Source organism: Corynebacterium sp. 11A (assembly GCF_008930935.1).
In the GTDB taxonomy this organism is placed as follows: domain Bacteria; phylum Actinomycetota; class Actinomycetes; order Mycobacteriales; family Mycobacteriaceae; genus Corynebacterium; species Corynebacterium megadyptis.
Window position 1 is genome coordinate 1 of record NZ_PQMR01000009.1, and the last position, 57,671, is coordinate 57,671.

A 57,671-nucleotide genomic window follows, 5' to 3' on the forward strand; every position below is an offset into this window, starting at 1 on the left:
CGGTGGTTATAGCATCGGGGACACGCCCGGTCCCATTCCGAACCCGGAAGCTAAGCCCGACAGCGCTGATGGTACTGCACCCGGGAGGGTGTGGGAGAGTAAGTCACCGCCGACCTAAAACTTCACAAACACCGCACAAGGGGCGGGGGAGAAGATCAATCACAAGTGATCTCCTCCCCCGCCCCTTCCGCACGCCCGAATCAATTAGACTGAGGGGCTATGCGAAAACTCTCAACTCTAGCTGCAATCTACCTCGGCATTGGTCTGATCGCCGGGGTTTATTATCGCGAGTTCACCCGCTTTCACAACTACAACGGCGAAACTCAACTCTCCACCGTGCACACCCATGCGCTGGTACTCGGCGTGATTATGCCGCTGGTCCTCATCGCGTTAAGCGCGGCACTAGATATTGATACCCACAAGCGCTTCCCAGCGTTTTTCCTCAGCTACACGGTGGCGCTGACGTGGATGATCACCCACATGCTGGTGAAGGGAAGCTGGCAGGTGCTTCACCCCGGCGAGGAGTACTCGGCGGCGCTCGCCGGCATCTCCGGTATCGGGCACATCCTCATGTCGGTAGCGCTGGTGCTGCTGCTGATTATCGTGCAGCAGCGGGTCCGAGTATTCCAACGCGCGCGGCGCTAGAACACGACGGCGCCCGTCCACCAGGCGACTGCACCCACGCAGAGATTACTCACGAGCGTTATAGCCGCGAGTCTCCAGTTCTTGTCTTGGAGGCTGGCGGCTATTTCTTTAGCCAAAGTAGACCAGGTAGACAGTGCGCCGGCGATTCCGGTTCCTAGAACGAGCAGCAACCAATCCGCGAGGGGAGCGTCGACCACCACCCCGAGCAGGAAGGTCGCGGCCGCATTCGCCACGAGCGTTCCCCAGGGGCTACGCAGGTGGGTTGCGAGCCAGGCACGGCTCATGCCGCCGAGAAAGGCGCCGGTGGCTAGTGTGATGGCGTCGACAAGCATGAGCCCCTCAATCCCATATAGGCGCTAGCTACGCACACCACGACGGTGAGCAGTGCATAGTGGATGTCCAGCGTCGCGATCGCCATATAGGCGCTAAAGGAGGTAAAGCCGCCGCAGAAGCCCGTGGTCCAGAAGACGGGGGCGCCGCGACGGGTGAGGACGCCCAGGGCATAGGAGCCGAGGGCGTTGATGAGTAAAAGTGTCCACAGGGAGTCGAATCCGCCGAGGAGAACCCAGCGGCTCACTGCTCCCAGCGCGGCTCCCGCGCCGGCGAATACATAAAAGGTCATAACACTTCTAGAAGCGTAGTCGAAGTGTTATGACCTTAGGGGCGTGTGGTGGGTATTTAAGACCAATCGAGTTTGGAGTCGATGCGGAATTGGCGCACCTGCTCGTCGGTGGCCTTGAGCTTCGGGTCGAAGCGCAGGTAGGCGGTGGTCTCGCGGACGATGAGGCCGGAGAGAATGAGGATACCGATGAGGTTCGGCAGGGCCATGAGGCCGTTGGCGATATCGGAGATCGTCCATACCACCTGGAGCTGGCTGACGGCGCCAATAAAGACGACCACAGTGAAGATCATGCGGTAGGGCAGGGAGCCGCGCCAGCCCACCAAGGATTCCACGCAGCGCTCGCCATAGTAGGACCACGCGATGATGGTGGAGAAGGCGAAGAAGGCGACGGAGACGTTGACGATGGTACCCGCCCACTGGCCCGGCAGGGCGGTCTCGAAGGCGCGGGCCGTCATGTTGCCGGCCTCGTCCTTGCCGAGGGTCCACACCCCGGTGGTGATGATCGCGAGACCGGTGAAGGTGACCACGATGATGGTGTCGATGAAGGTCTGGGTCATCGATACCAGCGCCTGGCGCACGGGGTGGTTGGTCTTTGCCGCGCCCGCAGCGATAGCGGCGGAGCCCATACCGGACTCATTGGAGAAGATGCCGCGGGCCACACCCATTTGCAGTACCACCAGGATGCCGGAGCCCACGAAACCGCCGGTGGCGGCGGTGCCGGTGAAGGCGTCGCCAAAGACCTGAAGCAGGGCGTTGGGGATCTCGTTGACGTTGATCACCAGCACGGTGACCGCGCCCACGATGTAGATGATGATCATCAACGGCACGAAGGCGGAGGTGACGCGGCCAATGGCCTGAATGCCACCTAGGAGCACCGTGCCGACGAGCACGAACATGCCGATGCCGGTGACCATGGGATCAATATCGAAGCTGTCTTGCAGGCCGGTGGCCACGGCATTCGCCTGGGTGAGGTTGCCGATACCGAAGGAGGCGATGATGGCGAAGAAAGCGAAGAGGAAGGCGAGGATTTTACCCACCGGACCCTTGATGCCGCGCTTGAGATACTGCTGCGGGCCGCCGGATTGGCCGCCCTTCTCATCGGTGACGCGGAAACGCACGCCGAGGAAGGCCTCGGAGTACTTCGACACCATGCCCACTAGGCCGGTGATCCACATCCAGAACAGGGCGCCCGGGCCGCCGATCGAGAGCGCGGTGGCCACGCCGACGATATTGCCCACGCCCACCGTGGCGGCGAGCGCCGTGGTGAGGGCCTGGTAGTTACTGATGTCTCCCTTGCCCTCTTCGCCCTTGTCATAGAGCCCGTGGCGCAGTGCGACGCCCAGCTTGCGGAACTGCAACCCGGCGAGGCGGATCGTCATAAACAAGCCCGTGCCCAGCAACAGGGGAATCAGCAGGAAGGGGCCCCACACGAAGCCGCCGATTGTGCTGAGAATGTCCAGCAATGAGTCCATTGTTCTTCCTTCGGTCGAACGTGAGCAGGGTAGCGGCGCCATCGTGCGTGAGCACACAAGCTGAGGGCGCCTTAAGTGTGCTCAGCATACTCCTAATGTGTGTCCTAGGTAACTCAAATGCGTGTTTTTCTGCATACTGCACAGATTCGGGGGTGCTGGGTGGGCCGCGGGGCCAGCGGTAGTGGGGCAGGAGGGCGGCGTCGATAAGCGTGGGCACCAATGTGGGGCAGGCCGCTGCGCGATCGACGAAAAGGGAGGATGATGGAAGTGATAGTTCACTTCTAACGACAACCAAGGAGACTGATTTCCCTATGGTTCATGAGCGCGCGGGCACGGTCGCCCTCGACTCCGATCTCATTGATATCGCTGAGCTGGTCGCCGCCTACTACACGCGAATCCCTGACGCCTCCGACCCGGATCAGCAGGTGGTGTTCGGAACCTCCGGTCACCGCGGCTCGTCGCTGAACACGGCCTTCAACGAGTACCATATTCTGGCCACTACCCAGGCCATCGTGGACTACCGCGTCAAGGAGAAGATCAACGGCCCGGTATTCATCGGCCGCGATACCCACGCGCTGTCCGAGCCGGCGATGCTGTCCGCTCTCGAGGTGCTGCTGGCGAATGACGTGGATGTGCTTGTCGACGCCGCGGGGCGCTACACCCCCACCCCAGCAGTCAGCCACGCCATTTTGCGCCACAACCGGGGCTTGAGCGGCGGCGTGACGGGCACGGACCCGAAGCGCGCCGATGGCATCGTGATCACCCCCTCGCACAACCCGCCGCGAGATGGTGGCTTCAAGTACAACCCGCCCAATGGCGGCCCCGCCGATACCGGCGCCACCGACTGGATCGCCCAGCGCGCCAATGAGCTGCTCGCCCAGGACCTGCAGGGGGTCAAGCGCACCCCCGTCAGCGGTGTGCTGGATGAGCGCGCCGGCACCTATGACTACCTGAACACCTATATCGACGATCTGCCGAACGTGGTGGATCTCGCGGCCATCAAGAATTCCGGTCTGCGGATCGGCGCCGACCCGATGGGCGGGGCCTCCGTGGACTATTGGGGAGTGATTGCCGAGAAGCACGGGCTGGATCTCACCGTGGTGAATCCGCGTGTGGACGCCACCTGGCGCTTCATGACTCTCGACGCCGATGGGGCGATCCGCATGGACTGCTCCTCGCCCTATTCCATGGCCTCCTTGGTGCACAACCGCGACAAGTTCGACATCGCCACCGGCAATGACGCCGACGCCGACCGCCACGGCATCGTCACCCCCGATGCCGGGCTGATGAACCCCAACCACTATCTCGCGGTGGCCATCGACTATCTCTTCGCGCACCGCCCCCACTGGGCGAAGGACACCGCTGTGGGCAAGACCCTGGTGTCCTCCTCCATGATCGACCGCGTGGTCGCCGAGCTTGGCCGCACCCTCGTGGAGGTGCCGGTAGGCTTCAAGTGGTTTGTGCCCGGCCTCATCAATGGCTCCGTCGGCTTCGGCGGCGAGGAATCCGCCGGCGCCTCCTTCCTGCGCCACGACGGCACCGTGTGGTCCACCGACAAGGACGGCATCATCCTCGATCTGCTCGCCTCCGAGATCACCGCCGTCACCGGCAAGACCCCCTCGCAGCGCTATGCCGAACTGGCCGAAACCTATGGCGCGCCCTCCTATGCGCGCACCGATGCGCCGGCCAACCGCGAACAGAAGGCCGTGCTGAAGAAGCTCTCCCCGGAGGATGTCACCGCCACCGAGCTCGCAGGCGAGCCCATCACCAACAAGCTCACCGACGCCCCCGGCAATGGCGCTGCCATCGGCGGGCTGAAGGTGACCACCGAGTCCGCCTGGTTCGCTGCCCGCCCCTCGGGCACGGAGGACAAGTACAAGATCTACGCCGAGTCCTTCCAGGGCGAGGAGCACCTGAAGAAGGTCCAGGCCGAGGCGCAAGCCCTCGTCTCGGAGGTCCTAGGCTAAGCGGCCGCTTATCGACGCCGCCGCGCAGCACATCACCCACCAGCTCGCGCTCTGCGCGCCGGCTGGTGGGTGATGTGCGTCTGGCCCACCCCTGCCAGCTGTCAAAATGCTGTGAATCCCCTTGAAAGTGACCGACATGGTTTTATTCACGCGGGGTGCTTTAGTAACTTCAAGGCTGTGACCACCACTCAACACCAGCCCGCGCCGCGTCGAGGAATACAGGGACTGATCAGCACGCCTCTTGTGGGCGCGCTCGCCCGCCTTGCCTTGGCCGGTATCTGGATTGTCAGTGGGGCAACCAAAATCTCCGACCCCGTAGCCTCCTCCCAGGCAGTACATGCCTATGAGCTGGTGAGTTGGGAGATGGGTAACTTTATCGGCGTGGCTCTGCCCGCCGTCGAGTTGATCCTCGGGATCATGCTGCTTAGTGGCCTCTTCCTGCGCCCCGCCGCCGCGTTCTCTGCGCTGCTATTTGCGGTGTTCATCATAGGCATCGCCTCTGCGTGGGCCCGTGGTCTCAGCATTGACTGCGGCTGTTTTGGCGGCGGTGGGGTAGATGCCAGTGTCACGGGCACTACCTATGCGCTGGAGATCCTGCGCGATCTGGCCTTTATTGCCCTAGCGGCGATCGTCTGGATCAACCCCTTCCGCCGCTGGGCGCTTTACCCTTAAGTTTTCCCCTCTCGGGGCAATCACCCGAGAGCACCACCCAATGTGAAAGATGAGACCTCTTCGTGAGCAACAAAATTAAGAACCCTAACGACAAGGGATCCGGATTCCTCTGGGCGCTCGTGGCGCTACTGGTCGTTATCGCTGTGGTTGTTGGCTACATCGTGATCCAAGGCCGCAACGAAAAGAAGGCGGAGATCGCGGCGAACACTGTGAACACCTCCATCAACCTGGAGGTCACAGACAACGCCATCCGTCTCACGAGCGACAAGACCAGCACGGACGCCGCCGAGGTAGACCTCTACGAGGACTACTCCTGCCCGCACTGCGCTGACCTTGCCAAGGCCACCGATGAGGATATGCTCAAGGCCATTGAGGACGGCACCCTCGTGGTGAATATCCGCTCCCTGAACTTCCTCGACCGCGGTAACGATGGTCCCTCGTCGAAGGCCGCAACCTCGGCCTACACCCTCGCTAAGTCCGGCACGGCCAATGAGTACTGGAACTTCCGCTCGCATCTGATGAATAACCAGAAGGCGATGTATTCTTGGGAGCCGGATCAGTTCGCTGCCGCCGCTGGGGAAGTAGGGGCTGACAAGAGCCTGCGCGACGCCATCGCGGACCAGTCCGATCGCGAAGAATACAGCGAAGCAAGCGCCGCCAACAGCGCCAAGCTGGAGGAAGCAACCGGCCGGGCTGTGAGCAGCCCGCACGTGATCCACAACGGCGAGGATCTGCTGCCCAACGATAACTGGGTGAAGGACCTCGTGGGCTAGTAGCCCGAGGCTTCAGCAGCACCCTTAGTAGGCAAGGCGGCACAGTGATGTGCCGCCTTGGTGCGTTGTAGTGTCCGAGCAGGGGCGTGGGGCTCTGGGGCTTGGAGGCTTCTGACGGCTTCTGGAGGCTTCCGGAAAACAGGTCCTGAACAGCTGATTTGCTTAAGATGAACGGGGCTGTGTAAGTTATAGAGCGTCCAAGGGGCTATGGCGCAGCTGGTAGCGCACCACACTGGCAGTGTGGGGGTCACGGGTTCGAATCCCGTTAGCTCCACTTGATACGAAAACCCTGTTCCCTTTTGGGAGCAGGGTTTTTTCGTGTTCTCAGGTGCTTAGCTGCACTGACTAGTGGTGGTGGCTTCCTAGGTGGGTGATGCTGGGGTCGATTCCCAGCGGGAGTCATGGCTAGCGATTCAACCGATTACACCCCAGAGAAGGCGTGCCAGACGGTCGCCAGTCCGTGTTCAACCCCGCTCACGCCGAGGTCATGGGGGCTGCGAGCGGCTCCACCAACGCTGGCGACACGCTGCATTTGGCAGCTAACGGCAACCGGAGAAGCAGCGGCGAGAGGCCGATCAGGGGCGTCGCCGCTGCACAGAGACCGAGCAGCACGGGGTGCTGCTAGTCCTGTTAATCCTGCAGGTTATCCACGGCGTACTGGGCCTGCTCGGGGGTGAACTTCTCGCCGTACTCGCTGATGAGCTGCTCATACACCTGGTCGCGGGACATGGCCATGTCGGTGTAGTACACCTCAGCCTTCTTCAGCGCAGCCTGGTTGTAGTCTGCGTCGAGATTATCCACGGCCCACTGAGCTGCCTCGGGCGGGAAGTTCTCTCCATATTCGGAGGTGAGCTGGTCGTAGATGCCGGCCTTCGACATGTGCTGCATGGAGTAGTAGAGCTCAGCCTTCTTCAGGGCGTTCTTGTACTCCCGCGGCACCTCCTGCTCTGCGGAGTTGTCCTCAGCCGCGGGCTGCTCCGCTGGCGGCGCGGCGGGTGCCGCCTCCGCGGGGGCTTGATCGTCCGCTGCAGCCTCGGTGGCCGTCTCCTCCTGCGAGCTTTCTTCCGCCGCGGAGCTGGACGTCGAGGAATCTGCAGTGGTGTTGCTATCGCCATCGGAGAACATGGCGGAGCAGGCGCCAAGGAGGATGAACACCGCAGCGACGATCCCGCCCCAGAACAGGCATCCCTTCTTCTTTTTCTGCGGCTGCTGCGGCGGGAAGGGCGGCTGCCCCTGCTGCGGCTGGCCCTGGTAGGGCTGCCCCGCATAAGGCTGCCCCGGCTGGCCATTCTGCGGGAACTCGCCATACTGCGGCTGCCCGCCTTGGGGAGTATTTCCGTTCTGGGGCTCCTGCCCGTTGTGAGGGAACTGGTTGGTCACGGTCTGTGCACTACCTTTCGTAGATCAGTGGCCTAGAGGCCGGAGGGTGACACCGTGTGTCGATGAGGTAGACGGTGCATAGCGACACCGGTGGCGAGAATGGGGGTGCTGATCGCAGGAGGAATGAATAAGGGGAGGCGATCAGCGGGGAATTGTTTGGCACCGCGTAAAATTCAGGGATATTCGACTATAGGGTTCTCTTTCTTCTCTTCACTGCTGTTAAGAGTGATACAAACATGCGGCCTGGACACCGTTTGTCGAACGCGTCGAACATCCCAGTTCAGCGCTAGTATTTCATCGAACACCACGGGTATGTGGGCGCATGTTTTCTGGCCCCTCCATCGCTTTTATGTGCACCGCGCGTAGTTGTGCGCACCCCGCCGGCCCGAACCCCGCCCGCACCACTAGCCCACGCCCCACCAACACCGAGAACACAGCGAGCACAGAGCCGAGTCCCCAGCGTGCCGTGTGCGAGGCTCTCTTTTTGGGCTTCTATGGTGAATGATGGAGGATAAGTGCGTGCGTCCAGATTCTCAGGGTGGGGCTATCGGCTAGCCACGGATGGCCCAGCGTTAATTATCTGGTCCTAGAGTCGGACATACATGGCCGCAGTGGATGCTGAAGATCCACGACTAGCTGTGGAGTCCGAGGAGAAGAAAGCGAGCCCCTCATGCGAGCAGATGCCCAAGCGAACCGTGAAGCCATTGTGATGGCGGCCCAAACCCTCTTCCAAGAGGAGGGTATTGACGTGTCTTTTCGGCGAATCGCCACCGAAGCCGATGTGGGGGTGGCCACGGTGCACCGCAATTTCCCAGATCGGCGGGTCCTCGTTAATGCCGTCACCGAGCGCGTCACCGCACAGGCGCACGATATTGTGCGGGCCCACGAACATAGCTGGGACGAGGATCCGTGGCAGAACTGGAATGATGTCATCCTCGAGCTGGTGCGGTTGGGGATCACCCCGCTGGCGGAGCAGATTTCGCGCTTTGCGTATGACGAGAACCTCCTGGCCGAAATCGTGGAGCAGCGGCGCACGGCAATCAGCGAGGTCTTTGCTGGGCTATTAGATAAGGCGCGGCGGCACCGCTTCATTCCCGCGGATGTCACTCCCATCCGCTTCGCCGTGGGCATCGGCATGATCTCTCGTGAGCTGCCCGCCGTGGGGCGGCAGCTGGTGGATGATCAACAGGAATGGTTTGCGCGTGTGTATCTCGAGGGGTTGCGCTCGCTGGCCCAATAAACACACAACACAGCCCGCCACCCCATGTGGGGAGACGGGATGGGAAGGAGGCCGCTATGCACTGGATACCGCTCGCCACGGCCCTCGGGGTGCTCCTCACCGGAATAATCACGGTGTTTAGCACCGGCGGGGGAGCGCTTGTCGCGGCGGTGGCCGCGGGTAGCTCCGCGCTTTGCGGGGCGTGGGCGGTGGCTCACCTGCGTGTGGCGCGAGGCATGCTCAGCGGCTACACGATGGTGGCTCTCGTAGCACTAGCTGGCCTTGGATTAGGCCTTGTTGTTGAGGGGAACGCGGCCCGCGTGGCCCACGTGGTGTGGGCGCTGGCTGCGGGAACCTTGTGTGTGCTCGCAGCCAGCGTGGCGGTGTATCACCCGCGAGCGCTGCGTCGTTAAGCCTTAGAGTCCTGCTGCTCGGCGCTATCGTCCTCGTCCTCGATCTCGGTGCGCTCCTCATCGGCTACGGTAGCGAGTAACTTCTCGTTATCGGCCTTGGAGCGGTCGAGCTCGTGGTTGAGCTCGAGGGAGTGATCATCATAGGTTTTCGGGTTGATATACGCGCGGGTGAGCTGGCGAATGCGGTGGCGGCGCTGCTTCTCACCAGTGATGAGGTGCGACCAGCGGATGCGCCAGATCACGAAGATCACGCCGATCACCATGCCGATATAGCCCAAGATCGGGAAGATGATCTGGATGAGCGGGCCGAAGCCGATGAGGCTGATCGCCCAGCTGATACCCAGAATCACCAGCAGGTTCACCCACTGCGGGGTGGGGGTGGCCACCTGTATGCGGCGGGAGAAGGCATAGACATCGCCGAGGGCGGTGTTGAAGATCATCACCAGAATCAGCAGCGACAAGCCATAGCCGGCCACGGGGTGAATGTTGGTGACGATCGCCGCCATCGGAATGTCCTTGCCGGCAGCAGTGTCCACATTGAAGAACAACACGACGGTTTCCAGCACCAAGATGACGGTAAGGATGAGTCCGCCCAGCATGCCGCCGACGGCTACGGCTTTGAGCTTGGTGTAGGAGCCGCCGATCACTAGCGACATACCCACCGCGCAAATCAGGGACATACCGGCGTAGTTCATGGCCGACCACCACCACGGCTTCACGGGAGTGGGCTCATTGAGTGCGATCTCATTGGCGGCCTCGACGGAGAACCCCTCAGGGATGTTGACGATGGTGTAGATGAACAGCGCGACGATGGCCACGACCATCAACGGGGTGACAGCGCCAATCACGCTGGAGACGCGCACAGGATTAAGGAAGCAGACAAAGTAAACGATCACCGCCATGATCAACGAGCCCAACCAAGAGGGCACGCCGAAAGACTGCTCGAAGGTGGAGCCTGCGCCGGCGAGCATCATCATGCCCATAGTGGCCATGGTGATGGATACGGCGATATCCAAAATCCACGAGACTCGCGGGTGGGCCACATTTTTAAATACGGCGCTGTGTTCATCGGCGAGGAAGAAACTGCCGATCTGGAGGATGACGGCGCTCACTACTATGAGGATGACGCCGGTGAGCACGAGTGCCCAGATTCCGGTTCCGGTGCCAAAGGAGACAAAGTATTGCATCATCTCCTTGCCGGTGGCGAAGCCCGCCCCCACGAGTAGTCCGACAAAGGCCATGGCGATTGCCATGCTCTCTTTCATGGTGTGTTGCCCCTTAGGGATATATGTAAGGTCAGGTAACGTGCGCCCCATCTTTCCATGAATGTGGCCGTTCTTCTAACACGCTACAGCGCAGAGAGCGCTTATCGACGCCATCTCCGCCACGCTTTCGACTCGCCGGAACTACCCCAAAATGGTGGTTGAATCGTTTTGTTCGGTGAATTTCCTCACAGTCGCTGGAGTAGACGGGTGGGGCGTGTTCTTAGTGGAGGGGCAGCGTATTGTCGCAGCTGGTGCCGTATATGTGAGGTGTCCTGCGAGGCGATGATGTGAGGGGCGGGGAGGTGAGAGGCCCAAATGTGAGCTGGCTCGCCCACCAGTGCTGGCTGGGAGTGGGACAATGGGAGCTATGGCTGACAATGATGTTGTAAAGATTCTCACCGACGACGAGTGTGTAGAGAAGCTAGGCACCCAGCAGTTGGGTCGTGTGGTGGTGCGCCGCAAGGACGAGATGGACATCTTCCCCGTGAACTATGTGGTGGACGATGGCTGTATCTATATTCGCACTGCGCAAGGCAACAAACTGTTCTCGCTCTTCGTCAATCCCGACGTTCTCTTTGAGGTGGACTACTTCACCGAGGAGCGCGCTTGGTCCGTGGTGATTCAAGGTACCGCCGAGGTGCTCGACCGCCAGGAGGACATCGACTATGCCGAGGGGTTGAACCTGAAGCCGTGGCTGCCGACGCTGAAGTACAACTTTGTACGTATTACCCCGCAGCAGCTCAACGGCCGTGCGTTCCGGCTCGGTGAGGAGCCGGAACGCTACTAGCCTAGGGGTGAAGCGGGACTAGCTGCGCCACCAGCTATCTGCATAGGTGGCGGGCAGCGTCCGCTTGTGGCGGCCGCGCTGCCACAGCTCCTCGATGCGTTCGCGGGCGGCATCAGCAATAGTCTTGCCCTCGAGGTAGTCGTCGATATCGCTATAGCGCACCCCTAGTGCGTCCTCATCCGCGAGCAGCGGGCGATCATCTTCGAGGTCCGCGGTGGGCACCTTAGTCCAGGTGCTCTCGGGGGCGCCTAGTTCGGCGAGCAGGGCGGCGCCTTGGCGCTTATTCAGTCCCCAGAGTGGGAGCAGATCGGCGGCACCATCGCCGAACTTGGTGAAGAATCCGGTGACATTTTCTGCCGCGTGATCCGTGCCCACGACCAGCAGGTTGCGCTCGCCGGCGATGGCGTAGTGCATCACCATGCGTTCGCGGGCCTTGACATTGCCGCGATGAAGATCGCTCATGCTGGTCTGCTCGAGGGCTTGGGCCACGCCGTCCTCCACCATGTCGGTGGCGGGCTTAATATTGATGCGCAGCTCGTGGTCGGGGCGGATGAAGCGCATGGCCACATCCACATCTGCCTCGTCTGCTTGTCGGTCATAAGGCAGGCGCACGGCATAAAACTCTGCCTCATGGCCGGCGGCGCGGCGCTTCTCCACGGCAAGTTGGGCGAGCTTGCCCGCCAGCGTGGAATCCTGTCCGCCGGAGATACCAAGCACGAAGCCGGCTAGCCCAGTGGTCGCTAGGTAGTCGCAGAGAAAATCCACGCGGCGGGTGAGCTCTGCGGCAGGGTCTATGGTGGGGTGGACGTCGAGGTGGTCGATGATCTGAGCTTGGAGTGTCTGCATGCGGCCGATAGTAGTCTCGTACCGTAGTCGGCGGCATTTTGTACAATGGTGCGCCGGTGGTCTATGATAATCGTTCGTGTCATTGAACCCCGTGAATGCGCTGCACTCACGTCGCGGTTCGGCAGGGCGCCCACGGTGGGTGACCCTTAGAACTTATAAGCGCTAATAGAAAGGAGCGCCCGATGAAGGTCCGCAAGTCGCTTCGGTCGCTGAAGAACAAGCCGGGCGCCCAGGTTGTGCGTCGTCGTGGCAAGGTATACGTCCTGAACAAGAAGGACCCCCGCTTCAAGGCTCGCCAGGGCTAATCCTGTAGGTCCTTGGCTTGTCAGCCTACCTAGATACACCGCCTGTCCTTACCTTGTGAGGATGGGCGGTGTTTTTTGTTGGTGGGCGGGAATAGATCCCAGAATATAACGATTCGATAACGACGCTCCTGCGGTTTTAGCATTCTCCCAAGACGGGTAAAGACAGAATTGCTTTTGGTCGCGAACGTGTCTCGCCAGATGTAGTGCTTACATGGATGTCATCTTGGGAATTTCCAGCGTGTAACTACTACATATTGTGCTCTTGCGGTAAATGGATACTACGTATAGTGTCTAGTTCAGCAGCTCACCACAAGGTCCTCACTTGCTGGTGACACCACGTACCACCGCAGCACCCCTTTGACTGCGATTCATTCCCCAAGCAATAAGGATTACTCCGACGATGGCTATCACCCTCTACACCAAGCCCGCCTGCATGCAGTGCAACGCCACGAAGAAGGCTCTCGACCGTGCTGGTCTGGAGTACTCGCTCGTGGACATCAGCATGGACAGCGAGGCGCTCGATTATGTGATGGCTCTCGGCTACGTTCAGGCGCCCGTCGTGGTGGCTGATGGAGAGCACTGGTCGGGCTTCCGCCCTGAGCGCATTCGCACGCTCAGCGCCCAGGTTGCCTAGCCGCTTATCGCTTGCGGATAGTAAAGGGCCACTCGTAGTAGTTACACAGTACGAACGAGTGGTCCTGTTTCTATTGGCCCACCTAGATACCAGGATTCGGCAGGCGCATCATGCTTGTAGTGTATTTTTCCTCCGCGACGGGGAATACGAAAAAATTCGTCGATAAGCTCGGGTTTCCCGCGCGAAGGATTCCGCTTCGTAAAAATGACGAGCCGCTCATCGTGCATGAGCCTTATGTGTTGATCTGCCCCACCTATGGCGGTGGGGTCTCCATTATGGGCCGCGAGCCTAAACCAGTGCCCGTGCAGGTAATTCGCTTTCTCAACAATGACCACAACCGCTCGCTTATCCGGGCTGTGATCGCCGGCGGGAACTCAAACTTTGGAGCAGATTTTGGGACGGCAGGGAATGTTATTGCCGCCAAATGCCATGTGCCCTATGTGTATCGCTTCGAGCTCATGGGGACTGATGAAGATGTGCGCCTCGTACAAGAGGGGCTCAGGGAGAACGCCGAACAGCTTGGCCTGCGGCCGGTATCCCAGCACGCGGAGAATGCCAGCGGCTTCTAGAGTCGGTGCTCTAGGATGACTAGAGCTGAAGCCGTCACCGCGTAGAGACAAAAACAACAACAGCAACCACAGGTTGGCGCCGCTCAGCGCGCACAACCGAAATTTCAAGATGTAAAGGAAAAGATCGACTGTGGCCGAGATGGGAAAGAATGTCGCCGAACCGGTGCGCAAGGCGGATCAGCTGGATTATCACGCGCTCAACGCGATGCTGAATCTGTACGACGATGAAGGCAAGATCCAGTTCGATAAGGATCGTGAGGCGGCTAACCAGTTCTTCCTGCAGCACGTCAACCAGAACACCGTCTTTTTCCACAACCTCCGGGAAAAGCTGGATTATCTGCTGGACAATGACTACTACGAGAAGCATGTGCTGGATAAGTGGGACTTCCCCTTTGTGAAGTCCCTGTTCAAGCGGGCCTATGCGAAGCGCTTCCGCTTCGAGACCTTCCTCGGGGCCTATAAGTACTACACCAGCTACACCCTCACCACCTTCGATGGGCGGCGCTATCTCGAGCGCTTCGAGGATCGCGTGTGCATGGTGGCACTGACGCTCGCCGATGGCGATGAGCGTCTTGCAGAGATGCTGGTGGATGAGATCATGGGTGGCCGCTTCCAGCCCGCCACCCCGACCTTCCTCAACTCCGGTAAAGCCCAGCGCGGCGAGCCGGTGTCCTGCTTCCTGCTGCGCATCGAAGACAACATGGAATCGATCGGCCGCGCCATTAACTCCGCGCTGCAGCTCTCCAAGCGCGGTGGCGGCGTGGCATTGCTGCTCTCGAACCTGCGTGAGCAGGGCGCACCGATTAAGAAGATCGAAAACCAGTCCTCTGGCGTGGTGCCGGTCATGAAGCTGCTCGAGGATTCCTTCTCCTATGCCAACCAGCTGGGTGCCCGGCAGGGTGCCGGAGCCGTGTACCTGCACGCCCACCACCCAGACATCATGCGCTTTTTGGACACCAAGAGGGAGAACGCGGATGAGAAGATCCGCATTAAGACTCTCTCGCTCGGTGTGGTGATCCCCGATATCACCTTCGAGCTGGCGAAGAAGAACGATGACATGTACCTCTTCTCGCCCTATGACGTGGAGCGGGTCTACGGCAAGCCCTTTGCCGATGTGCCCATCAGCGAGCACTACGCAGAGATGGTGGAGGATCCCCGGATCCGCAAGACCAAGATCAACGCGCGCCAGTTCTTCCAGACGCTCGCCGAGATCCAGTTTGAGTCCGGCTACCCCTACATCATGTTCGAGGACACGGTGAATGAGGCCAACCCCATCGAGGGGCGCATCACCCATTCGAACCTGTGCTCTGAGATTCTGCAGATCTCCACCGCCTCGGAGTTCAACGATGATCTGTCCTATGCTCACGTCGGCGAGGATATTTCCTGCAACTTGGGCTCGTTGAATATCGCCAAGACCATGGACTCTCCGGACTTCTCCGCCACCATCGAGGCCGCCATCCGCGGGCTGACTGCGGTGTCCGAGCAGACTGCGATCGATTCGGTGCCGTCAATCCGCAAGGGCAATGACAACGCCCACGCTATCGGCCTCGGCCAGATGAACCTACACGGCTTTTTGGGCCGCGAGCACATCCACTATGGCTCCGAGGAGGCCCTGGACTTCACCAACGCCTACTTCGCCGCGGTGATGTACGAGTGCATCAAGGCCTCTAACCAGATCGCGAAGGAGCGTGGCGAGCACTTCACCAAGTTCGAAACCTCCGACTACGCCACCGGCGAGTTCTTTGACCGCTATGATCCGGCCGAGTTCGCGCCCCGTACCGAGCGGGTGAAGGAGATCTTCGACAACTCCACCATTCACACTCCTACTGCAGAGGAGTGGGCGGAGCTGAAGGAATCGGTGGCCACCTACGGCATGTTTAACCGCTATCTGCAGGCGGTGCCGCCGACGGGCTCGATCTCGTATATCAACAACTCCACCTCCTCGATCCACCCGATCGCTTCCAAGGTGGAGATCCGCAAGGAAGGCAAGATTGGTCGCGTCTACTACCCGGCGCCGTATATGACCAATGACAACCTGGACTACTACCAGGACGCCTACGAGGTCGGTTTCGAGAAGATCATCGATACCTACGCGGTGGCCACCAAGTACGTGGACCAGGGCCTCTCGCTCACGCTGTTCTTCAAGGACACCGCCACCACCCGCGATATCAACCGCGCCCAGATCTACGCTTGGCGCAAGGGTATTAAGACGGTCTACTACATCCGGCTGCGCCAAACCGCGCTCACCGGCACCGAAGTGCAGGGCTGCGTGAGCTGCATGCTCTAGCCCCTCCGCGCCTCGCGCCGTCTTTGCTGACAGCCTCATCCCGCACGGGGTGGGGCTGTTCGGCTTTATGGGGTGAGTAAAACCTAGGCGGTGTCCGCTCGGTCCACATAGGCGAGCATTCGCGTGCCATCCACATGCGGAAATACCAGCCACATCCAGCCCCAGACGGCGAGGGCGAGCAGGGCGGTGGCCCAGAGGGCGGCTGGGGCGAGCACGGGGGCGAGCATTAGCGCCAGCCACACCGGAAAGAGCGGCAGGAGCATGCTGGCGCGGGCGCGGTACTCAAAGCCGCGCGCTTCGAGATACTCGCGGATGTGCTGCCGATAGGGGTGGGTATAAATCAGCATGATGCCCAAGGCGAGGCACGCCACCATGATCGCCACCTGTATCCCGCGCGACAGGGAGGTGGTCAGCACAGCCACGCCCAGGCCAAAGAGTACAGAGGTGCCCAAGCGCACCGGTGCAGGCGTGGGTATCGGGTTGGGAAGGGAACGCGCTTCGCTTATCGACGGCATACTCCTAGGTTATCGAGTGCCTCGGACGGCAGGGGAGCAGGGGGTGATTGCGGCATAGTTGACGCGGACTCAAGCGCGGTGTTTACTAGCACTGGTAAGAACGAGTGTTCGATACGCGAGGGTGTGGACGAGGATTGTGGCGACGCGCACGAGGGGGTGATTCCGTGAGTTTCTGCAGCGAGCAGCGCGCTGATCTGAGCGCGCTCAGCCGTGAACAGAAAGTGGCTGCCCTGCGTGCCCAGCTGGTGGGCCTTGAGGGCGGAGGGGCTGCTCGCCCTGCTGAAGTGGCTAGCGTCGAAGAGCGAGAAATGGCAGGTAGTGTGCGCCTTCCGCAGGTGCTCGCGGGGGCTATAGCTGGCGGCGGTCTGCCGCGCCGTGGGATCACCCTCGCCAGTGATTGCCCGGCATTGGTGGTGTCCTTAGTGGCCTATGTCAGCGCCCAGGGGCAGCGAGTGGCGCTCGTTGGCTGGGATGATCTCCTGCTCGCCGAGGTGCCCGAAGAGGGAGGGCTATTAGAAAATATCATCGTTGTTCGTGGTGCGGCTGAGGACACGATACAGATCGCCGCCGTACTTGCCGAGGGCATGGATGTGGTGGTGGCCTATCTTCCCGCACTGCGCCACGTGGGGGCCGCCGCGGAGCGGGCGCTGCGGGCGAAGCTGCGCCGCGGAGACTGCGCCGTGATACTGGTCGGTGGCCCGCAGCTGGTGGCGAATGCGGAGCTGGGGCTGGGCGCTACCCCGCAGCGTTTTCATGGCATGGACATGACAGGCCGCGGGCGCATTACCGGAGTGGATATTGCGGTGCAGATACAGCAGCGGGGACTGCCTGCGCGCACAGTGCATTATGAGCTGCGCGGTGCGGCGCCTGCCGCAGAGTCCGCCGCGGCGGTGGGCGAGCCAGAGATAGTGCAGTTGCAGGTGATCTAGAGTGCGGGTGCTGGCACTGTGGTACCCCGACTGGCCGGCGCAGGTGGTCTCTCGCGTCACAGACAGCGGGCCGGATGTACCCGTGATTGTGCACCACGAGCAGCGGGTATGGGTGGTCAACCAAGCGGGGCGTCGCCGTGGGGTGGCGCGAGGCATGCGTCTGCGCGCCGCCCAGATGATCTGCCCCGAGGCAGTCACCGCGGCGCGAGATGACACCGCGGATGGGGAGGCCTTCGCGGTGATCGTGGAGTCGCTCTCCCAAGTGGCGGCCACCGTGGAGGTGCTGCGCCCCGGGCTGGTGCTGGTGGCGGCAGATAGTCTAGCCCGCTACTACGGCACAGAGGATCGCGCGATGGATCTGGCGATGACGGCCGCTGCAGAACAGGGTGTCGACCTGCGCATGGGGGTGGCCGATGAGCTGGCAACGGCGATTATCGCTGCCCGCAGTAGCCGCCTTGGCGCGGTGGTGCCCGCAGGTGGCAGTCGCGCATTCCTCAAGCAGGTGGGGCTGAGTGCTGTCGGCGCCGAACCCAGTCTGGGAGTGGGGGAGGAGCTGGTGGGCCAGCTGGCGGAGATGGGGGTGCGTCGCTGCGGCGAGATGTTGCAGCTGCCGCGCGCGGCGGTGGCCACGCGATTCTCCCGCGCCGGGATGCGGCTCTATGCAATCTGTGCGGCCGATAGCTCCCGACGCTTAGCGCCCGCAGCGGAGAACACGCGGGGAGAGGCCGTGGTGTATGTCCCCGAGGAGCCTCTGCTGTGGGTGGACCAGGCGGCTTTTATCGCCCGCTCCCTCGCGGCGCGCCTGCACGAGCATCTCGCCGCGGCGGGCCGGGTATGCGTGCAGCTGGCGATTCGCGCCACCGTGGATGATGGCGCCGGCCAGTGCACGCTGGAAAGGGTATGGCGCACCTTCGCCCCCTTGGATGAGGCGGCTACCGCCGACAGAGTGCGCTGGCAGCTGGGCGGGTGGATCACCCACCGGCAGCAGCATGCCCAGGGGGAGGAAGAAGAGTCTGTCGGTGGGATCGTGGAGCTCGAGCTCATCCCCCTAGAGACGGAACAGCCAGGGGCGGATACCGGGTTATGGGAGGCGCTCGGCGATACGGCGCAGCGGGCCGAGCGGGCCGAGAAAGTCATCACCCGCGTGCAGTCACGCTATGGCAGCGATACGGTGCTGCGCCCCTTCGATCAGGGCGGGCGCGGGGTGGTAGAGCGCATCGGCTATGTGAGCAATGGGGAGCGGGTTCCCGCAGCCGATACGGGCAGCTGGCCGGGGCGGCTGGCTGCGCCGCTGCCAGCCCGGCGCAGCCCCGGATGGAATCATCCGGCCAGCAAGATCGGGCTTTATGATGCCGCCGGGGAGCCAGTGGCCCTCGCAGAGGATCTGCTGCTTAGTGCCACACCGCAGACGGTGGTGTGGGGCACGCGGCGGCTGCGCGTGAGCGGCTGGGCCGGGCCCTGGCCTGTGGACGAGCAGTGGTGGTCGGCCGCGCCCGCACCCAGCGCCGGCATCCACCCCGCGCACGCCCGGCTACAGCTCACGGCCACTGATTCGCGCCGCGTCTATGGCTGGGTGCTGGTGTGGGTGCGCGGCTCGTGGCGGATTGAGGCCAGCTATGTCTAGGCCTAGTGGGCGATATCGATCACTACCCGCGTCGGGTTCTCCAGCACCGTGACAGAGAAGGGGCGTTGGCCGCCGCTGAGGCCGATCACGAATTGGGTGCGGGCCTCGAAGGTGCCGGCGTCCAGCACCTCTTGCACGATGCCCTTGCCGGAGGTGTTGCTCCATTCCAGCGGCGGGAAGTCCTTGCCGAACTCCATCGGATAGGCGGTGCCGGTGAGATCCACTTGGAGATAGGTATCGCCGGCGACCTCGAGGGGGCGCCCGCTAGCCTGCTGCAGCGGCTGTGCCTCATAGACGGCGCGCCAGCCTGGGGTGCTGCCCTTCTCCACGTCAAGATCAATAACAACGCGGTCGAAGTTCTTGTGGCGGCCCACGCGCACCGCGGTCGGGAGCACCTTGCCGGTGCCAGCGCCCCATTCCTCGCTGGAGGTATTTTCGGCGGTGCTGAGCTCGCCGAGAGGAGTAATACCCGGATCCTCGTTCACCGGCTCCCGATCCTCCGAGTCATATTCCGCCGGCAGGGTAGTGGAAGAGGTGATGGTCTCCGTAGAACGGGTAGTGGAGGTTTCTTCGGAGGTAGTTACCGAGGCGCTGGGGTCTGTGGCGCTATCATCACCGCCGGGGGAGCAGCCAGCCATCGTGAGCGAAGTAGCGAGGGCCACGCACGTCAGGGCGCGGGCATAGGGGCGGGACAGTACACGGGTAGAAGCGATGCTATTCATATCTTAATCTTACTAATTTGCTTAACGCGTGTGGCCGCGTTGTGCTGGGGCGCAACGGATGGGGGCTGGAGGGTGGCGTCGATAAGCGTGCAGGCGCCGCGTGGTGAGCGACAGGCGGATATAGCCCACTAAGCTGGTTCTCATGACTGAGAGTGCAGCCCCTGAGATTCCCACCGATGGCCGTTTATCCTGCGAGCCGGAGCAGATCTCCTGCTCAGAGCTGAAGGAGGAGCCCATCGAGGGCACCGCCAAGGCGGGGCAGAAGTTTGTGCTTTTCGAACACCACCAAGGCTGGAGCCGCGATGTGCTCGATGGCGGCTCCTTCGGCGGGGAGCTCAGCGGCAAGCTCAGCTACTTCTTCGGGATGCATAACGCCTCCTTCCAGCTCATTCGCCCCGCAGGCAGGCCGAAACCGCGCGAGCGCTATCGCGTGTTCATCATCTTCACCGGCAATGGGCTGCAGCAGCCCGTGGTGGAGCGGCTGGAGGTCAGCTGCCCGCAGGACCTTTTGGAGCTCAACCTCGATACGCCGCTGGCCAATGGTGGGCAGAAAGTGACGCACCCGCTGGTGCTGGTGTGCACCCACGGCAAGCGCGATAAGTGCTGCGCCATTAAGGGCCGGCCCCTCGCCGCGGAATTGGCGGAGCGCGCCGAGGAGGAATGGGTATGGGAAACCTCGCACATGAAGGGGCACCGCTTCGCCGCCACCCTCATGCTCATGCCCTGGGGCTATTCCTATGCCTATATGGACACCGAGCGTGCCCTCGCCATGCTGGAGGCGGTGCAGCGCGGGGAGCTCTACCTGCCGCAGCTGCGCGGCCGGGGCTGTTTCGACCCCGCCGGGCAGGTGGCCGAGATCCTCGTGGCGCGCAGCTATGGCAGCCCCGAGATCGGGTCGCTCTATGTGGAGACTGTGGACCTGGGCGGGGAGAAGAACCCGGAGAAAACGGTGCGGGAAGTCAGCCTGCCCGATGGCTCCAGCTATCACGTGTTCCTCGAGCGCCGACCGGCAGGGGAGATGATCCCATCCTGTGGGAAACCGGCGAAAAAGGCCCACAAGTGGGTGGGGCGCGTGCGGCGAGTCGTGGCGGAAAGCTAGGAAAAAGTCACGGGTGATGGGATGCCAGCATAGGCTGGTGTCTATGCCCGCACTCTTTCAGAAAAAGTCAGCCAATATCGGAGTACCGCCCCAGCCGGAGGGGGCCGAGTACCCGGATCATTTTCCCGAAGAGCTCGCCGAGGGCAGCCCGCAGCAGCTGCGGGAGGACCTCGAAGCACTGCTCGGTACGCGCAATGTGCATGCTCGCGCCCTCGACTTGGTGCGCTATGCCACCGATGCCAGCCCCTATCGGCGCTTCCCGCAGATCGTGGCCAGCCCCAGCAGCGAGCAGGAGATTGCGGATATCTTTGCCTATGCGCAGAAGAATCACCGCACCGTGACCTTCCGCTCCGGCGGGTCCTCGCTGAATGGCCAGGCCCAGTCCGATGACATTCTGCTGGATGTGCGGGAAAACTTCCGCGGGCTCGTGGTACACCCCGAATCTGTGACGGTACGCCCCGGCGAGGCCCTCGGCGGAGTACAGAATGTGCTTGCCCGCTACGGGCGGGTGCTGGGCCCGGACCCGGCGTCGGCAAGCGTCGCGACGATCGGCGGCGTGCTGGCGAATAATGCCGGCGGTATGCGCTGCAGCTTGGAAAAGGATTCCTATCACAGCGTGCGGGGGCTGAAGATCGTGTTGCCGAGCGGCACCATCATCGATACCCGCCTGCCCGATGCAGAGGAGACGCTGTGGCAGCGGGAGCCGGAGCTTGCCCAAGGACTCATCGAGCTGCGGGATGAGATACGCGCCGACGAGGCCCTGGTGGCGCGGCTACGCACAAAGTTCTCCATCCGCAACACCATTGGTCTGCGCCTGGATGCCTTCCTCGACGCCGATACCGCCAGCGGCATCCTCACCAAGCTGATGATCGGCTCCGAGGGGATTCTCGGCTTCATCGCGGAAGCCGATATCGCCACCCTGCCCAAGCCGCGCTATACCGCCGTCACCTGGGTAACACTGCCCAGCCTGGAGCTTGCCGCGGACTATGTGCACCGCCTCATGGAGGCCGGCGCCCTGGCCTGTGAGCTGCTCGTTTCCCCAGTATTGAAGGGCTCGGTCGGCTCCTTTAAGGGGGCCCACGATGAGTGGGCATCGCTTGACGACGACGCCTCGGCGCTGCTCCTCGAAGTGGGAGGAACCACGGAGGAGGAGCGCGACGCGGCCGTGGCTGCGGCACGGGCCGTGCTGGCCGATGCGGAACTAATCTCCCCGCTGCACTTCATGGAGGACGCCATCGACCAAGCCAATGCTTGGGAGATTCGCTCCGGACTGATGCCGCTACTCGGGCACCAGCGCCCGCAAAACTCCTCGCTGATCACCGAGGACGTGTGCTTCCCGCCGGCACGCATCGGTGAGGCCGCCAAAGACCTCATGGAGCTGCTGCGCGAATACAACTATCCGCCCTCGGTGATGGGGCATGCCGCCTTCGGTAACCTGCACTTTTTCATGACCCCCTCCTTCGGCTCTTCGGAGGAAGTGCGCCGCTATGACCAGTTCATTGAAGAGATGACGGAGCTAGTGCTCAATAAGTACGATGGCTCCCTCAAAGCCGAGCACGGCACCGGGTTGAACATGGCCCCGCTGGTGGAACGCGAATGGGGGCCCCAAGCCTTCGACCTGATGTGGCGGGTGAAGCGACTGATCGACCCCGCCGGCATCCTCGCCCCCGATGTGCAGCTCACCAGCAACGCCGAGGTGCACCTCCAGGACTTCAAGTCCACCCCCGCCATTGAGGCGATCGCCAATGCCTGCATCGAATGCGGCTTCTGCGAGGAAGTCTGCCCCTCCCGGCACGTCACCACCACCCCGCGCCAGCGGATCGTGCTGCGCCGCGAGATGGCCCGGCAGCCCGCCGGCTCCCAGATGCTCGGGGCGCTCATCGACGAGTACGGCTACGACGCTATCGACATGTGCGCCGCGGACTCTAGCTGCGCCATCGCCTGCCCGCTGCGCATCGACACCGGCAAGATGATGAAACTCTTCCGCGAGCTGGAAAACGGCCAGATCGCCAACCGCGTGGCACTCATCCTGGCCAAGAACTGGGCGGCCGTGGAGACCGCCGCCCGCAGCGGCCTGAGCGCCCAGGACGCACTCAAGAAAGTGGTGGGGGAGAAACTCGGCGCCCGCTCCGTGTCCATCGCCACCGGAATGCTGCGTTCCTTCATGGACAATGATCTCGTGCCCTCCGCCGAACACGGCCTACCCGGCGGGGCAGCCGCACTGCCTGTGGGGGATGATCCGGCCGAGGCGGATGCCGTGTACTTCCCCGCCTGCGTGAACCGCATGTTCGGCCGCTCCGGGGAAGGCCACTCCCTCCCCGAAACCCTGCTCGCGCTCTCTCAGCGCGCCGGGCAGAAGGTGGCGATCCCCCAAGATGTGGCCGGTACCTGCTGCACCACGCCGTTTAGCTCCAAGGGCTTTCACGATGCCAAAACCTATATGGCGCGCCACACCGCCGAGAAACTATGGGAATGGTCCCGCCACGGCACCATCCCCGTGATCGTGGACGCCTCCAGCTGCACCCACGGCATCCTCTCCGGCATCCCCGAGTCCCTCGACGGCGAGCTCGCCGAGAACTTCGCCCAGATCGAGATCCTCGACTCCACCCAATGGGCCGCTCGGCTGATCGAGCACCTTGAACCCACCCGCCGCCTCGGGCGGGTGGCCGTGCACCCGAACTGCTCGCTGGCCCACATGGAACTCAGCGACACCCTCGTGCGCGTCGCCAGTTTCGCCGCCGACGAGGCCTTCGTGCCCCGCGGCGCCGGCTGCTGCGGCACCGCCGGCGACCGCGGCATGCTCCACCCCGAACTTCTCGACGCCGCCACCCGCGATGAGCGCGTCGGGCTGGCCGAGGCCGAAGCTGATGGGCGCGTGGACGCCTATGTGTCCTCCAACCGCACCTGCGAGCTGGGCATGGAGCAAATCACTGGGCGGAGCTATGAGCACGTGCTGTACCTGCTGGAGGAGGCGACGCGGTAGGTCGCGGGGCGGTGATCCTGCAGAAAGCCACAGGCTTGTGGTTGTGGGATCATCGCAGCGCAGGGCTTGGAAAGCGGTACTGCCGTTAAGCGTGATGCAGCGCCATAGGCTTCCACCGAGTATAGCCACTATGCCCACTTTCGCTGGGGTTCAGTTCGGTATACCCCTGATAGACTTCAACCCCCACCCTTCTGTAACTGGGGCTAGCTGGGGTTCAGTTCGATATACCCCTGATAGACTTCGCGCCGAAACCGCCGCGCTCGTCCTGCAGCTGGGGTTCAGTTCGATATACCCCTGATAGACTTCTCACCTTGCACTTGATGTTCCACAGCGCGCTGGGGTTCAGTTCGATATACCCCTGATAGACTTCGCGCCATGAGCGGCGAGCCCGCGCCCAAGCTGGGGTTCAGTTCGATATACCCCTGATAGACTTCACGAATCGGGCTGGGATCCTAACGCGGTGCTGGGGTTCAGTTCGATATACCCCTGATAGACTTCCACACCAAAACCCCGCCGATAACCAAGATGCTGGGGTTCAGTTCGATATACCCCTGATAGACTTCCAACAGATCACCACCCACATCTCAGCAAGCTGGGGTTCAGTTCGATATACCCCTGATAGACTTCCATGTACCAAGCCGCCCACCAACCAGCAGCTGGGGTTCAGTTCGATATACCCCTGATAGACTTCGCCCTATTTCACGTCTGCCGACGCCTCCGCTGGGGTTCAGTTCGATATACCCCTGATAGACTTCTCCCACACCGCCTTACCGATCTCCATGAGCTGGGGTTCAGTTCGATATACCCCTGATAGACTTCTGACTTGCGCGGTCGCGTACTTCAGCGAGCTGGGGTTCAGTTCGATATACCCCTGATAGACTTCTGCCACTCTGGCACGAGACGGGCCATCAGCTGGGGTTCAGTTCGATATACCCCTGATAGACTTCCCTATCGCGATCATTATCGCAGCATCTCGCTGGGGTTCAGTTCGATATACCCCTGATAGACTTCTGACACACCAGAGTATGTGACCGAGGTAGCTGGGGTTCAGTTCGATATACCCCTGATAGACTTCAGACGAGTCTGACGCAAGCATCGTGGTGGCTGGGGTTCAGTTCGATATACCCCTGATAGACTTCGATCCTATAGGAGAAAAATAGTGTTTCCGCTGGGGTTCAGTTCGATATACCCCTGATAGACTTCGCTCGCGCGGGAACAGCTCACACAAGTAGCTGGGGTTCAGTTCGATATACCCCTGATAGACTTCCTTTCTGTAGGTGAGAGTCCCACGACACGCTGGGGTTCAGTTCGATATACCCCTGATAGACTTCGGATGACATCGGGGCTGCCGCGCGGACGGCTGGGGTTCAGTTCGATATACCCCTGATAGACTTCGCCTCGGTGGCACACCATCGCCGCACCTGCTGGGGTTCAGTTCGATATACCCCTGATAGACTTCGCGCGCGCCGGGCTTGGGCTCGATCAGGGCTGGGGTTCAGTTCGATATACCCCTGATAGACTTCGGAAGAAGAAGTACCGGCGTATCCTCATGCTGGGGTTCAGTTCGATATACCCCTGATAGACTTCATTCGGCAGCACCGGCCAGTAGCCCCGAGCTGGGGTTCAGTTCGATATACCCCTGATAGACTTCGCCGCCGCCTTCCGTGATCCGCAGCTCGGCTGGGGTTCAGTTCGATATACCCCTGATAGACTTCTACATCGTCGAGGGCCTACTGGAACATAGCTGGGGTTCAGTTCGATATACCCCTGATAGACTTCGGAATCAACTGTCCCGCTTCAGCCGGATGCTGGGGTTCAGTTCGATATACCCCTGATAGACTTCACGACCAAAGGCGTGCCATACGATCTCGGCTGGGGTTCAGTTCGATATACCCCTGATAGACTTCACGACCAAAGGCGTGCCATACGATCTCGGCTGGGGTTCAGTTCGATATACCCCTGATAGACTTCAGTCAGGCCCAGAAACAGGGCCTGAACTGGGTCTTTTTCAGCATGCGTTTTTAAAAAATCGTGAGTTGAGAGGGGATTTTCTCGACCGCTTGTTCCTTGTGGCTCGAAAAACGGATCGCCTTTGCCCACTGCTGGTCTGTCACGGACAAGATACGCACTTCACCGCCTGCGGGAAGTTCGCATTTCACCTGTTTTACTATCGTGCTGAGACGCGCCGCCAGTGGGAAATACTGAACGTAGACACTGAACTGGGCGCGGCAGAAACCAAGGTCGAACAACCGGTTACGGAACCGATTAGCTTCCCTACGTTGGTTTTTGGTCTTGACCGGAAGATCAAACATTACGACGCACCACACCGGTTCACTGTCCTTCGCTGGCACTGAGCTGCCCTTCCCAACGTGGCACCTGTAGCCGATCCACTGTTCCTTCGACGTATAAGCCAAAATGCTGCGCAAAGTCTTGAAAGACCGTAGAAACACTCTGGCCATCGCTGTTGAATGCGTGACTGTGAAGGAAGGATGAAAGTTGATGTTTTTGATCTGCGGTGAGCGGTGAAGTCGGTTCCAGAATAGAGAACACGAACTGATCGATGAAAGGACGGAACGGCTCCATGAGGTCATCGACCAGAGCGAAGGCGTTAGCACGGCCATGGTGGAACACGCCAAGCGTCCCAGCAAGCCCGGCACCAGCAACTGCCCGTATTCCAGTTCCTCTAAGAAGCGTGTAACCGTAGTCAAGCGCAGAGTTGAACCCGTCCGAAGCAGCGCCTGGTTGTCGTCTGAAATCTGGGCCTTCCGAGAGCGCTTTCCAATAGATTCGCGCGGCTACTGCTTCTTTGTTGTCCAAGTCGCCTGAGCGAACACTACGGCTGAGCTTCTTTAAAAGGTGGGAGCTCTCCCTATTCAGCGCCTTCGCGGTTGCCGCTTGTCCGTAAATCTTTGCACTCACGATTCGCGCCCACGCCTGTTTACGGCGGGGGAGGGAAAGCGAAGCCTGTGCCTGCTGACGTGCGCCGATACGAGTGTGTTCATTCCATGGGCTCGCTCCGGCAACAGGTACCCCACGCCAATCGGTAATGAGGAGCGCAATGTCGTATTCGCTGAGCTTTGCGAGTACTGCGCCGGAAATATTCACCTTCGTTCCGACCATGACGACCGCGATATGACTCAACGGGACGGTAACTGCTTCTGATGCGGTGTCCGGCTGGATGGCCAGTTGACCTCGACGATAACGAATGGTCCCCTCGAGGTTCGAGCAGTCTACAACCCTCCAGCCGGACTGCATGCTAGCGCACCTTCCAGGAGACGGGAAGATGTGCTGCGCTAGACAGGCGTACGCGTCCTAGCGAGTCTCGACGAATGACTGTTGGCTGCCCCTTGCCGAAAACTGTATTGACACTTGGGGTCCACCCACGACCTTCAATGATTACTCGCGCCTCTTTAGGGGCATCCGAGCCAATACCTTCAGCACTCATGAGTAACGGGCGCAAACGTAGCCTACCTTCGCCGTAAAAACCGTCGAGCCGCCATCTTGACACTGTTCCGAAAACTTCCTGCAGCCCGGCGATTTGTCCAGTGGTAAAGCTGGATGTGTCAATCACAAACTCATCATCGACAACGAGCCACCCTAGGTACTCTGCGCTCCCCTCCGCCAGCGCCTTGCGGAGCTTTGGTTCTGCTTGGCGAGCAGAAATTGTTTGGGGCTTGATCTCGACAGCGAATAAGTCTTCGTGTCTATGACGAAGAAGGTCGACATTGTAGACGCGCAGCATCGCGTAGGAAGGTTTCTTTCCCGATGTGATTTTGTAGATGCGCGCATGATGGAATCGGCTCAGTTCCGCATAACCACCGCGGACCTTGATGCAACCCGCCCCGACTGGAAACACCTCGATCTCGTCATCGGCATCGAACCACGAACCGTGAACTCGAATACGCCTATTCGGATTCGCAGGGAGGCCTTCTTTAGGATCAAAGTCGGGTTCACGCGTGAGCGCACACCACAGTGCCTCCGAAGAAGCTCGATCGATATCTGTGGCAGAGATTTCTCCACCGACACGAATTTTCTTGAGCGCTCCGATCGTATCTTCGTGTGCACGTCCATTCCCCAGTCGCAGTCGTAGATTGGAGGTGACAACGATTCGGTCCTCGTCGAGCGCTGCTTGGAGCATATGCGCAAGTTTACGAACCTTGGGCACCCAAGAATTCCAAGCAGCACGGTGGGCGTCATCGGCTCCCGTATATTCTTTCCACTGATCTGGTGCGTTTTCGATAAAAGCTGCTTGGCGCTTGTTAGCACGCTCAGCTAGGGTTTGCGCAACGTAGGGAGTGGTGAAAGCAATAATTGCTGCATCGACGGCATGATGCCGGCGATCCAAACGGGATTTTCCAGGGCCATCGATGAAACGCAGACGCTTGTGAATACCAGAAGCTTTACGCGCCTCAGCCGTCAGGGCGCCTCGATAAACTCGGACGCTGGTGTCAGCCTCATGGAAGTGCTGTGCGACACGTCCCCTCACCTCATTAGCCATCCACGCCACAGACTCGATGGAGCGGGAATCTAAGGGCTCATCAGCGTGGGTTCGTTTCAACCGTTCGCAGACAGCACTACGAAACGCGTTAAAATCCGACTTCTTCTGGCCAGGCTCAGGAAGCCAGAACTTGGTGCGTTCGAGGGCTTCAGTGAGGGAAACGCCAGGTATAGGACATGTTTCTGCTCATACTGCGAAAGGAATATTTTTCTTTGCGAGGTTGCAGCGATGGCACACGGCCACCAGATTCTCTCTCACGTTGGTTGAGCCTTGCCCTGCACGTGGCACGATATGGTCCATCTCACTATTGGAATAGGTGATGGGCGCGCCACAGTAGGCGCATTGCTCGTTCTGACGCTGGAGCGACTGGTAGCGCCATAGATCGGAGCGGCGCACAGCGCCATCGATATTGAGCTTTTCCTGCATCTCCGCGAACAGTTTAAGGTTTCTTTTGTGGCGACGGTCATTTTCACGAGTGATCTCCCTAGCAACGTTTTCACTGGAGAAACCATCACGCACATGCTCGATAACGATGGACTGCGGCGCACCCCATTCGGCCTCGGCTGCTTCTATCCACCGTGCAATTCCCTTGAGAACACGGTCCACCGCTGGGTTTCCTACTGGTTCACCGATGCGTGGTTTGGGCGGAGCCCAGTCTTCGGAGACGCCAAACTCTGCACGGCGTGCCTCATACAAGTCCATATTTTCCGACTGCATTCGAGCGGTCAGCCGCGTTAAGGTGTCCTCACTATAGGCTGCACGCCCGATGGGCAGGTGAAGCGAATCGAGTTTCTCATGCTGGTCATCATCTAATTCAGCAAAGAATGCCTGAACCGCAGCCCCTTCCTTGGAGTCAAAGTTGACTGCCTCGGAGTTGGACAGCGCCTTGACCATCTCGGCTCGGTGAGCGGCATCGGCTGTAGCCCACCAGGTAACGAGAGGTTTAACGCGGCAGCGCGAAATGACTCGATTGGTGTCATGCACCGGCGGCCTAGCCCCAGCGCGTTCACCGTCGTCGGTAAGGGTTGCGGTGCCCCGCAGCCGCCCGCGATCGACGGACAGGATAGCGGCAACATCGAGCCATGAAGGGTCCTTTTTGGCCGGAAGATTGATCAAGTGATCGAATACCAAGGCTCGTTCTTCGGCGGTGAGACGCCTCGTTTTTCCTGTGCTTTCTTTGATGCGCAGATTGCCGATCAGCGCGGAGACACGATAGCGCTGGAAGCTATCGGAGGCCTTAGCAGCACGCATTTGTGTGGGGTTGAGAGGATCTTTGCCTGTACGGCCTTGTTGCGCGCCCTTGGGAGATTCAGCAGCGAAGACGAGATCAATGATCTTTTTCCGTAGGGTGTCGTCGATTTTCTGGACACGACATATCTCATTGATTTCCCGCGCATGGTCGCTCTGCTGGAGCCGGGCCGATATGACCGCCTGCTTTGCCTGATCTGGGTTCTTCTTGTCCTTCTCCTTGCCGCCGCCGCGAAGGCGATGGTGGCCGAATTGCGCGAAGGAGATCAGTTGCCCCACGGTGGCATCGTTGGGGATGGGGCGGCCAGTCTTTTTGCTGAGATTTTCGCGAATCTCATTGAAGGCATCGCTCGCTTCGCCGGGGGAGTACAAGCTAGCAGTTGAATGGTAGGGGTTTCTCCATCCACGGTGGTTAGCGATGTGGCGCAGGGCCACCGACAGGTATTCCCCTCGTTGGACTTCGTCAGCGATGAAGCCATTAACGAGTGCGACCCGAGCTTTCCACGGGAAATAGGGATCTGAGTACTCCTCGAATGGACGTGTCGTCCAATTCTGCGCTTTGAGGAACTTTTCGAGTTTTAGCGTGCGGTGCTTGCGTCGCCGGTAGAGGCGCCGGGTCCGACGAGCCACACCAGATACTGCAAGACGTGTGTTGGCAGTCTTATTTGAGTCCGGATCAACGCCAGAATCGTGAATAAAAGAAACGGTGTTCAATAGCTGGAGAGGATTTCCAGCCTCATCTACTTCGATGGCGGCGCAGCCGAGTGAATACGATCCGACATCGATGCCTACGACATACCTCGTGGACATGAGGTGTCCTCCTAGATTAAAAAGCCGGACCCGAAGGTCCGGCTGGAGCATTCTGCAACCGGAAACTAGCCGGCGCTTACTGAGGTTCAGTTCGTCATTGATATTAGCAGTGAGACTATTTATGAACCAGCGAATCGGCTGTGTATCCCCCATGTGGAGGATAGTGAGGTGATGCGTATCCGGTACGTAGCGAAGAGGACTACGTGTACTTCCGCGAAACGGGAGGTGAATCATGGTCCGGCCCTCTAGTTTCGCGTGATAAAAGAGGCGGAGGTGTATAAAGGTCGGACGCCGTTGGACACAAGAGAACAGTTCTTCCTCATCCTCGGCTGGGGTGCTGCTGATGTTTGTCCTGTTCTTCCGTGTACCCTGAGGCCTTGTCGGCATGAGCCAGTAGTGGCGGATAATGCGAACAGCGCCCCCGATGAAGCGGGGACGCTGCGTCGATAAGCGTGCTGCGATGAGCCGAACTAGCGGCGCATGATCTTCTTCGACAGCCAGTTGCCGAAGAACTGCGCAAGCTGCACGATCACGATGATCACTGCGGTGGCCACGAGGGTGACGGTCCAATCGAAGGAACGATAACCGTAGACGATGGCGAAATCGCCCAGGCCGCCGCCGCCGATGTAGCCGGCCATGGCAGACATATCCACCACCGCGATGAAGATAAAGGTGTAGCCCAGCACGAGGGGGCCCAAGGCCTCTGGGACGATCACCGAGGTGATGATCTTCCACGGTGAGGCGCCCATCGCTCGCGCCGCCTCGATCACGCCCGGATCGATGGCCACTAGATTCTGCTCCACGATGCGGGCGACGGCGAAGGTCGCGGCGATCGACATCACGAAGGTGGCGGCACCGGTGCCGATGGTCGAGCCGATGGCCACCTTGGTCAGCGGGCCGATGAAGGCGATGAGGATGATGAAGGGGATTGGGCGGATGAAGTTCACCAACACGTTGAGTACGGCGTAGACAAACGAGTTGCGCAGGATGCCGCTCGGGCGCGTGGTGTAGAGCAAAATACCCAGAACCAGCCCGAAGAAGCCGCCGGCCACCATCGTGATGCCCACCATGTAGAGGGTCTCGAAGATGGAGTCGATGAAGGTATCGCCGAGCCGATCCCAGTCAGCTGCGAGATAAGTGGTGTCCATTTAAGAAATCTCCTGAATCTCGGTGGTCTGCGTGAGGGAGCGGTAGAACTCGTCGATGGCGGCATTATCGCCGTTCAGACGGACGGTGACCTTGCCGAAGGAATTACCCTGCAGGGTGGTCACGCCGCCGTGCACAATATCGACGCTCACATCGGCCTCGCGGGCGTGGCCGGCCGCGGTGAAGAAGCCGGAGGTCTCGGTGAGGTTGACGGTAAATAGTCGTCCCGGTTTGCCGCGAAGATCATCCGACTCCACATTGTCCGGCTCATTGCGCAGGGTGGTGGCCACAAAGCGGCGGGCCACGGCGGTCTGCGGATTCGAGAACACCTCGAACACAGAGCCCTGCTCCACCACGCGGCCGTTTTCCATCACCACCACCTTGTCGGCGATCGAACGCACCACATCCATTTCGTGGGTAATTACCACGATGGTGATACCGAATTCCTTGTTCACCTTGCGCAGCAGCGCCAGCACATCCTGGGTGGTCTCGGGATCGAGAGCGGAGGTGGCCTCATCGGCCAGCAGCAAGGAGGGGTTAGTAGCCAAGGCGCGGGCGATGCCCACGCGCTGCTTCTGTCCGCCGGACAGCTGCTCGGGGTAGGAGCTGCCCTTATCGGAGAGGCCCACGAAGTCCAGCATTTCCTGGACCCGCTTTGTACGCTCGGCCTTGGAGATGCCGGCCAGCTCGAGGGGATAGGCGATATTGCCGGCTGCGGTGCGCGCGGAAAACAGGTTGAACTGCTGGAAGATCATGCCGATGTGGCGGCGCAGCTGGCGCACCTTCTTCTCCGGCATGCCCACGATATTGGTGCCGTCCAGCAGAATCTCGCCGGAGCTCGGCACATCGAGTCCATTGATCTGGCGCACCAAGGTGGACTTGCCCGCACCGGAGTAGCCGATCACGCCGAGGATCTCTCCGGGGGCGACGGTGAGATTGACGTTATCCAGGGCGGTCACCGTGCCGCGCTTCGTGGAGAAGGTCTTAGACACGTTGCGGAATTCAATAGCGGTGCCAGTAGTACCGGAAGGGATGGAGCCGGCGGCGGCCGCGTGTGGTTGTTGTGCCACGAGCGAAATGTTCCTTAAAACGTAGGTGAATGAAAACAAAGGCCCCCTAGGAAAAGGGGGCCGTGGTGCGGGGATTAGCCCTTGCGGATTTCGTCCTCGAGACGGTGCAGGATCTCCTGCAGCTCCTCGGCGGGGCGATCCACGGCGACGGAGGTGCCGGCGGTGTCCTCTTGATCGGCATCCACCACAGCCTGGGTGTGCCAGATTTCGGCGAGCTTCTTCAGCTGCTCATTGTCCTTATCCTCGGCGCGCACAACCACCACGTTGATGTAGGGCTCGGCGAGCTCAGAGTTAGGGTCATCGGCGAAGATGGAGGACTTCGGGTCGATGCCGGCGCGATCCAGGAAGGAGTTGTTGATGATGGCCGGCTTGCCCTCGCCCCAACCGGTGGGGGTCTGCGCGGCATCCACCGGCTGCACCTTAACCTTGGACTTATCCTTATCGATGTCGGCTGGGGTGGGGTTATTCACGTCATTCTTCAGGGTGATCAGATCCGCCTGCACCAGCACGTTGATAGCGCGGCCCTGGTTGGAGGGATCGTTCGGGATTACGATCTCTTGGCCCTCGATGCCGTCGAGGGAATCGTGGTCCTTCCAGTACAGTGCCAGCGGCACGATGTAGGTGGAGCCGATCGGCAAGAGGTCATCGCCAGAGCCCACATTGTGCTCGGCGAGGAACTTCAGGTGCTGGAAGCTATTGGCGTCGATCTCGCCCTCAGCCAGTGCCTTATTGGGGGTATTGAAATCGCTGAAGTTCACAACCTCGAGGTCGATGTCGTTCTCGTTGGCTGCGTCCTCCCACGCGGCGAACTGCTTCAGAGTGGAATCAGTAGAGCCGAGCTTGATGGTGGAGGAATCATCGCTGCCGCAGGCTACCAGCGCGGTAGCGGACAGGGCCACGGTGGCCAGGGCGGCGGTGGTGCGGGTAAATCGCTTCATGGGAACATCCTTAGAAAAAGTAGTAGAAAGAGCTGTCTATTTGACGCTGCTCTACGCTAGCACCTTCGTTTCAATCTGTACAGCTTGGTCTACGGGAGGTGTAATAATTGGCTAGAACAGGTGTGCGAAACATGCTAGCGTGGGGCGCATGGAATGGAATGGCTGCTTCTTGGGGGTGAATGCCCGCCCTTTGAGCTGGTCAAAGCTAGAAAGGCTGCTATCTGGCCGCTATGATGGGCACCTCCAGCCTGAGCCCGCTCAGTCTAGTCCTAACGCAGCGCATGTTCGACAATCGGACGGACGTATCGCGGACCTGCATTGCCGCTCGAGTTATAGCTTTTTACACGGCGCATCTGAGCCAGAAGAACTCGTCGCTCGCGCCGTGGAATTGGGCTACCGCGCCCTCGGTCTGTGTGATCGCGATGGCCTCTATGGTGTGGTGAAATTCGCCGAGGCCGCAGCGCACTATCAGCTGGACACGATCATCGGTGCCGAGCTCAGCGTCGGCGAACAGCTGGGGATTCCGGCTACCTTGTGTGTGCTCGCCAAGGACGTCGAAGGCTATCGCCGCCTCAGCCGCGTTATCTCCGCCGCAGCGATGGCCGCCGGAGAAAAAGACCACACGGTCTATCCCTCGCTGGCGGCGCTCGGTACCGCTGCCGGCGGTCGCTGGTATGTGCTTGTTGACGCCACCTGGGCCCCACAGCTCCCCGCCCTGATCGAGGCATTCGGGCGGGAGAATATCCGCCTCGAGTACCGGATTTCTCGCCGCCCCACGGACGCCGATGCGCACGCCGAGCTGGACCGGCTTCGCGCCCAGTACCAGCTGCGGGGGACCGTCTCCGCCGTGGCTACTGCCGCCACGATGGGGGCGCGACGGCTCGCCGCCGCGAAGGATGCCCTCGCTGCGCGCCGCAGCGTGGGCGATCACGCCGCGGAACTCGACCCGATGGGCGGGCGCTGGCTGCTGGGGGAGAAGGCGCTGGCCACCATGGTGCCGCACGCCAGCGAACTCATGGCAGAGAATCTGCGGCTAGCGGAGGAATGCGCCGTGCAGCTCACCCTCGTGGCCCCGAATCTGCCCAGCCACGGAGACAATGAGCTGGCGCAGCTGCGCCAGCTGGTCGCGGAGCGCGCTCCCCAGCGCTATTCGTCCCGGCCCACTGAGATCGCCCACCGCGCCCATGCGCAGATCGACTATGAGCTGGAGGTGATCGAGCAGCTCGGCTTCGCTGGGTATTTTCTCATCGTGTGCGGGATCGTGGATTTCTGCCGGCGGGAGAATATTCTCTGCCAAGGTCGCGGCTCGGCCGCCAACTCTGCGGTGGTCTTTGCCCTCGGCATCACGAATGTGGAGCCGATCAGTGCGCGACTCCTCTTTGAGCGCTTCCTCTCTCCCGAAAGAGAAGGGCCACCGGATATCGATATTGATATTGAATCTGGCCGCCGCGAGGAGGTGATCCAATACGTCTACGACACCTATGGCCGCGACTATGCCGCCATGGTGGCCAATGTGATCACCTATCGCCATAAGGGGGCGATACGCGATGCCGGCCGCGCCCTCGGCTTTGCTCAGGGCAGCTGTGATGCGTGGTCGCGGGGCATCGCCGACCCACCAGAGCAGGTGCGCCAGCTCGCGGCCAGCCTTGAAGGCCAGCCCCGACACCTTGGCATTCACTCCGGCGGTATGGTGCTGTGTGATCGCCCCATCGCGGATGTGGTGCCCGTGGAATGGGCGCGCATGGACAAACGCTCCGTGGTGCAGTGGGATAAGGATGACTGCGCCTCCGCGGGGCTGGTGAAATTTGACCTCTTGGGTTTAGGCATGCTCGAGGCCCTGCACCACATGATCGATCTCGTGGCAGAGCAGCATGGAATCACCGTGCACTTGTGGGAACTCGACCTCGCCGAGCCAGAGGTCTATGCCATGCTCGCCCGCGCCGATGCCGTGGGGGTGTTTCAGGTGGAATCCCGCGCCCAGCTCAATACCCTGCCGCGGCTGAAACCCCGCGAGTTCTTCGACCTCGTGGTGGAGGTCGCCCTGGTGCGCCCGGGCCCGATTCAGGGCGGCTCGGTGCACCCCTATATCCGTCGCCGCAACGGCCTCGAGCCCGTGGAGTTCGATCACCCCTGCTTGGAAAATGCGCTGGGTAAAACCCTCGGCGTGCCGCTCTTTCAGGAACAGCTCATGCAGATAGCGGTAGACGCCGCCGGTTTTAGCGGCGTAGAGGCCGATGCTTTAAGACGCGCCATGGGCTCCAAACGCTCACCGGAAAGAATGGAGACGCTGCGCGCGAAGTTCTATGCGGGCTGTAAAAGCACCCATAATATAGACGAGGACACCGCCCACCGGCTATGGCTGAAAATTATGGCCTTCGCCGCCTATGGTTTTCCCGAATCCCACTCCCAATCCTTCGCCTCCTTGGTGTACTTTTCGGCCTGGTTTAAATACCACTACCCAGCAGAGTTCTGCGTGGGTCTGCTGCGTGCCCAACCCATGGGCTTTTATTCGCCCCAATCCCTGATCCAAGACGCCCGTCGGCACGGGGTGCAGGTGGAGCCGGTCTCGGTGCTGGATTCGGATGTGCAACCACGGGTGGACAACGGGGCAATCCGGCTGGGGCTGTGCTCGGTATCAGGGCTGCGGCGGCAGGCTGCCGACAGGCTCGAGAAGATCCGACACAGCCTCTCGCCGGCATCGACGGTGGCTGATATCGCCCGCGTCGCCGAGCTGAACGTCCGAGATGTGGAAAGCCTCGGCCGCGCTGGGGCCTTCGCGGCGCTCGGGATTAGCCGCCGCCAAACCCAATGGGTGGCGGGCGTGGCTGCCAGTGAGCAACAGGGCATGCTGCCGGGGCTCTCGGCGATCACCGCGCCGCCGCTGCCAGGAATGAACACTTTTGAGCTCATGGTGGCCGATGTGGCCAGCACCGGGATCACCCCAGCCAACCAGCCGCTGGAGCTCATTCGCGCCGAGCTTGAGCGGCGCGGGGTGATACCCGCGGCGCAGTTGCTTGCGCAGGAGGATGGCCGCCGCATCCTCGTGGCCGGCATCATCACCCACCGCCAGCGTCCCCAGACCGCCAGCGGGGCAGTATTTTTTGGCATGGAGGACGAAACCGGTTTGATCAATGTGGTGGTCTCGCCTGGGTTGTGGGCGCGCTACCGCCGGCTCGCGCGCACCGCGACCGCGCTGCTCGTGCGCGGTATCGTGCGCACCGCCACCGGGGCGGCCACCGTGGAGGCCGATAAATTTGAACCCCTAGCCCTTGGGGAGATGCTGGATATCCGCTCCCGCGACTTTCGCTAAGCAGCGGGGCACGGTGCGCACTGTGCTAAAAGTGGGCCTATGGCTTCTCACACCGAACTCAACCAGCGCGACGCCGACGCCATGGGCGTGACGTTTCAGCCCGTCTCCCCAGCCTTGGTGAAGGCGCGGCTTATCGGCCGCATGCCCGTTCTGGTCCTTGCGACACTCGGCATGGCCATCGGCGCCTACTTCGTCTCTGGCGGATGGCAGATTGCGCTCATCGTCGGCGCGATCGCTATGGCTGGGCTCAGCGCGTTTATCGCCTGGCTCACCGTAGTTCAAGTGGCGCGAATCGGCTGGGCAGAAACCGAGGATGAGCTGCTGGTGCGCCGCGGCCGCCTGTTCTACAGCCTCACCGTGGTGCCCTATGGCCGCATCCAATTCGTCGATATCAATAACGGCCCCATCGAGCGTGCTCTTGGGCTGAAGAATATCGAGCTGCACACCGCGTCCTCTACCAGCGACTCCAGCATTCCGGGCCTGCCCGAGGATGTGGCCTCCGAGTTGCGCGTGCGCCTGAGTGAGAAGGCGAAGGAGAGGATGAGCGGCCTGTGAAAGAAGAACTGCACCCCGATGCCGCCGCACTGGACAACGGCGCGGCTGCGGTCACCGCAGACAACGCCGAATTCCAGCGCGTTCACCCGCTGACCCCGCTGATTCGTTTTTGGCGGGCGCTGCTGGCGCTGATCGTCGCCATCGGCATCAACCAGCGGGAGCTCCTCGGCGATATTGTTGATTTTCTGCGCGATCGTGACTCTTTTTCCTTCCTACCCATCGTGGTGGGTATCGGCGGCACCGTGCTTGTGCTCGGGCTGACGTGGGCGCTGTCCCGGATCTGGTGGAAGCGCAATGGCTATCGCCTCGGCAGCGATGAAGTGGTGGTGGAAAAAGGCGTGTTCAGCCGCCAATCCCGGTCCGCGCGCTGCGATAGGATTCAGGCCGTCGATGTGGCCGAGCCCCTTGTCGCCCGCATCTGCGGTCTTGCTGCCGTGCACATTGAAACTGCAGGCGGCGATGACTCGGTGCTGAAGATCGAATACCTGGATAAAAACACCGCCGAGCAGGTCAAAAACACTGTGCTGCGCCATAGCCGCGGAGAACAGGACGCAGCAGGGCCCGCTGCTACCGAGAGTGCCGCGGCTGAACAGCCAGCCGCCGAGAGCCCCGCGCCCGCAGCGACCGCGGCCGCCGCACCAGAGCTGCTGGCCGCTGTTCCTGTGCGTCAGGCCTTGCTCGCACTGGCCCTCCAGTGGTCCACCATCGTCATGGCGCTGGCGCTGATCCTAATCGTGCTCACCCCCGCCGGACTCGCCATCGTGCTGCCGATGCTTCTCGGTGGCTTACCCTCCGTGGTCAGCTTCGCTAATCGGGCGTGGGGCTTTCGTGCTGAACACAATGCCACCACCCATGAGCTGCTGCTGCGCTATGGGCTCACCGAGCGTCGCTCGCAAACCGTGCCGCTGCACCGTGTGCACGGGGTATCCATCACCCAGCCGCTATTGTGGCGGCGCATCGGCTGGTGGAAGGTGACGGTGTCGGTGGCCGGCTATGGCGATAGCAGCGATACCTCCACCACCACGACGGTGCTGCCGGTGGGGGACTATGCCACGGCCACCGCGTTACTCCTGCTGCTCAGCGAGGTCGACGCCGAGCACCTGCAGGGGCCGGCGCAGCCAGGGCAGGTGCACTCGCCGATGGTGCGTTCTCCCCACCAGGCGCGATGGTTGGGGCCGCTGCACTATCGCTACCGCGGGCTCAGCCTGGTGGAGGACTACGCCGTCATCCACACCGGGCGCTTTAGCCGCACCATGAGCGTAGTGGAGCTCGAGCACATTCAGGAGCTCACGCTCAGCGCCGGGCCGCTGCAGCAGCGCTTAGGGCTGGTGAGCGTCCGCCTCGACCTGGTGGAGGGGCCGGTACAGATGGAGCTGAAGCATATCGCCAGCGCCGATGGCTACGCCCTGCTTAATCGGCTCCGCCAGCGCCAGCTCCCTGCGCTGCACAGCCCGGATAGCCCAGCTGCCGCCACGCCTCATAGGCCGCCACAGCCGCCGCATTGGACAGATTCATCGATCTCCGCCCCGCCAGCATCGGAATCCGCACCTGAGCGGTGATGCGAGGATGGGAGAGCGCCGCCGCGCTCAGCCCCGTTGGCTCGGTGCCGAAGAGCAGCACATCGCCGGGCTGGTAGTGCACCTCCGAGTGGCTAAGAGTGCCGCTGGTGGTGAAGGCGAAGACCCGAGCATCGGGCAGCGAGTCGAGGCACGCAGCGAGCGAGGAGTGCACCTGCACCTGGGCGAGGTCGTGATAGTCAAGACCGGCCCGGCGCAGGTGCTTTTCGCTGAGATCGAAGCCGAGTGGCTCGCACAGGTGCAGGGTGGCGCCCGTGCCGGCGCACATGCGGATGGCGTTGCCGGTATTCGGGGGAATCACCGGGTTATCAAAGACTACATGGGCGTAGGGCAGGGCGGTGCTGGGGTTGGTAACGGGCGCGGTGTTCACGTGGCCCCATCCTACGCGGCGGGCGTCTGACATAATGGATCCATGACCGCGATGAAACTGGATGGAAAACTCTACCGCGACGAAATTTTCGTCGAGCTTGCGAAGAAAGTCGAAAGACTCAAGGAACAGGGCATCACTCCAGGGCTCGCGACGGTGCTGGTGGGCGAGGACCCCGCCAGTCAGTCCTATGTGCGCATGAAGCACAAGGACTGCGAGAAGATCGGCGTGAACTCGATCCGTAAGGACCTGCCGGAGGATGTCACCCAGGGCGAGCTGCTTGAGGTTATTGAGGAGCTCAATAATGACGACGCTTGCACCGGCTACATTGTGCAGCTGCCGCTGCCGAAGCACATCGACGAAAACGCAGTACTCGAGGCTATCGATCCCGCCAAGGATGCCGATGGCCTGCACCCTGTGAACCTGGGCAAGCTGGTGCTCAACGAGCCCGCCCCGCTGCCCTGCACCCCTAATGGCTGCATTCATCTGCTGCGCCGCTTCGATATTGAGCTCAACGGCGCCAAGGTTGTGGTGATCGGCCGTGGCGTAACAGTGGGTCGCCCCATTGGGCTCATGCTCACCCGCCGCTCGGAGAACTCCACCGTGACGCTGTGTCACACCGGCACCGCCGATCTGAAGGCGGAAACCCAGCAGGCCGATGTGATTATCGCCGGCGCGGGCGTGCCGCACATGCTCACCGCCGACATGGTGAAGCCGGGCGCGGCCGTGCTGGATGTGGGAGTCTCCCGCAAGGACGGCCAGCTGATGGGCGATGTGCACCCCGATGTGTGGGAGGTCGCCGGTGCTGTATCGCCGAACCCGGGCGGTGTGGGCCCACTGACCCGCGCCTTCCTCGTGCGCAATGTGGTGGAGCGGGCGGAGAAGCTCGCCGGTCTATCCCAGCGCGAGATCTAATACCGTATCCGTGGAACGCGTCGACCCCATCGCGGATCTCAGCGGCAACCCGCACGATCGGGCCCTGCCGCCCTCGTCGCTACCCCTCCGCCTGCAACGGGCGCTCATGGGCGTGTTCTTGGTGGGGCTGATTGTGGCCGCGGTGTTTCTCTTCAGCGATCACTGGCGCCGAGCCACCTTCGTCTTCGGTGCCAGTCTCGTGCTGCTATCCGTGATCCGCTACGTCTGTGATTCCCATGTATTGGGAGTGCTGGCGGTGCGCTCGCGGCGTTTCGACGTCGCCTTCACGGCCGTCGTGGGCGGGTTGATGATGTACGTCTCCGCCTCTATCGATGCCCTCGGCAGCTAGCTGCCGGCGAGGAAGCGGCGCACAATATTGTCCATTTGCCGTTCTTCCACGAGGAAGGCGTCATGGCCCACTGGTGAAGAAATATGGGCCATCCCGATGGGATGGGAGACGTTCCGCGCAATCAATTCCTGCTGGTAGTAAGGGTAGAGAATGTCGGTGTCTACCCCTGCCACCATGGTGGGGGCGGTGATCTGTGCCAAGGCAGGCACCAAGCCGCCGCGGTCGCGGCCGATATCGAAGCGATTGAGCGCTTCGGTGAGTACCACATAGGAGCCGGCGTCGAAGCGATCGACGAGCTTGCGGCCTTGGTGGTCGAGATAGCTTTCTACAGCGAAGCGCTGGGTGGGGTCGCGATAGGCGCCCAAGGGGTTCTCCCCGCGTTGGGCGGTGGTGCCGAAGCGCTCGTCGATCTCGAGCTCGCCACGGTAGGTGAGATGTGCCAGCTTGCGGGCGGTGGTGAGCCCCTGCTCGGGGCGGCGCCCCGTGCCGTAGTAATCTCCGCCCTGCCAGTCGGGATCATAGGTGATGGAGGCAATCTGGATCTGCTGCACGCCGATCTGCCAGGCGCTGGCCCGCGGCGAGACCGCCACCACCAAGCAGGCCTGCACCATCTCGGGGTAGAGCAGCGCCCATTCGAGGGTGCGGGCACCGCCCATGGACCCGCCGGCGACGGCTCGCAGGTGGGTAATGCCGAGATGATCGAGCAGGAGTTTTTCCGCGTGCACGAGATCCCGAATGGATAGCGCCGGAAAGCGCGAGCCCCACGGCACGCCGTCCGGGTCCGGGGAGGCGGGGCCGGTAGAGCCCTGACAGCCGCCGAGTGCATTGGTGCAGATGATGCAGTACTCGGTGGTGTCGAAGGCGCGGCCCGGCCCGATAATCCCGCCCCACCAGTCGGCCGCATTGGCATCGCCGGTGAGGGCGTGTTCGACGAGGATGATATTGGAGCCATCCGCGCGGGGCTCACCGAAGCGCATATACGCCACGGAGATGGGCAGGCTCACACCAGCCTCGGTGCGGAACTCGCCGAGCGGCACCGTGTGCAGCTGGCCGGGTGTGCCTAGGTTCATCCTTGGTGTCCTTTCCCTCTCCGGCGCGGGTGATCGCTGCGGTGGGTTAGCTGAGGGCGGCGAAGCCGCGCTCGAGATCAGCGATGATGTCCTCGAGCGCCTCGATGCCCACCGATAGGCGGATGGTGGACTGGCTGATACCGGCTCGGCGGAGACCGGCCTCATCCGATTGCGAGTGCGTTGTGGAGGCCGGGTGCACCACCAAGGAGCGTACATCGCCGATATTCGCCAGGTTGGAGTGCAGCTGCAGGGCGTCGATGAAGGCCCAAGCCTCATCGCGGCCGCCCTCGATATCGAAGGAGAGCACCGAGCCGGTGGTGGCCAGGCCCAGCTTCTGCGCGGTGGCGTGGAAGGGCGAGGACTCCAGGCCGGCGTAGTTCACCTTGGTCACCGCAGGCTGGGACTCCAGGAACTGGGCCACGGCCAAGGCATTGGAGTTGTGGCGCTCCACGCGCAGGCCAACGGTGTCCAGGCCTTGGGCGGTCACCCACGCATTGAAGGGGGAGGGGGCCGCACCGGTGTCGCGGAGCAGACCCACCCGAGCCTTGAGGCCATAGGCGGCGGGGCCTAGGTCCACATAGCGCAGGCCGTGATAGGCGGGGTCTGGGGTGACGAAATCGGGGTATTTGGGTTCACCGTTGTGTTCCACGGACCAATCGAAAGAGCCGCCGTCGACAAGCACACCGCCCAAACCGGAACCATTGCCGGTGTAGAACTTGGTCAGCGAGGCCACCACCACATCGGCGCCCAGCTCGAGCGGGCGGACCAAGGCTGCGGTGGCCACGGTGTTGTCCACGATCAGCGGCACCTTGTGCTCATGCGCCACCGCGGAGACGGCCGGAATGTCCAGCACATCCGCCTGCGGGTTGGCGAAGGTCTCGCCGAAGAAGGCCACCGTGTTGTCCTGTGCGGCGGCCGCCCAGGATGCGGGATCGTCCGGATCTTCGACGAAAGTGACGTCGATACCCAAGCGCGGCAGGGTGATCTGGAAGAGCGTCTCGGTGCCGCCATAGATACGCGGGGAGGAGACGATGTGGGAGCCGGCGCGGGCCAAGTTGAGGATCGCGGCGGTCTCAGCAGCCATGCCGGAGGCGAAGAGCACAGCGTGCACGCCGCCCTCGAGGGAGGCGAGGCGCTCTTCGACGGCGGCCACGGTGGGGTTGGTCAGGCGGGAATACACCGGACCAAGGTCGGAGAGATCGAAACGCGCGGCGGCATGGGCGGCGTCGTCGAATACATAGGACGAGGTGAAGTACAGCGGCAGATTGCGGGCGCCGGTATCGGAGTCCACCGGCTGGCCGGCGTGGATCGAGCGAGTAGCAAAGCCCCACTCGGCCGCGTTCTCATTGTTGTACTTAGGCATTGATGGTTCCTCTCATCATGGAAATTTATGGGACCACAACGCGGGACGGTTCGAGCCATCCGCCAGAGAACACAGTATGAGACAGCTTCGCCGCGAAGGAGGAACCATAGACCGCGGCGAGCGCTTGAAAAGAAATGACTTCCCAAGAGTCCTTAAGGGAAAGCGGAGAGCGTCGAATCCTCAGCGCCCCGCGTTGCGTTGTCAGCAACCCTAACGAACCGCTCGGTCTAGAGCAAGCATCGAGCGGCCGGCATGGTCGCGGTTAGGTGTCCTGAACTGCAGCGATGAGATAGACAGCTCGGTATGTGAGTTAGCTCATTTTGGGGGTGATCGGCGATATAAGAGGCCCCGCTCCAGCCATCGATCGGCCGCGCGGGGCGTCGTGGGCGAGTGGGGTTTTAGGAGGTGGCGGGGCTCAGCGGCAAGTAGACGCGCTCGCCGCGCTGGGTGAACTCATCCGACTTTTCCTGCATGCCGGCCTCGATGGCTTCAGCCGAGGTGAGGCCATGCTCCTGGGCATAGTCGCGCACGTCCTGGCTGATCTTCATCGAGCAGAACTTCGGGCCGCACATGGAGCAGAAGTGGGCGGTCTTGGCCGGTTCGGCCGGCAGGGTCTCATCGTGGAAGTCCAGCGCCGTATCGGGATCCAGGGCCAGGGCGAATTGATCGTGCCAACGGAACTCGAAACGGGCGGTGGACAAGGCATCATCGCGCTCCTGGGCACGGGGATGCCCCTTACCCAGATCCGCGGCGTGAGCGGCGATCTTATAGGTGATCACGCCCGTCTTCACATCATCGCGGTTGGGCAGGCCCAGATGCTCCTTCGGGGTGACGTAGCACAGCATCGCGGTGCCTGCCTGGCCGATGATCGCGGCGCCAATCGCGGAGGTGATGTGATCATAGCCAGGGGCGATATCGGTGGTCAGCGGGCCGAGGGTGTAGAAGGGGGCCTCATCGCACCAGTCCTCCTCCCAGGTGACATTTTCTGCCACCTTGTGCATGGGGATGTGGCCGGGGCCCTCGATCATTACCTGCACGCCATGATCGTGGGCGATGCGGGTGAGCTCGCCGAGAGTGCGCAGCTCGGCCAGCTGGGCCTCGTCATTGGCATCGGCGATCGAGCCCGGGCGCAGGCCATCGCCGAGGGAGAAGGTGACATCATAGGCGGCGAGAATCTCGCAGAGCTCCGCGAAGTTGGTGTACAGGAAGGACTCGCGGTGCTCCTTCAAACACCACGCTGCCATGATCGAACCGCCGCGGCTGACGATGCCGGTGACGCGCTCGGCGGCCAGCGGAATATAGCGCAGCAGCACCCCGGCGTGCACCGTCATATAATCCACGCCCTGCTCGCACTGCTCAATGATGGTGTCGCGGTAGATCTCCCAGGTGAGCTTGGTGGCATCACCCTTGACCTTCTCCAGGGCCTGGTAGATCGGCACAGTACCCACCGGCACGGGGGAGTTGCGCAGAATCCACTCGCGGGTTTCGTGAATATTGTCGCCGGTGGAGAGGTCCATGATGGTGTCTGCGCCCCAGCGGGTGGCCCACACCATCTTCTCCACCTCCTCCGCGATGGAGCTGGTGACCGCCGAATTACCGATATTCGCGTTCACCTTCACCGCGAATTTCTTGCCGATGATCATCGGCTCGATCTCGGGGTGCTTGTGATTGGCGCAAATCACCGCCCGGCCCGCGGCCACCTCCTCGCGCACCTCCTCCGGGGTGAAGCCCTCGCGGTGGGCGATGAAGGTCATCTCCGGGGTGATGATCCCGGCTCGGGCCCAAGCCAGCTGGGTGCGCACCAGTGTGGTGGGCTGCGCCTCCGACGCGGGGGCGGGGGCCGGGGTTTCCCACTGCGCGCGCAGCGGCTCGAGGCCCTTCTTCAGATCCAGCTGGGGGTTGTCCTCGGTGTAGATACCAGAGGTGTCATAGACCTCGAAATCTTGACCGGTGGTCAGCTCGATGGCGCGCGCCGGGATGCGCATGGTGGTGGTGGAGCCATCGGTGTTGGTGTGGGTGACCTCGCGGTAGGTCTTGTGGCTGCGGTAGATGGGGCCGGTGGTCAGCTCGCCCGGTTCGGGCGCGGCACTGCGGGCCTTCTTGGCGGCAGACAGACGGGTAGTCATAAAAAATCCTTCCTACGCTGGCATGATCCAGACAGGTTCATACGGTCGACCCATGCGCTGGGTCCTCTCAGCGCGCAGCATCAGCGCACTCCCGTGGGTATGAGGTTGTATTTATTTAAGGCTATAGCACGATGGCCGCTCTGTCCTCGCTTTGGGCAATGTCCCCCGCGCTGCCCCTGAGCAGGCGGGGGGACAGAGCACCTCAGCGCGTGGCTAGTAGCAGTCCCAGCTATAGCCGACGCGGGAGAAGTCGCGGGCCCGCAGATCCGCAGCGGAGATGAAAAACGCCCCCACGCCTGTCTCGCCCCACATCACTGGCCCCTCGCTATCGATTTGCAGTAGCAGCACATCGAGCTCATCCTCCGGGGTGCGCAGATCCGCCTGGGTGAAGAAGGGATAGCCGCCGATACGGTGTCCGCCGGTGGTGTGGCTGTCGCGGAGCTGATCCACGAGCTCGCCGATGCCGGCAGCATCAACCTCGATGCCCAGCTCCTCCTCCGCGTCCGCCACCGCATCCTCGAAGCGATGGTCCTCGGTGGAGATGGGCTGGCGGACGAGCTCGAAGTCCATCCCGACGCCCTCGCTGCGAGTAAAGGGGGTGTGGGCCGCGGCGGGCAGGGTATAGGCGCTGCTGTCGACGGTGGAATCAAAGGATTCGCGGTAGATCACCCGGTGGTTATTGCGCCGGATATTGTCGAAGTCGTGCATGCCCAGCAGGTCATCGCCACCGATGAAAAACTGCAGCAGGCCGGTGGCGGGCAGCAGATCATTGTCGGGAAGCTCGGCGAGGTTGAGCTGGGCCAGAAATACCAGCGGCGCGCCGTCTTGGCCCATCGGCGCCTCTTCGCCAGGGTCCAGATAGGGCTGGCCGCCCACGGTGCTTTCGCTCAGCGTCTGCGGAGTGCCGCGCAGCTGAATCTCGATAGAGGGGAGGGTGGAGCGTTCGGTGATATGCGCGAGGAGGCGCTTGGATTCACTGCTCATGGGGTCCTTTCCGCTAAAGCGCTCGCTCAATACTGTGGTGCGCCTCATGCTAGGGTGCCGTGGCATCGAGCGCTAGGGAACACGTGTACGAAGTCGAGGCGGAGGCGGAATACAATGGCCCTATGGCTCGAATAGCGATCATTGGGTGTGGCCCGCGGGGATTGGCGGTGCTGGAAAGGCTGACAGCTTTCGCCGAGGAGCGCGGCGTGCAGGATCTGTGCATCGAGGTGATCGAGGAGTACGCTCCCGGCTCCGGTGCGGTGTGGAATCCCGAGCAGTCGCCGCTCATGCTCATGAATACCGCCAGTGGGGAAGTCACGGCTTTCGTGGACGAGACCGTGGAGCTGAGCGGCCCGCTCTGCACGGGACCCACCCTCTATGAATGGGCCCATAGCGCCGCCGCGGAGCCGTGGCTGGCGCTCGCCGGCGAGTGGGCGCAGCAGGAAGCCGCACGGCTTGCGGCCGCGGATCCCGCCAGCCGGCCCCTCTATGGCCTGTATCTGCAGTGGCGTTTCTCCCAGCTCGACGGCGCGGGCGTGCGGGTGCATACGCGCCGGGCCCGCCGCGTCCACCGCTTCGGCGAGGGCTGGCAGATTGACTTCGCCGATGAGGCGGAATCGATTCGCGTGGACGCCTGCGTGCTCACGCTCGGCCATATCCCCGCCCTGCTGCCGCCGGATGTGCGCCAGCTCGACGAGGCGTTAGCGCAGCTCGGGATCACCAACACGCTGCACATCCACCCCGCTAATGCCGCCGATCACCTCGCGGAGCTCGAGACGCTAGAGCCCAGTGAAACGGTGCTGATTAAGGGCGTGGGGTTGTCCTTTTTTGACTATATGGCCGCCCTCACTGAAGGCCGCGGCGGCCGCTTCACCGCGGCGGGCTATGAGCCTTCGGGGCGGGAGCCGCACATTGTGGCCGGCTCCCCAAGTGGTCTGCCCTATCGCGGCAAGCGGAACCTGCTCCAGCAGTACACGCCGCAGGTGCTCACCCCGGAGGCGATTGCGGATCTCACCCCGCCGATCGATTTCATGCGCGATATCTGGCCGCTCATCACCGCCGAGGTGGAGGCCCACTATCCCGATGTGGATTGGCAAAAGATCATCGACCCCGCAGTGGACATGGGGCAGTGGCGGCAGTGGCTGCACACCTACCTCACCGAGGACGCCTCGTGGTTTGACCCGATTCGCGATACCTGGCCGGTGATCGAGCAGGCCGTGGGCGCAGGACGGCTCTCCGCGCACAGCTACTCGGCGCACTTTAAGGACTTCTTCACTGGGGTCAATAGCGCGAATCTCCAGGGGCCGCCGCAGTTCCGTCTCGCGCAGCTCGATGCGCTTATCGACGCCGGCATCGTCACCCTGCCCGGCCCCGGCTTTTATGTAGAACCCAGTGCCCCGGAGGGCTTTGTGGGCTATTCGCGGATGAACGCCACGCAGCGCTATCACAGCCGGGTGTGTATCGAGGCTCGCCAGCCCAACCCCGATGTGTCGGTGAGTGCCGATCCGCTCATGCAGCAGCTGCTGGCGGAGGACGTGGCCATGGAGATGGTGCTGGAAGATGCCTCTGGTACGGCCGCCACCGGAGCCCTAGCGATCTCGGAGGAGACGATGCGGGTGATCCACCCCGCCAATGGGCAGCCCTGGGCCAGCCTCTATGCCTTCGGCATCTCGGTGGCGGGGCTGCACTGGCCGGTGGCGGAAACCGCCCAAGCCCGCAGCAATCACGGGATTTTGCGCCGCGCCGATGCAATTGCCGCCGATATTGCCGCCCGCTTTATGGCCTAGCGCGGGCAGGCGCCCAGACACGGTACAAGCCCACCGCCGCGGAGGAGGATCTCTGCGGCGGTGGGCCTCTACGCTGTGCTTACTTCAGGGTGTCGAGGATCTCGTTGTAGCGAGCGACCGGACGCATCACAGCGTTGGCCTTCTCCTCATCGGGGGCGAAGTAGCCGCCCAGATCGACGGACTCGCCCTGGACGTCGATGAGAGCCTGGTGGATCTCCTCGGAGGCCTCCTGCAGGGCCTCGGCAACCGGCTTGAAGGTCGCGGCGATCTCCGCGTCATCGCTCTGCTGTGCCAGCTCGGTGGCCCAGAAGAGAGTCAGCCAGAAGTGGGAGCCACGGTTGTCGTTCTCATTGACCTTGCGGGAGGGGGACTTGCCCTCGTTCAGCAGGGTCTCGGTGGCCTTGTCCAAAGCGGAGGCCAGCACGCCGGCCTTGTCATTGCCATTGGACTGCTGCTCGTGGCGGAAGGACTCAGCCAGAGCCAGGAACTCGCCGAGGGAGTCCCAGCGCAGGTGGTTTTCTTCCACCAGCTGCTGCACGTGCTTCGGGGCGGAGCCGCCGGCACCGGTCTCGAAGAGGCCGCCGCCTGCCATGAGCGGCACCACAGAGAGCATCTTCGCGGAGGTACCCAGCTCGAGGATCGGGAAGAGGTCAGTGTTGTAGTCACGCAGCACGTTACCGGTCACGGAGATGGTGTCCTCGCCGCGACGGATGCGCTCCACCGAGTAGGTGGTGGCCTCGACCGGGGACATGATCTGGATATCCAGGCCCTCGGTGTCGTGATCGGCCAGGTACTTCTTCACCAGCTCGGTGAGGTTGCGGTCGTGGGCGCGCTCCGGGTCGAGCCAGAACACTGCCGGCATACCGGAGAGACGGGCGCGGGTCACGGCTAGCTTTACCCAGTCCTGGATCGGGGCGTCCTTGGCCTGGCAGGCGCGCCAGATATCGCCGGCCTCGACCTCGTGCTCCATGAGCACCTCGCCAGCGGAATTAACGACCTGCACGGTGCCGTCGGCCTCGATCTTGAAGGTCTTGTCATGGGAGCCATACTCCTCAGCCTTCTGTGCCATCAGGCCCACGTTCGGGACGGTGCCCATGGTGGTGGGATCGAAGGCGCCATTGGCCTTGCAGTCCTCGATCACGGCCTGGTACACGCCAGCGTAGGAGGAATCCGGGATGACGGCGAGGGCGTCCTGCTCCTCGTCGTTCTTGTTCCACATGTGGCCGGCGGTGCGGATCATGGCCGGCATGGAGGCATCGATAATCACATCGGAGGGCACGTGCAGATTGGTGATGCCCTTGTGGGAGTTCACCATGGCCACGTCCGGACCCTCGGCGAGAGCCTTCTCGAAGGCTGCCTTGATCTCCTCGCCACCCTCGACGGAGTCGAGGCCCTCCAGGATGGCGCCGAGGCCGTTTTCGCCGTTCAGGCCGTTGGCCAGCAGCACATCGCCGTGCTCGGCGAACACATCCTTGAAGAAGGCGCGCACCACGTGGCCGAAGATAATCGGGTCGGAGACCTTCATCATGGTGGCCTTGAGGTGAGCGGAGAAGAGCACGCCCTCGTCCTGGGCGCGCTGTACCTGCTCGGTGAGGAAGGCGTCCAGAGCCTTGGCGGACATGAAAGTGGCGTCCACCACCTCACCTTCCTGGACCTCCAGGTTGTCCTTGAGTACCTGCTCACCCTCGTCGGTGACGAGCTTGATAGTGAGGGAATCGGCGGCGGGCATAATCACGGACTTCTCGTTGTGGCGGAAGTCGCCGGAGTCCATGGTGGCCACGTTCGTCTTGGAGTCGGCCGACCATTCGCCCATGCGGTGCGGGTACTTCTTCACGAAGTTCTTCACGGCGATGGGGGCGCGACGATCGGAGTTACCCTCACGCAGTACCGGGTTCACCGCGGAGCCCTTGACGGCGTCGTAGCGGGCGCGGATGTCCTTTTCCTCATCGGTGGAGGGACTGTCTGGGTACTCCGGCAGGGCGAAGCCCTTGTCCTGCAGCTCCTTGATGGCGCGCAGCAGCTGCGGCAGGGAGGCGGAGATATTGGGAAGCTTGATGATGTTGGCTTCCGGGGTCTTGGCTAGTTCACCGAGCTCAGCGAGAGCGTCATTGACCTTCTGGTCCTCGCCGAGATAGTCGGGGAACTGGGCGAGGATGCGTCCGGCGAGGGAAATGTCGGAGGTCTCCACATCGATACCGGCGGTCGCTGCGAATGCCTCTACGGCGGGCTTGAGTGAGTAGGTGGCCAGCAGCGGGGCCTCGTCGGTGCGGGTGTAAATGATCTTAGCCATGCGTCTCCTACATATATGAGTTGAAGAAATAACAGTACAGCCGTCTACGATACCTGTTCTCTTTTTCCGTGGGGGTAAAAAGGCGTCCGGATCCCACGGGTGTTCCACGCCCGCCTGTCCGGATTGCATTGTGGCCATAAAGGTGTAGTGTCTCAACGTTCGTACTACGTGTTGCACCCCAGTGTGGGAAAGGAGAAGAGCTGTTGCTGCGTCGGACAAAGAGGCTGCCGCGCCAAACCGAGATCTCGGATGCTCGCCGCTATATCGTGATGGCCGCGTTCGCGCTTGGCGCCTTCGGCATCGGCACAACCGAGTTCGCCTCCATGGGTTTGCTGCCGCTGATCGCCACTGACTTCGGTATCAGTGAGGCCAAGGCCGGCACGGTCATCTCCGTCTACGCGCTGGGAGTGATGGTCGGCTCCCCGATGGTGGCGCTGTTTACCGGCTTCATGCCGCGGCGCCGGCTGCTGCTTCTGCTCATGGCGGCGTTTACTATCTCCCACGCGGTCACGGTATTCAGCTCTTCTTATGCGATGCTGCTCATCACCCGCTTCGTCGCGGGCCTGCCGCATGGCGCCTACTTTTCTATCACCGCGCTGGCCGCCGCCTCCATGGCGCCGGCGGGGCAGCGGGGCCGCGCCATCGCCTATGTGGGCATGGGCTTTTCGGTGGCCACGGTGGCCGGCGTGCCCGCAGCTCAGGCTCTGGGCTCGGTCTTTGGCTGGCAGATCGCCTATGCCTTGGTGGCCGCGGTGGGGCTGATTACCCTCATAGCGCTGTGGTTCCTCATGCCGCACATGACCGAGATGCCACCGACCAGCCCCCGCACCGAGCTCGGGGCCCTCGCGAGGGTGCAGATCTGGCTGACGCTGCTGATCGGCACCATTGGCTTCGGCGGTAACTTCGCCGTCTACACCTACATCACTTGGACCATGACGGAGCGGGCGGGGCTGAACCCGCACTGGATGTGGCTGGTGCTCATGGTTTACGGCTTCGGTCAGCTGCTCGGCAATGTCATCGGTGGCCGGCTCAGCGACTGGAACCTCGAAAAGGGCATCATGGGCGCGCTCAGCGCCTCGGCTATTCTCATGACGCTGTTCTATCTCGCCTCGCAGAATGTGTGGCTGGCCGTTCCAGTGTTCGTGCTGATCGGTACCGCTGCCAGCGCGCTGGTGCCCATCCTGCAGATCCGCCTCATGGATAATGCTGGCGAGGCGCAGATGCTGGCGGCCTCGCTCAACCACACCGCGCTCAACACCGCTAACGCCCTTGGCGCGGCACTGGGCGGCGTGGTGATCGGTGCTGGGTTCTCCTATGCCGCCCCCGCGCTGGCCGGTGCAGGACTGGCGGTCTTGGGTGTGTGCACCTGGGCGCTGGCCTATCGCCTGAAGCGGGCGGAAGACGCCAGGATGGCGTCGACAAGCGAGCAGCGCTAAAAGCGCGGCAGGGCAAAGGGGCGCATATCGATGCCCGGATCGCGGCCGGCGACGAGCGCGCTAACGATCTCGCCGGTGACCGGGCCGAGGGTGAGCCCGTGCATATTGTGCCCAGCGGCGACGATGATGTTCGGCTGCGCGCGCACTGGGCTGATATAGGGAAGTCCGGTGGGGGTCATCGGGCGCGGGCCCGTCCATTCCCGCGAGATCGGGGCCGTGTCCAGACCAGTGATAAAGTGCGCGGCCTGTTCGCGCAGAAAAACCATGCGGTAGCGCTCGAAACGCTCCACACGGAAACCGAAATCCATCAGCCCCACCACCCGGGCGCTGCCGCTCATCGGCACGATCAGCGTTTTGCGATGCAGCCCCATGACGAGGCTGCGCGGAAGCGGATCCATATCCACATGGAAGCTATAGCCGGTGCCTGGGGTGACGGCGGAGAAGCGCAGCCCCGGAATGCCGCGGAGCTGCCGGTTCAGCCAAGCGCCGGTGGAGACGACCGCCTTATCGAAGCCGATGGTCTCCACCCCGTGGCCGGTGCGGACGGTGGCGTGGGTGGGCTCGAGGGAGAGCAGCTCGGTGTGCGGGAGGACCGTCGCCCCCATCTCGGTGAGGGCGGTGTGCAACTCCGTGCAGAAGAGATCCGGATCGATATAGCGCTCGGTGGGGATGCGATAGCCGGCAGTGATCTCCTCGCCCAGGAGCGGTTCCTCCAGCTCGGCGCGGCTAAGAATCGGGCCGGGCTCCTCCAAACCGAGATGTCGGGCGCGCGCGACCTGGGCATCGCGGAAGAGACGTAGCGCCGCGGGGTCGGAGTGCACATTGAGATAGCCCCAGCCGCCGCCAGCGAGGGAGATACCATCGCGGTGAAAAGAGTCATAGGCGGCCATCGCCTGGCGCACCAGCTGATCCAGCGCCGCCGTATTGCGCTGCAGCCGCGACGCTGTGCAGTTGCGCAGGAACTGCAGGCCAAATACTGCCAGCCGCGGCAGCGCCAACGGGGCGATGGTGAAGTAGTGGCGCTGCGAGATCACGCCCTCGGCCAGCTGGCTGAGCAGCGCCGGCTCGGGCATGGGCAGCGCCTGCAACGGGGTGATCTCCCCAGCATTGCCGCGGGCCGCGCCGGAGCCTATCCGGCCCCTATCGATGAGGGTGACCGCATGGCCCGCACGAGCCAGACTAAAGGCGGTACACAGCCCCACCAGCCCCGCTCCTGCGACGAGAACCTGCTGCGTTGCCATGGTGAACCACCTTTCTGTGTGAGGATTTTGAGTGTGAAACTAATGCTACCGGCGGGGTTGGGGAGATGGCCACGATAGAATTGCGGGCTATGGCTATCACGATTTCTTCTGTCAACGTCAATGGCATCCGCGCCGCGGTGAAGCAGCGCTCCGAGGACAACCGTGGCATGCTCGCTTGGCTCGAGACCGCCGGGGTGGATGTGGTGCTCATGCAGGAGGTGCGCGCCGACGACACCCAGGCCCGCGCCGCCCTGGCCCCAGCCCTCGACTCGGGCTGGCACCTCGCCACCGCGCCGGCCGCCGCTAAGGGTCGCGCCGGGGTGGGGATTCTTTCCCGCTATGAGCTGGGTGATGTGGAGATCGGCATTCCCGGTTTCGAGGACTCGGGCCGCTTCATCGCTGCCACGCTTATCGACGCTCCCCTGGAGTCGCTGCGCGTGGCCTCGCTCTATCTGCCCTCCGGCTCGGCTGATACCGAGAAACAGGATGAGAAATACGCCTTCCTCGATTCCTTCGGGCCCCTGCTAGAGGAGCTGGCCACAGCCCACCCCGACATGGTGATCGGCGGCGACTGGAATATCTGCCACCGCTCCCAGGATTTGAAGAATGACAAAGCCAATAAGAAGAAGTCCGGTTTCTTGCCGGATGAGCGGGCCTTTATGGACTCGGTATTTGGCACCTTCCCCGATGGGGCGAGCCAGGTGGAGGCCCACGGCAGCTTCGCAGGCGCGGTGAACTATTCCGCGGCGGCGCCGCTGCGGCAGCCGGCCACCGATCCCGCGTGGTTCGATGTGGCCCGCCGCCTCGAAGGCGATGTGGACGGCCCCTATACGTGGTGGACCTACCGCGGTAAGGCCTTCGACACCGATGCCGGGTGGCGCATTGACTATCAGGCGGCCACCGCCGCCATGCTGCAGCGCGCCGAGCGCTGCTGGGTGGACAAGGCCGATGCCTATAATCTGCGGTGGTCCGATCACTCGCCGCTGAATGTGCGCTACGCGGTCTAGTGGTGTGAGGGGAGCGCCGAGAAGCCTAAGAGGGGCCTAAGAGGAGCCGAGTGCAGGCGGGGCGTGAGCGGGGGTTGTAGGATTATTAAACTATGGAAAACTCTCGCTCGACCACCCCACGACCAGAGAAGAAGCAACGCGTCCTATCCGGCATTCAGCCCACCGCAGATTCCTATCACCTCGGTAACTACCTCGGTGCTCTGAAGCAGTGGATTGATCTGCAGGATTCCTATGACGCCTTCTACTTCATCCCTGATCTGCACGCCATTACTGTTGAGCAGAATCCGAAGGAACTGCGCGAGCGCACTATTAAGGGCGTCGCACAGCTGTTGGCGCTGGGCATTGACCCAGAAAAGTCCACCCTCTTCGTGCAATCGCATGTGCCTGCCCACGCCGAGCTGAGCTGGGTGCTCACCTGCCTCACCGGCTTCGGTGAGGCTTCCCGCATGACCCAGTTCAAGGACAAGTCCGCCAAGCAGGGCCAAGACCGCACCAGCGCCGGTCTGTTTACCTATCCCATGCTCATGGCCGCCGATATCCTGCTCTATCGCCCCCAGCTGGTGCCGGTAGGCGAGGATCAGCGCCAGCACCTCGAGCTCACCCGCACCCTCGCGGAGCGCTTTAACTCCAAGTACAAGAAGACCTTCGTAGTGCCGGAGAGCTTTATTCCCGAGGGCGCGGCCAAGATCTACGACCTGCAGGAGCCCACCTCGAAGATGAGCAAGTCCGGCTCCAACCCCAAGGGCCTGATCAACCTGCTCGACGAGCCGAAGGTCTCTGCCAAGCGGATTAAGTCCGCTGTCACGGACAATGACGGAGAGATTCGTTATGACCGCGAGGCCAAGCCGGGTGTGTCCAACCTGCTCGTGATTCAGTCGGCATTGACCGGCACCAGTATCGAGGATCTGGTGAACGGCTATGCTGGACAGGGCTATGGCGCGCTCAAGACGGATACGGCCGCCGCGCTGGAGGAGTTCACTACCCCGCTCAAACAGCGTTTCGATAGTTTCTTGGCTGATCGCGGCGAGCTGGAAAATATCTTGGCCAAGGGAGCCAATAAGGCTTCCGAGATCGCTGAATCCACCTTGGACGATGTCTACGAGCGGGTGGGCTTTTTGGCAGGACAGCGCCGCTAAGCGAGACGCATAAAAGAGACTGAGGAGACACCATCTATGGCGGCACGCACTACCGCTAATCCCGCACACACCGACGTGCACGGCATCGAGCGCACCAACGACGACAACGTCGGCGCCCTCGCCGCGTTTCGCGCCAAGCACGCGTGGTTCGATCACATCATGCGCATGCAGGAACGCTATTCCTCCATGGGGGGCAACCAATACGCCGCCGGCATTACCTACTTTTCGGTGCTGTCGATTTTCCCCATTCTCATGCTGCTCTTTGCCGCCCTCGGCTTCGTGCTTGCCGGCAACCCGCAGCTTCTCAATGATGTGAACGAGCGCATCACCGAGTCGGTGGACGGCTCCATGTCCGAGACTCTCACCGAAATCCTAAACACCGCCGTGAAACAGCGCGGCTCGGTGGCGGGAATCGGTGCCCTCACGGCCCTGTGGTCCGGTCTGGGCTGGATGCATAACCTGCGCTATGGCGTGTCCAAGATGTGGAAGCTCAACCCGGTGGGTGGCAACTTCCTAGTGAATAAGCTCCGCGACTTCGTCGGCCTGATCATCCTGCTGCTGGCCTTGGTAGTCGCTTTCGGTGTGACCGCCGTGGGCGCCTCGGGGCTGACCGTCACGCTGTTGGAACGCGTGGGCTTGAGCGGTGTTCCCGGCATCAGCTACATCACCTATGTGGTGGCCGTGGTCGTCGGTGTGCTGTCGAACTACCTCGTGTTCTTCTGGTTAGTGAAGTTCATGCCGCGCACCACAACCCCGTTGAAATCCTGCGCCAAGGCCGCCCTTGTGGGCGCAATTGGATTCGAAATCCTGAAGCAATTCGGTTCCTTGTTCTTCTCCAATGCGCTGTCTAACCCGGCCGGCGCCACCTTCGGGCCGATCATCGGTGTGATGGCCCTGCTCTACTTCGTCTGGCGTATCCTGCTGTATTCCTCCGCGTGGGCGGCTACCACCGAGGAATCTTTGGCGCTGGTGGACTATGACGTGCCAGAGCCGGCCGTGATCCGCGTGCGCCGCGAAGTGCGCACTCAAAGCGCGGTATCCTCGACCGCCGCTATTGTCGGCGCGGGTGCTGTGGCTGGCGGCCTGCTTGCCGCGATCTTCGGCGGCAAATAGACTCTCAGCCTCTCGGGCCTCGTTCACCCAGCGTGGACGGGGCCCTGTTCTCTGCGATGGGCGGACTGTGCTGTTTCTCAGTCTTTGCTAAGCTGCCAGTGGTCTGCTCAGCGAGACGGATGGAGAGCACACCCAGGTGGCCGCATTAACCTCACCGAATCCCGCGGCGGAGGATGAATTCGGCATTGAACGCGCCGATTCCGTCCCGCCGCGGTTGTGGGCTGCGCGCCGAGCCGCGTGGCCGTGGTTCGATCACGCCACGCGCATGATCGATCGCTATATCCGCTGCGGCGGCTGGCAGTATGGTGCCGCCATCACCTACTTCTCAGTGATGTCCATCGTCCCGCTGCTCATGCTCGTCTTTGCCGCCGCCGGCTTCGTGCTCAATAGCCAGCCGCGGCTGATCGACGGCATCGATAGCTTCCTCCGCGAATACTTAGGCGGCGACGCCGCTGCTCCCTTCATGTCCCTCATCATGGAGGCCATGGACCAGCGCAGCATGGTGCTGGGGCTGGGTGCTTTTACGGCGGTGTGGACGGGCACGAACTGGATGGTGAACCTGCGCTTCGGCACCAGCGCGGTGTGGCTGGCGGATGCCCGCGGCCCCAATTTCTTCATCTCCAAGCTGCGCGATCTAGTGGAACTCATCGGCCTCATGGTGGTGCTGCTCATCGCCTTTAGTGTCACCACCGTGCAGACGAGTGCGGTGGCTGACCGAATTGTCGCCTATCTCGGATTGACCCATGTGCCTGGCGTGGGCGTGGGATTGAGCCTAGCCGCGTTGGCCGTGGCGGTGCTGGCGAATATCATCGCCTTGGCGTGGATTATGAAGGCCGTGCCCACCGTGGCTGTGCCGTGGTCGCTGGTATGGCAGCCGGCCCTCGTAGGAGCGGTGATTCTAGAGCTTTTCAAACGCGCCGCCAGCGCCATCGCCATCTTTTTCTTCAACTATCCGGCGGGGGTGGTCTTCGGCCCCGTGATCGCGCTCATGGTGCTGCTGTTTATCGTCTGGCAGATCGTGCTGCTGTGCACCGCGTGGTCGGCCACCAGCGATGGCGCCCGCGAATTCGTGGAGCTTGAGGTGCCCCAACCCGCCGTGCTGCACATGATGGGGGTGCGTGCCCGCCGCGCCCCAGTCGCCACCGTGTTCGCACTCCTGTGCGTCAGCGCCGCGGCAGCGGCCGTGAGTGTCCGGCGGCTGCGCTACTCTAGAATTGACGACCGTGCCAAAGGAGAACGCTAGTGAATTACCAGCACATTATGGCCGAGCCAGTGGTGGACATTTACCGTTTGCTGGACCTCGATCATGACCCGGATCGAGCCCTTGTGCGGCTGTGCATCATCGACGCTGAACTAGAGCTTGCTGGGCTGGCGGAAGAACAATCGCCGCGGCGCGAGGTGCGCATTCTCATGGAAATCATGAATGATGCCGACACACAGCAGGAATATGACGAGAAGGCACTCGGCCAGCCGTGTAGCTGGAATGAGCTCGACACCCTCGCCAAGATCGGCGAGCTACCCGATGATCTCGGCACCCGTACCCACTTCGGGGCGCAGGCAGCGATGCCGCAGCAGGCTGGGCCGAGAGTAACCACAGCCGGCCACGG

The 57,671-nt window shown here is 62.1% G+C and carries 46 protein-coding genes, 1 tRNA gene, 1 rRNA gene, 2 pseudogenes, 1 CRISPR repeat array and 1 riboswitch (1 of these 52 running past the window's edge); of the genes and pseudogenes, 29 read left to right on the forward strand and 21 right to left on the reverse strand.

The genetic code is table 11. The features are described 5' to 3' along the window. Window positions 1-115, forward strand: a 5S ribosomal RNA gene (rrf, locus tag GBB18_RS07540); the annotation flags it as partial. Between the two features lie 104 nt (window positions 116-219). Beyond that, window positions 220-645 (forward strand): DUF2871 domain-containing protein, encoded by a 426-nt coding sequence (locus GBB18_RS07545; RefSeq protein ID WP_151641263.1) that lies wholly within the window; start codon window positions 220-222, stop codon window positions 643-645. Here GBB18_RS07545 and GBB18_RS07550 read toward each other — a convergent pair. From GBB18_RS07550 to GBB18_RS07560, 3 genes are read right to left on the reverse strand one after another with little or no spacing between them, the layout of a single operon-like run. Beyond that, window positions 642-977 (reverse strand): CrcB family protein, encoded by a 336-nt coding sequence (locus GBB18_RS07550; RefSeq protein WP_151641264.1) that lies wholly within the window; start codon window positions 975-977, stop codon window positions 642-644. The genes GBB18_RS07545 and GBB18_RS07550 overlap by 4 nt on opposite strands. Then, window positions 953-1,267, reverse strand: a complete 315-nt coding sequence (locus GBB18_RS07555) for a CrcB family protein (RefSeq protein ID WP_151641265.1) — start codon at window positions 1,265-1,267, stop codon at window positions 953-955. The genes GBB18_RS07550 and GBB18_RS07555 overlap by 25 nt, the downstream gene beginning before the upstream one ends. Window positions 1,268-1,323: 56 nt before the next feature. Beyond that, complete coding sequence (locus GBB18_RS07560; protein ID WP_151550286.1) at window positions 1,324-2,739, reverse strand: sodium:alanine symporter family protein; 1,416 nt, start codon at window positions 2,737-2,739, stop codon at window positions 1,324-1,326. A 311-nt stretch (window positions 2,740-3,050) separates the two neighbouring features. Here GBB18_RS07560 and pgm point away from each other — a divergent pair, with 311 nt between their 5' ends. From pgm to GBB18_RS07580, 4 genes are all read left to right on the forward strand, one after another. Beyond that, window positions 3,051-4,706 carry a phosphoglucomutase (alpha-D-glucose-1,6-bisphosphate-dependent) gene (gene pgm / locus GBB18_RS07565; RefSeq protein WP_151641266.1) on the forward strand — a complete coding sequence of 552 codons (1,656 nt, stop codon included), beginning with the start codon at window positions 3,051-3,053 and terminating at the stop codon, window positions 4,704-4,706. Window positions 4,707-4,883: 177 nt separating this feature from the next. Further along, window positions 4,884-5,378 carry a MauE/DoxX family redox-associated membrane protein gene (locus GBB18_RS07570; protein WP_225979298.1) on the forward strand — a complete coding sequence of 165 codons (495 nt, stop codon included), beginning with the start codon at window positions 4,884-4,886 and terminating at the stop codon, window positions 5,376-5,378. A 62-nt stretch (window positions 5,379-5,440) separates the two neighbouring features. Beyond that, the gene (locus GBB18_RS07575) at window positions 5,441-6,151 is read left to right on the forward strand and encodes a thioredoxin domain-containing protein (RefSeq protein ID WP_151550283.1); all 711 of its coding nucleotides are present in this window, start codon (window positions 5,441-5,443) and stop codon (window positions 6,149-6,151) included. Window positions 6,152-6,352: 201 nt separating this feature from the next. Beyond that, window positions 6,353-6,425, forward strand: a tRNA-Ala gene (locus tag GBB18_RS07580). 356 nt (window positions 6,426-6,781) lie between these two features. Here the strand turns inward: GBB18_RS07580 and GBB18_RS07585 are convergent. Further along, complete coding sequence (locus GBB18_RS07585; RefSeq protein ID WP_192795971.1) at window positions 6,782-7,531, reverse strand: Ltp family lipoprotein; 750 nt, start codon at window positions 7,529-7,531, stop codon at window positions 6,782-6,784. Window positions 7,532-8,201: 670 nt separating this feature from the next. Here GBB18_RS07585 and GBB18_RS07590 point away from each other — a divergent pair. Both GBB18_RS07590 and GBB18_RS07595 read left to right on the forward strand, forming a co-directional pair. Then, window positions 8,202-8,771, forward strand: a complete 570-nt coding sequence (locus GBB18_RS07590; protein ID WP_151550282.1) for a TetR/AcrR family transcriptional regulator — start codon at window positions 8,202-8,204, stop codon at window positions 8,769-8,771. 56 nt (window positions 8,772-8,827) lie between these two features. Continuing rightward, a complete protein-coding gene (locus GBB18_RS07595; protein WP_151550281.1) occupies window positions 8,828-9,163 on the forward strand; it encodes a hypothetical protein in 336 nt (111 codons plus the stop codon). Here GBB18_RS07595 and GBB18_RS07600 read toward each other — a convergent pair. Then, window positions 9,160-10,428 (reverse strand): hypothetical protein, encoded by a 1,269-nt coding sequence (locus GBB18_RS07600; protein ID WP_151641267.1) that lies wholly within the window; start codon window positions 10,426-10,428, stop codon window positions 9,160-9,162. The genes GBB18_RS07595 and GBB18_RS07600 overlap by 4 nt on opposite strands. A 367-nt stretch (window positions 10,429-10,795) precedes the next feature. Between GBB18_RS07600 and GBB18_RS07605 the strand changes: the two genes are divergently transcribed. Then, window positions 10,796-11,215 (forward strand): pyridoxamine 5'-phosphate oxidase family protein, encoded by a 420-nt coding sequence (locus GBB18_RS07605; protein WP_151641268.1) that lies wholly within the window; start codon window positions 10,796-10,798, stop codon window positions 11,213-11,215. 18 nt (window positions 11,216-11,233) lie between these two features. Here GBB18_RS07605 and nadE read toward each other — a convergent pair whose 3' ends face one another. Further along, window positions 11,234-12,061, reverse strand: coding sequence for an ammonia-dependent NAD(+) synthetase (gene nadE, locus GBB18_RS07610; RefSeq protein ID WP_151641269.1), 828 nt, complete (start codon window positions 12,059-12,061; stop codon window positions 11,234-11,236). A 182-nt stretch (window positions 12,062-12,243) separates the two neighbouring features. Here nadE and ykgO point away from each other — a divergent pair, with 182 nt between their 5' ends. From ykgO to nrdE, 4 genes are all read left to right on the forward strand, one after another. Beyond that, window positions 12,244-12,366: a type B 50S ribosomal protein L36 gene (gene ykgO, locus GBB18_RS07615; RefSeq protein ID WP_151529588.1), complete on the forward strand. Its 123-nt coding sequence runs from the start codon at window positions 12,244-12,246 to the stop codon at window positions 12,364-12,366. Between the two features lie 400 nt (window positions 12,367-12,766). Then, a complete protein-coding gene (gene nrdH, locus GBB18_RS07620; RefSeq protein WP_151529587.1) occupies window positions 12,767-13,000 on the forward strand; it encodes a glutaredoxin-like protein NrdH in 234 nt (77 codons plus the stop codon). A gap of 110 nt (window positions 13,001-13,110) precedes the next feature. After that, window positions 13,111-13,569: a class Ib ribonucleoside-diphosphate reductase assembly flavoprotein NrdI gene (gene nrdI / locus GBB18_RS07625; RefSeq protein WP_151550277.1), complete on the forward strand. Its 459-nt coding sequence runs from the start codon at window positions 13,111-13,113 to the stop codon at window positions 13,567-13,569. 139 nt (window positions 13,570-13,708) lie between these two features. Continuing rightward, on the forward strand, window positions 13,709-15,856 hold the full coding sequence (gene nrdE / locus GBB18_RS07630; RefSeq protein WP_192795976.1) for a class 1b ribonucleoside-diphosphate reductase subunit alpha: 2,148 nt from the start codon (window positions 13,709-13,711) through the stop codon (window positions 15,854-15,856). Between the two features lie 83 nt (window positions 15,857-15,939). On the opposite strand, the gene GBB18_RS07635 is transcribed toward nrdE, so the two are convergent. After that, the gene (locus GBB18_RS07635; RefSeq protein ID WP_151641270.1) at window positions 15,940-16,371 is read right to left on the reverse strand and encodes a hypothetical protein; all 432 of its coding nucleotides are present in this window, start codon (window positions 16,369-16,371) and stop codon (window positions 15,940-15,942) included. Window positions 16,372-16,535: 164 nt separating this feature from the next. Between GBB18_RS07635 and GBB18_RS07640 the strand changes: the two genes are divergently transcribed. Both GBB18_RS07640 and GBB18_RS07645 read left to right on the forward strand, forming a co-directional pair. After that, the gene (locus GBB18_RS07640) at window positions 16,536-17,300 is read left to right on the forward strand and encodes a hypothetical protein (RefSeq protein ID WP_151641271.1); all 765 of its coding nucleotides are present in this window, start codon (window positions 16,536-16,538) and stop codon (window positions 17,298-17,300) included. A 7-nt stretch (window positions 17,301-17,307) separates the two neighbouring features. Beyond that, a complete protein-coding gene (locus GBB18_RS07645) occupies window positions 17,308-18,924 on the forward strand; it encodes a DNA polymerase Y family protein (protein ID WP_192795972.1) in 1,617 nt (538 codons plus the stop codon). 2 nt (window positions 18,925-18,926) lie between these two features. Here the strand turns inward: GBB18_RS07645 and GBB18_RS07650 are convergent, their stop codons facing one another. Continuing rightward, entirely contained in the window at window positions 18,927-19,646 is a 720-nt protein-coding gene (locus tag GBB18_RS07650; protein WP_151641273.1) for a hypothetical protein, read from the reverse strand. 142 nt (window positions 19,647-19,788) lie between these two features. On the opposite strand from GBB18_RS07650, the gene GBB18_RS07655 reads away from it, so the two are divergent. Together GBB18_RS07655 and GBB18_RS07660 are read left to right on the forward strand one after the other, a co-directional pair. Beyond that, complete coding sequence (locus GBB18_RS07655; RefSeq protein WP_151550271.1) at window positions 19,789-20,745, forward strand: sucrase ferredoxin; 957 nt, start codon at window positions 19,789-19,791, stop codon at window positions 20,743-20,745. Window positions 20,746-20,788: 43 nt separating this feature from the next. Beyond that, window positions 20,789-23,728: an FAD-binding and (Fe-S)-binding domain-containing protein gene (locus tag GBB18_RS07660; protein ID WP_151641274.1), complete on the forward strand. Its 2,940-nt coding sequence runs from the start codon at window positions 20,789-20,791 to the stop codon at window positions 23,726-23,728. A gap of 142 nt (window positions 23,729-23,870) precedes the next feature. Beyond that, window positions 23,871-25,699: direct repeats of the CRISPR family, unit length 36 nt; unit sequence GCTGGGGTTCAGTTCGATATACCCCTGATAGACTTC. Between the two features lie 50 nt (window positions 25,700-25,749). Here the strand turns inward: GBB18_RS07660 and cas2 are convergent. The 6 genes and pseudogenes from cas2 to GBB18_RS07690 all read right to left on the reverse strand — a co-directional run bounded on the left by cas2 (window position 25,750) and on the right by GBB18_RS07690 (window position 33,438). After that, window positions 25,750-26,079 (reverse strand): CRISPR-associated endonuclease Cas2, encoded by a 330-nt coding sequence (gene cas2, locus GBB18_RS07665; protein ID WP_151550269.1) that lies wholly within the window; start codon window positions 26,077-26,079, stop codon window positions 25,750-25,752. Continuing rightward, window positions 26,060-26,983: a type II CRISPR-associated endonuclease Cas1 gene (gene cas1 / locus GBB18_RS07670; RefSeq protein ID WP_151641275.1), complete on the reverse strand. Its 924-nt coding sequence runs from the start codon at window positions 26,981-26,983 to the stop codon at window positions 26,060-26,062. Before cas1 ends, cas2 begins: the two co-directional genes overlap by 20 nt. 1 nt (window position 26,984) lies before the next feature. Then, window positions 26,985-30,284, reverse strand: a pseudogene (gene cas9 / locus GBB18_RS07675) (type II CRISPR RNA-guided endonuclease Cas9). A gap of 470 nt (window positions 30,285-30,754) precedes the next feature. Beyond that, window positions 30,755-31,432: a methionine ABC transporter permease gene (locus tag GBB18_RS07680; protein ID WP_151641276.1), complete on the reverse strand. Its 678-nt coding sequence runs from the start codon at window positions 31,430-31,432 to the stop codon at window positions 30,755-30,757. Then, window positions 31,433-32,500 carry a methionine ABC transporter ATP-binding protein gene (locus GBB18_RS07685; protein WP_192795973.1) on the reverse strand — a complete coding sequence of 356 codons (1,068 nt, stop codon included), beginning with the start codon at window positions 32,498-32,500 and terminating at the stop codon, window positions 31,433-31,435. A gap of 74 nt (window positions 32,501-32,574) precedes the next feature. Next, window positions 32,575-33,438 carry a MetQ/NlpA family ABC transporter substrate-binding protein gene (locus GBB18_RS07690; protein WP_151641277.1) on the reverse strand — a complete coding sequence of 288 codons (864 nt, stop codon included), beginning with the start codon at window positions 33,436-33,438 and terminating at the stop codon, window positions 32,575-32,577. A gap of 148 nt (window positions 33,439-33,586) precedes the next feature. On the opposite strand from GBB18_RS07690, the gene GBB18_RS07695 reads away from it, so the two are divergent. From GBB18_RS07695 to GBB18_RS07705, 3 genes and pseudogenes are all read left to right on the forward strand, one after another. After that, a complete protein-coding gene (locus GBB18_RS07695; RefSeq protein WP_151641278.1) occupies window positions 33,587-36,748 on the forward strand; it encodes an error-prone DNA polymerase in 3,162 nt (1,053 codons plus the stop codon). Window positions 36,749-36,787: 39 nt separating this feature from the next. Next, a complete protein-coding gene (locus GBB18_RS07700; RefSeq protein WP_151641279.1) occupies window positions 36,788-37,303 on the forward strand; it encodes a PH domain-containing protein in 516 nt (171 codons plus the stop codon). Window positions 37,304-37,551: 248 nt separating this feature from the next. Then, window positions 37,552-38,685, forward strand: a pseudogene (locus tag GBB18_RS07705) (PH domain-containing protein); the annotation flags it as partial. A 28-nt stretch (window positions 38,686-38,713) separates the two neighbouring features. Here GBB18_RS07705 and GBB18_RS10775 read toward each other — a convergent pair. Next, window positions 38,714-39,283 carry a tRNA (cytidine(34)-2'-O)-methyltransferase gene (locus GBB18_RS10775; RefSeq protein ID WP_151641281.1) on the reverse strand — a complete coding sequence of 190 codons (570 nt, stop codon included), beginning with the start codon at window positions 39,281-39,283 and terminating at the stop codon, window positions 38,714-38,716. A gap of 9 nt (window positions 39,284-39,292) precedes the next feature. Here GBB18_RS10775 and GBB18_RS07715 point away from each other — a divergent pair, with 9 nt between their 5' ends. Both GBB18_RS07715 and GBB18_RS07720 read left to right on the forward strand, forming a co-directional pair. Further along, the gene (locus GBB18_RS07715; RefSeq protein WP_151641282.1) at window positions 39,293-40,162 is read left to right on the forward strand and encodes a bifunctional methylenetetrahydrofolate dehydrogenase/methenyltetrahydrofolate cyclohydrolase; all 870 of its coding nucleotides are present in this window, start codon (window positions 39,293-39,295) and stop codon (window positions 40,160-40,162) included. 10 nt (window positions 40,163-40,172) lie between these two features. Beyond that, window positions 40,173-40,511: a DUF3017 domain-containing protein gene (locus GBB18_RS07720; protein ID WP_151550259.1), complete on the forward strand. Its 339-nt coding sequence runs from the start codon at window positions 40,173-40,175 to the stop codon at window positions 40,509-40,511. Here the strand turns inward: GBB18_RS07720 and GBB18_RS07725 are convergent. From GBB18_RS07725 to GBB18_RS07740, 4 genes are all read right to left on the reverse strand, one after another. Next, the gene (locus GBB18_RS07725; RefSeq protein WP_151641283.1) at window positions 40,508-41,581 is read right to left on the reverse strand and encodes a homoserine O-acetyltransferase; all 1,074 of its coding nucleotides are present in this window, start codon (window positions 41,579-41,581) and stop codon (window positions 40,508-40,510) included. The genes GBB18_RS07720 and GBB18_RS07725 overlap by 4 nt on opposite strands. A gap of 46 nt (window positions 41,582-41,627) precedes the next feature. Beyond that, window positions 41,628-42,944, reverse strand: coding sequence for an O-acetylhomoserine/O-acetylserine sulfhydrylase (locus GBB18_RS07730; RefSeq protein ID WP_151550257.1), 1,317 nt, complete (start codon window positions 42,942-42,944; stop codon window positions 41,628-41,630). Between the two features lie 398 nt (window positions 42,945-43,342). Continuing rightward, window positions 43,343-45,070, reverse strand: coding sequence for a phosphomethylpyrimidine synthase ThiC (gene thiC / locus GBB18_RS07735; protein ID WP_151641284.1), 1,728 nt, complete (start codon window positions 45,068-45,070; stop codon window positions 43,343-43,345). Further along, window positions 45,063-45,175: riboswitch (TPP riboswitch) on the reverse strand. It overlaps the preceding gene by 8 nt. 108 nt (window positions 45,176-45,283) lie before the next feature. After that, on the reverse strand, window positions 45,284-46,054 hold the full coding sequence (locus tag GBB18_RS07740; protein WP_192795975.1) for a YwqG family protein: 771 nt from the start codon (window positions 46,052-46,054) through the stop codon (window positions 45,284-45,286). Between the two features lie 122 nt (window positions 46,055-46,176). Here GBB18_RS07740 and GBB18_RS07745 point away from each other — a divergent pair, with 122 nt between their 5' ends. Next, the gene (locus tag GBB18_RS07745; RefSeq protein WP_151641286.1) at window positions 46,177-47,841 is read left to right on the forward strand and encodes an FAD/NAD(P)-binding protein; all 1,665 of its coding nucleotides are present in this window, start codon (window positions 46,177-46,179) and stop codon (window positions 47,839-47,841) included. Window positions 47,842-47,920: 79 nt separating this feature from the next. Here GBB18_RS07745 and GBB18_RS07750 read toward each other — a convergent pair whose 3' ends face one another. Beyond that, window positions 47,921-50,131, reverse strand: coding sequence for an NADP-dependent isocitrate dehydrogenase (locus GBB18_RS07750; protein ID WP_151641287.1), 2,211 nt, complete (start codon window positions 50,129-50,131; stop codon window positions 47,921-47,923). 203 nt (window positions 50,132-50,334) lie between these two features. Between GBB18_RS07750 and GBB18_RS07755 the strand changes: the two genes are divergently transcribed. Next, window positions 50,335-51,567, forward strand: coding sequence for an MFS transporter (locus GBB18_RS07755; protein WP_151641288.1), 1,233 nt, complete (start codon window positions 50,335-50,337; stop codon window positions 51,565-51,567). On the opposite strand, the gene GBB18_RS07760 is transcribed toward GBB18_RS07755, so the two are convergent. After that, a complete protein-coding gene (locus GBB18_RS07760; RefSeq protein WP_151641289.1) occupies window positions 51,564-52,808 on the reverse strand; it encodes an FAD-binding oxidoreductase in 1,245 nt (414 codons plus the stop codon). The genes GBB18_RS07755 and GBB18_RS07760 overlap by 4 nt on opposite strands. A gap of 95 nt (window positions 52,809-52,903) precedes the next feature. Here GBB18_RS07760 and GBB18_RS07765 point away from each other — a divergent pair, with 95 nt between their 5' ends. The 5 genes from GBB18_RS07765 to GBB18_RS07785 form a co-directional block, all read left to right on the forward strand. Next, window positions 52,904-53,815: an exodeoxyribonuclease III gene (locus GBB18_RS07765; protein WP_192795978.1), complete on the forward strand. Its 912-nt coding sequence runs from the start codon at window positions 52,904-52,906 to the stop codon at window positions 53,813-53,815. A 92-nt stretch (window positions 53,816-53,907) separates the two neighbouring features. After that, entirely contained in the window at window positions 53,908-54,951 is a 1,044-nt protein-coding gene (gene trpS / locus GBB18_RS07770) for a tryptophan--tRNA ligase (RefSeq protein ID WP_151641291.1), read from the forward strand. A 36-nt stretch (window positions 54,952-54,987) separates the two neighbouring features. Continuing rightward, entirely contained in the window at window positions 54,988-56,064 is a 1,077-nt protein-coding gene (yhjD, locus tag GBB18_RS07775; RefSeq protein WP_151641292.1) for an inner membrane protein YhjD, read from the forward strand. 136 nt (window positions 56,065-56,200) lie between these two features. Further along, window positions 56,201-57,307: a YihY/virulence factor BrkB family protein gene (locus GBB18_RS07780; protein ID WP_151641293.1), complete on the forward strand. Its 1,107-nt coding sequence runs from the start codon at window positions 56,201-56,203 to the stop codon at window positions 57,305-57,307. Beyond that, window positions 57,307-57,671, forward strand: partial view of an RDD family protein gene (locus tag GBB18_RS07785; RefSeq protein ID WP_151641294.1) — the beginning only. Its footprint extends 541 nt past the window's final position; only the first 365 of its 906 coding nucleotides appear in the window; its start codon is at window positions 57,307-57,309; its stop codon lies off the right edge, out of view. Before GBB18_RS07780 ends, GBB18_RS07785 begins: the two co-directional genes overlap by 1 nt.

What these genes read in the sequence shown, in the direction of transcription:
- GBB18_RS07545 (WP_151641263.1), top strand. Translation starts at nt 220, where the DNA reads ATGCGAAAACTCTCAACTCTAGCTGCAATCTACCTCGGCATTGGTCTG.
- GBB18_RS07550 (WP_151641264.1), bottom strand. Translation starts at nt 977, where the DNA reads ATGCTTGTCGACGCCATCACACTAGCCACCGGCGCCTTTCTCGGCGGC.
- GBB18_RS07555 (WP_151641265.1), bottom strand. Translation starts at nt 1,267, where the DNA reads ATGACCTTTTATGTATTCGCCGGCGCGGGAGCCGCGCTGGGAGCAGTG.
- GBB18_RS07560 (WP_151550286.1), bottom strand. Translation starts at nt 2,739, where the DNA reads ATGGACTCATTGCTGGACATTCTCAGCACAATCGGCGGCTTCGTGTGG.
- pgm (WP_151641266.1), top strand. Translation starts at nt 3,051, where the DNA reads ATGGTTCATGAGCGCGCGGGCACGGTCGCCCTCGACTCCGATCTCATT.
- GBB18_RS07590 (WP_151550282.1), top strand. Translation starts at nt 8,202, where the DNA reads ATGCGAGCAGATGCCCAAGCGAACCGTGAAGCCATTGTGATGGCGGCC.
- GBB18_RS07595 (WP_151550281.1), top strand. Translation starts at nt 8,828, where the DNA reads ATGCACTGGATACCGCTCGCCACGGCCCTCGGGGTGCTCCTCACCGGA.
- GBB18_RS07600 (WP_151641267.1), bottom strand. Translation starts at nt 10,428, where the DNA reads ATGAAAGAGAGCATGGCAATCGCCATGGCCTTTGTCGGACTACTCGTG.
- GBB18_RS07605 (WP_151641268.1), top strand. Translation starts at nt 10,796, where the DNA reads ATGGCTGACAATGATGTTGTAAAGATTCTCACCGACGACGAGTGTGTA.
- nadE (WP_151641269.1), bottom strand. Translation starts at nt 12,061, where the DNA reads ATGCAGACACTCCAAGCTCAGATCATCGACCACCTCGACGTCCACCCC.
- ykgO (WP_151529588.1), top strand. Translation starts at nt 12,244, where the DNA reads ATGAAGGTCCGCAAGTCGCTTCGGTCGCTGAAGAACAAGCCGGGCGCC.
- nrdH (WP_151529587.1), top strand. Translation starts at nt 12,767, where the DNA reads ATGGCTATCACCCTCTACACCAAGCCCGCCTGCATGCAGTGCAACGCC.
- nrdI (WP_151550277.1), top strand. Translation starts at nt 13,111, where the DNA reads ATGCTTGTAGTGTATTTTTCCTCCGCGACGGGGAATACGAAAAAATTC.
- nrdE (WP_192795976.1), top strand. Translation starts at nt 13,709, where the DNA reads ATGGGAAAGAATGTCGCCGAACCGGTGCGCAAGGCGGATCAGCTGGAT.
- GBB18_RS07635 (WP_151641270.1), bottom strand. Translation starts at nt 16,371, where the DNA reads ATGCCGTCGATAAGCGAAGCGCGTTCCCTTCCCAACCCGATACCCACG.
- GBB18_RS07650 (WP_151641273.1), bottom strand. Translation starts at nt 19,646, where the DNA reads ATGAATAGCATCGCTTCTACCCGTGTACTGTCCCGCCCCTATGCCCGC.
- GBB18_RS07655 (WP_151550271.1), top strand. Translation starts at nt 19,789, where the DNA reads ATGACTGAGAGTGCAGCCCCTGAGATTCCCACCGATGGCCGTTTATCC.
- GBB18_RS07660 (WP_151641274.1), top strand. Translation starts at nt 20,789, where the DNA reads ATGCCCGCACTCTTTCAGAAAAAGTCAGCCAATATCGGAGTACCGCCC.
- cas1 (WP_151641275.1), bottom strand. Translation starts at nt 26,983, where the DNA reads ATGCAGTCCGGCTGGAGGGTTGTAGACTGCTCGAACCTCGAGGGGACC.
- GBB18_RS07680 (WP_151641276.1), bottom strand. Translation starts at nt 31,432, where the DNA reads ATGGACACCACTTATCTCGCAGCTGACTGGGATCGGCTCGGCGATACC.
- GBB18_RS07690 (WP_151641277.1), bottom strand. Translation starts at nt 33,438, where the DNA reads ATGAAGCGATTTACCCGCACCACCGCCGCCCTGGCCACCGTGGCCCTG.
- GBB18_RS07695 (WP_151641278.1), top strand. Translation starts at nt 33,587, where the DNA reads ATGGAATGGAATGGCTGCTTCTTGGGGGTGAATGCCCGCCCTTTGAGC.
- GBB18_RS07700 (WP_151641279.1), top strand. Translation starts at nt 36,788, where the DNA reads ATGGCTTCTCACACCGAACTCAACCAGCGCGACGCCGACGCCATGGGC.
- GBB18_RS10775 (WP_151641281.1), bottom strand. Translation starts at nt 39,283, where the DNA reads ATGTCAGACGCCCGCCGCGTAGGATGGGGCCACGTGAACACCGCGCCC.
- GBB18_RS07715 (WP_151641282.1), top strand. Translation starts at nt 39,293, where the DNA reads ATGACCGCGATGAAACTGGATGGAAAACTCTACCGCGACGAAATTTTC.
- GBB18_RS07725 (WP_151641283.1), bottom strand. Translation starts at nt 41,581, where the DNA reads ATGAACCTAGGCACACCCGGCCAGCTGCACACGGTGCCGCTCGGCGAG.
- GBB18_RS07730 (WP_151550257.1), bottom strand. Translation starts at nt 42,944, where the DNA reads ATGCCTAAGTACAACAATGAGAACGCGGCCGAGTGGGGCTTTGCTACT.
- thiC (WP_151641284.1), bottom strand. Translation starts at nt 45,070, where the DNA reads ATGACTACCCGTCTGTCTGCCGCCAAGAAGGCCCGCAGTGCCGCGCCC.
- GBB18_RS07740 (WP_192795975.1), bottom strand. Translation starts at nt 46,054, where the DNA reads ATGAGCAGTGAATCCAAGCGCCTCCTCGCGCATATCACCGAACGCTCC.
- GBB18_RS07745 (WP_151641286.1), top strand. Translation starts at nt 46,177, where the DNA reads ATGGCTCGAATAGCGATCATTGGGTGTGGCCCGCGGGGATTGGCGGTG.
- GBB18_RS07750 (WP_151641287.1), bottom strand. Translation starts at nt 50,131, where the DNA reads ATGGCTAAGATCATTTACACCCGCACCGACGAGGCCCCGCTGCTGGCC.
- GBB18_RS07760 (WP_151641289.1), bottom strand. Translation starts at nt 52,808, where the DNA reads ATGGCAACGCAGCAGGTTCTCGTCGCAGGAGCGGGGCTGGTGGGGCTG.
- trpS (WP_151641291.1), top strand. Translation starts at nt 53,908, where the DNA reads ATGGAAAACTCTCGCTCGACCACCCCACGACCAGAGAAGAAGCAACGC.
- yhjD (WP_151641292.1), top strand. Translation starts at nt 54,988, where the DNA reads ATGGCGGCACGCACTACCGCTAATCCCGCACACACCGACGTGCACGGC.